General features: G+C 32.7%; 62 protein-coding genes, 4 tRNA genes and 1 riboswitch (1 of these 67 running past the window's edge). Of the genes, 8 read left to right on the top strand and 58 right to left on the bottom strand.

Features of this window, described 5'->3' with window-relative positions:
* From thiD to F1592_RS00315, 4 genes are all read right to left on the bottom strand, one after another.
* Positions 1 to 298 carry the 5' portion of a bifunctional hydroxymethylpyrimidine kinase/phosphomethylpyrimidine kinase gene (gene thiD, locus F1592_RS00330; protein ID WP_037538797.1) on the bottom strand. The gene continues 524 nt to the left of window position 1, outside the view, so the window shows 298 of its 822 coding nt (coding positions 1–298); its start codon is at positions 296 to 298; its stop codon lies beyond the left edge, outside the window.
* Positions 291 to 980 carry a thiaminase II gene (tenA, locus tag F1592_RS00325; protein WP_053017597.1) on the bottom strand — a complete coding sequence of 230 codons (690 nt, stop codon included), beginning with the start codon at positions 978 to 980 and terminating at the stop codon, positions 291 to 293. Before tenA ends, thiD begins: the two co-directional genes overlap by 8 nt.
* Positions 981 to 1,055: 75 nt before the next feature.
* Positions 1,056 to 1,158: riboswitch (TPP riboswitch) on the bottom strand.
* 110 nt (positions 1,159 to 1,268) lie between these two features.
* Positions 1,269 to 1,976 carry a transglycosylase family protein gene (locus F1592_RS00320; RefSeq protein WP_053017599.1) on the bottom strand — a complete coding sequence of 236 codons (708 nt, stop codon included), beginning with the start codon at positions 1,974 to 1,976 and terminating at the stop codon, positions 1,269 to 1,271.
* 337 nt (positions 1,977 to 2,313) lie between these two features.
* The gene (locus tag F1592_RS00315; protein ID WP_011275249.1) at positions 2,314 to 2,712 is read right to left on the bottom strand and encodes a single-stranded DNA-binding protein; all 399 of its coding nucleotides are present in this window, start codon (positions 2,710 to 2,712) and stop codon (positions 2,314 to 2,316) included.
* Between the two features lie 187 nt (positions 2,713 to 2,899).
* Here F1592_RS00315 and F1592_RS00310 point away from each other — a divergent pair, with 187 nt between their 5' ends.
* Positions 2,900 to 3,343 (top strand): YwpF-like family protein, encoded by a 444-nt coding sequence (locus F1592_RS00310; protein ID WP_011275248.1) that lies wholly within the window; start codon positions 2,900 to 2,902, stop codon positions 3,341 to 3,343.
* 50 nt (positions 3,344 to 3,393) lie between these two features.
* On the opposite strand, the gene fabZ is transcribed toward F1592_RS00310, so the two are convergent.
* From fabZ to fdaB, 27 genes are all read right to left on the bottom strand, one after another.
* On the bottom strand, positions 3,394 to 3,831 hold the full coding sequence (gene fabZ / locus F1592_RS00305; RefSeq protein WP_016931213.1) for a 3-hydroxyacyl-ACP dehydratase FabZ: 438 nt from the start codon (positions 3,829 to 3,831) through the stop codon (positions 3,394 to 3,396).
* Between the two features lie 39 nt (positions 3,832 to 3,870).
* Positions 3,871 to 5,136 (bottom strand): UDP-N-acetylglucosamine 1-carboxyvinyltransferase, encoded by a 1,266-nt coding sequence (gene murA, locus F1592_RS00300; protein WP_149809499.1) that lies wholly within the window; start codon positions 5,134 to 5,136, stop codon positions 3,871 to 3,873.
* Positions 5,137 to 5,240: 104 nt separating this feature from the next.
* Positions 5,241 to 5,474: a DUF1146 family protein gene (locus F1592_RS00295; RefSeq protein WP_011275245.1), complete on the bottom strand. Its 234-nt coding sequence runs from the start codon at positions 5,472 to 5,474 to the stop codon at positions 5,241 to 5,243.
* Positions 5,475 to 5,601: 127 nt separating this feature from the next.
* Positions 5,602 to 6,003 (bottom strand): F0F1 ATP synthase subunit epsilon, encoded by a 402-nt coding sequence (locus F1592_RS00290; RefSeq protein WP_011275244.1) that lies wholly within the window; start codon positions 6,001 to 6,003, stop codon positions 5,602 to 5,604.
* Positions 6,004 to 6,023: 20 nt separating this feature from the next.
* Positions 6,024 to 7,436 carry a F0F1 ATP synthase subunit beta gene (gene atpD / locus F1592_RS00285; RefSeq protein ID WP_011275243.1) on the bottom strand — a complete coding sequence of 471 codons (1,413 nt, stop codon included), beginning with the start codon at positions 7,434 to 7,436 and terminating at the stop codon, positions 6,024 to 6,026.
* A 21-nt stretch (positions 7,437 to 7,457) separates the two neighbouring features.
* Positions 7,458 to 8,324, bottom strand: a complete 867-nt coding sequence (atpG, locus tag F1592_RS00280) for an ATP synthase F1 subunit gamma (protein WP_011275242.1) — start codon at positions 8,322 to 8,324, stop codon at positions 7,458 to 7,460.
* 31 nt (positions 8,325 to 8,355) lie between these two features.
* Positions 8,356 to 9,864, bottom strand: a complete 1,509-nt coding sequence (gene atpA / locus F1592_RS00275; protein ID WP_149809500.1) for a F0F1 ATP synthase subunit alpha — start codon at positions 9,862 to 9,864, stop codon at positions 8,356 to 8,358.
* Positions 9,865 to 9,884: 20 nt separating this feature from the next.
* Positions 9,885 to 10,424 carry a F0F1 ATP synthase subunit delta gene (locus tag F1592_RS00270; protein WP_037538809.1) on the bottom strand — a complete coding sequence of 180 codons (540 nt, stop codon included), beginning with the start codon at positions 10,422 to 10,424 and terminating at the stop codon, positions 9,885 to 9,887.
* The gene (locus F1592_RS00265; RefSeq protein ID WP_016931216.1) at positions 10,424 to 10,954 is read right to left on the bottom strand and encodes a F0F1 ATP synthase subunit B; all 531 of its coding nucleotides are present in this window, start codon (positions 10,952 to 10,954) and stop codon (positions 10,424 to 10,426) included. The genes F1592_RS00270 and F1592_RS00265 overlap by 1 nt, the downstream gene beginning before the upstream one ends.
* Before the next feature lie 85 nt (positions 10,955 to 11,039).
* Positions 11,040 to 11,252, bottom strand: a complete 213-nt coding sequence (atpE, locus tag F1592_RS00260) for a F0F1 ATP synthase subunit C (RefSeq protein ID WP_011275238.1) — start codon at positions 11,250 to 11,252, stop codon at positions 11,040 to 11,042.
* Positions 11,253 to 11,284: 32 nt separating this feature from the next.
* Positions 11,285 to 12,010: a F0F1 ATP synthase subunit A gene (atpB, locus tag F1592_RS00255; RefSeq protein ID WP_011275237.1), complete on the bottom strand. Its 726-nt coding sequence runs from the start codon at positions 12,008 to 12,010 to the stop codon at positions 11,285 to 11,287.
* A 27-nt stretch (positions 12,011 to 12,037) separates the two neighbouring features.
* The gene (locus F1592_RS00250) at positions 12,038 to 12,388 is read right to left on the bottom strand and encodes an ATP synthase subunit I (protein ID WP_037538812.1); all 351 of its coding nucleotides are present in this window, start codon (positions 12,386 to 12,388) and stop codon (positions 12,038 to 12,040) included.
* A 154-nt stretch (positions 12,389 to 12,542) separates the two neighbouring features.
* Entirely contained in the window at positions 12,543 to 13,676 is a 1,134-nt protein-coding gene (gene wecB / locus F1592_RS00245) for a non-hydrolyzing UDP-N-acetylglucosamine 2-epimerase (RefSeq protein ID WP_037538815.1), read from the bottom strand.
* Between the two features lie 18 nt (positions 13,677 to 13,694).
* Complete coding sequence (gene upp / locus F1592_RS00240) at positions 13,695 to 14,324, bottom strand: uracil phosphoribosyltransferase (protein WP_011275234.1); 630 nt, start codon at positions 14,322 to 14,324, stop codon at positions 13,695 to 13,697.
* A gap of 26 nt (positions 14,325 to 14,350) precedes the next feature.
* The gene (gene glyA / locus F1592_RS00235) at positions 14,351 to 15,589 is read right to left on the bottom strand and encodes a serine hydroxymethyltransferase (protein ID WP_149809501.1); all 1,239 of its coding nucleotides are present in this window, start codon (positions 15,587 to 15,589) and stop codon (positions 14,351 to 14,353) included.
* 26 nt (positions 15,590 to 15,615) lie between these two features.
* Positions 15,616 to 16,140 carry a TIGR01440 family protein gene (locus F1592_RS00230; RefSeq protein WP_037538819.1) on the bottom strand — a complete coding sequence of 175 codons (525 nt, stop codon included), beginning with the start codon at positions 16,138 to 16,140 and terminating at the stop codon, positions 15,616 to 15,618.
* Between the two features lie 110 nt (positions 16,141 to 16,250).
* Complete coding sequence (locus F1592_RS00225) at positions 16,251 to 16,667, bottom strand: low molecular weight protein arginine phosphatase (RefSeq protein WP_053017605.1); 417 nt, start codon at positions 16,665 to 16,667, stop codon at positions 16,251 to 16,253.
* Positions 16,664 to 17,707 (bottom strand): L-threonylcarbamoyladenylate synthase, encoded by a 1,044-nt coding sequence (locus F1592_RS00220; RefSeq protein ID WP_149809502.1) that lies wholly within the window; start codon positions 17,705 to 17,707, stop codon positions 16,664 to 16,666. The genes F1592_RS00225 and F1592_RS00220 overlap by 4 nt, the downstream gene beginning before the upstream one ends.
* 83 nt (positions 17,708 to 17,790) lie before the next feature.
* Positions 17,791 to 18,627, bottom strand: a complete 837-nt coding sequence (prmC, locus tag F1592_RS00215; protein WP_037538823.1) for a peptide chain release factor N(5)-glutamine methyltransferase — start codon at positions 18,625 to 18,627, stop codon at positions 17,791 to 17,793.
* Entirely contained in the window at positions 18,614 to 19,690 is a 1,077-nt protein-coding gene (prfA, locus tag F1592_RS00210; protein ID WP_011275228.1) for a peptide chain release factor 1, read from the bottom strand. Before prfA ends, prmC begins: the two co-directional genes overlap by 14 nt.
* Positions 19,690 to 20,289 (bottom strand): thymidine kinase, encoded by a 600-nt coding sequence (locus tag F1592_RS00205; protein ID WP_011275227.1) that lies wholly within the window; start codon positions 20,287 to 20,289, stop codon positions 19,690 to 19,692. Before F1592_RS00205 ends, prfA begins: the two co-directional genes overlap by 1 nt.
* A 150-nt stretch (positions 20,290 to 20,439) precedes the next feature.
* Positions 20,440 to 20,697 carry a type B 50S ribosomal protein L31 gene (locus tag F1592_RS00200; RefSeq protein ID WP_011275226.1) on the bottom strand — a complete coding sequence of 86 codons (258 nt, stop codon included), beginning with the start codon at positions 20,695 to 20,697 and terminating at the stop codon, positions 20,440 to 20,442.
* A gap of 119 nt (positions 20,698 to 20,816) precedes the next feature.
* Complete coding sequence (gene rho, locus F1592_RS00195; RefSeq protein ID WP_011275225.1) at positions 20,817 to 22,133, bottom strand: transcription termination factor Rho; 1,317 nt, start codon at positions 22,131 to 22,133, stop codon at positions 20,817 to 20,819.
* A 266-nt stretch (positions 22,134 to 22,399) separates the two neighbouring features.
* Positions 22,400 to 23,827: an aldehyde dehydrogenase family protein gene (locus tag F1592_RS00190; RefSeq protein WP_037538826.1), complete on the bottom strand. Its 1,428-nt coding sequence runs from the start codon at positions 23,825 to 23,827 to the stop codon at positions 22,400 to 22,402.
* 168 nt (positions 23,828 to 23,995) lie between these two features.
* Complete coding sequence (locus F1592_RS00185) at positions 23,996 to 24,331, bottom strand: winged helix-turn-helix transcriptional regulator (protein ID WP_011275223.1); 336 nt, start codon at positions 24,329 to 24,331, stop codon at positions 23,996 to 23,998.
* Positions 24,332 to 24,517: 186 nt separating this feature from the next.
* A complete protein-coding gene (locus F1592_RS00180) occupies positions 24,518 to 25,789 on the bottom strand; it encodes a UDP-N-acetylglucosamine 1-carboxyvinyltransferase (protein ID WP_011275222.1) in 1,272 nt (423 codons plus the stop codon).
* Between the two features lie 282 nt (positions 25,790 to 26,071).
* Positions 26,072 to 26,929, bottom strand: coding sequence for a class IIb fructose-bisphosphate aldolase FdaB (gene fdaB, locus F1592_RS00175; protein ID WP_011275221.1), 858 nt, complete (start codon positions 26,927 to 26,929; stop codon positions 26,072 to 26,074).
* Between the two features lie 200 nt (positions 26,930 to 27,129).
* Between fdaB and F1592_RS00170 the strand changes: the two genes are divergently transcribed.
* Entirely contained in the window at positions 27,130 to 27,651 is a 522-nt protein-coding gene (locus tag F1592_RS00170) for a DUF2529 family protein (protein ID WP_053017607.1), read from the top strand.
* Between the two features lie 74 nt (positions 27,652 to 27,725).
* Here the strand turns inward: F1592_RS00170 and F1592_RS00165 are convergent, their stop codons facing one another.
* The 3 genes from F1592_RS00165 to F1592_RS00155 all read right to left on the bottom strand — a co-directional run bounded on the left by F1592_RS00165 (position 27,726) and on the right by F1592_RS00155 (position 31,042).
* Complete coding sequence (locus tag F1592_RS00165; RefSeq protein WP_037551917.1) at positions 27,726 to 29,333, bottom strand: CTP synthase; 1,608 nt, start codon at positions 29,331 to 29,333, stop codon at positions 27,726 to 27,728.
* A 215-nt stretch (positions 29,334 to 29,548) separates the two neighbouring features.
* Positions 29,549 to 30,067, bottom strand: coding sequence for a DNA-directed RNA polymerase subunit delta (gene rpoE / locus F1592_RS00160; RefSeq protein WP_037538837.1), 519 nt, complete (start codon positions 30,065 to 30,067; stop codon positions 29,549 to 29,551).
* Between the two features lie 114 nt (positions 30,068 to 30,181).
* Positions 30,182 to 31,042: a GNAT family N-acetyltransferase gene (locus F1592_RS00155; protein ID WP_053017609.1), complete on the bottom strand. Its 861-nt coding sequence runs from the start codon at positions 31,040 to 31,042 to the stop codon at positions 30,182 to 30,184.
* A gap of 190 nt (positions 31,043 to 31,232) precedes the next feature.
* Between F1592_RS00155 and coaW the strand changes: the two genes are divergently transcribed.
* The gene (gene coaW, locus F1592_RS00150) at positions 31,233 to 32,033 is read left to right on the top strand and encodes a type II pantothenate kinase (RefSeq protein WP_149809503.1); all 801 of its coding nucleotides are present in this window, start codon (positions 31,233 to 31,235) and stop codon (positions 32,031 to 32,033) included.
* Positions 32,034 to 32,190: 157 nt separating this feature from the next.
* Here the strand turns inward: coaW and F1592_RS00145 are convergent, their stop codons facing one another.
* The 3 genes from F1592_RS00145 to F1592_RS00135 form a co-directional block, all read right to left on the bottom strand.
* Complete coding sequence (locus tag F1592_RS00145; protein ID WP_037538845.1) at positions 32,191 to 32,856, bottom strand: DUF2750 domain-containing protein; 666 nt, start codon at positions 32,854 to 32,856, stop codon at positions 32,191 to 32,193.
* 255 nt (positions 32,857 to 33,111) lie between these two features.
* Positions 33,112 to 34,305 carry an L-aspartate--L-methionine ligase LdmS gene (ldmS, locus tag F1592_RS00140; protein WP_053017613.1) on the bottom strand — a complete coding sequence of 398 codons (1,194 nt, stop codon included), beginning with the start codon at positions 34,303 to 34,305 and terminating at the stop codon, positions 33,112 to 33,114.
* Positions 34,302 to 35,486, bottom strand: a complete 1,185-nt coding sequence (locus tag F1592_RS00135; RefSeq protein WP_011275213.1) for a M20 family metallopeptidase — start codon at positions 35,484 to 35,486, stop codon at positions 34,302 to 34,304. The genes ldmS and F1592_RS00135 overlap by 4 nt, the downstream gene beginning before the upstream one ends.
* 255 nt (positions 35,487 to 35,741) lie before the next feature.
* Between F1592_RS00135 and F1592_RS00130 the strand changes: the two genes are divergently transcribed.
* Positions 35,742 to 36,212: an S-ribosylhomocysteine lyase gene (locus tag F1592_RS00130; RefSeq protein ID WP_053017618.1), complete on the top strand. Its 471-nt coding sequence runs from the start codon at positions 35,742 to 35,744 to the stop codon at positions 36,210 to 36,212.
* A gap of 70 nt (positions 36,213 to 36,282) precedes the next feature.
* Here F1592_RS00130 and F1592_RS00125 read toward each other — a convergent pair whose 3' ends face one another.
* From F1592_RS00125 to deoC, 4 genes are all read right to left on the bottom strand, one after another.
* The gene (locus F1592_RS00125) at positions 36,283 to 36,633 is read right to left on the bottom strand and encodes a DoxX family protein (protein ID WP_011275211.1); all 351 of its coding nucleotides are present in this window, start codon (positions 36,631 to 36,633) and stop codon (positions 36,283 to 36,285) included.
* Positions 36,633 to 37,820, bottom strand: coding sequence for a phosphopentomutase (gene deoB / locus F1592_RS00120; RefSeq protein ID WP_011275210.1), 1,188 nt, complete (start codon positions 37,818 to 37,820; stop codon positions 36,633 to 36,635). Before deoB ends, F1592_RS00125 begins: the two co-directional genes overlap by 1 nt.
* 11 nt (positions 37,821 to 37,831) lie before the next feature.
* Positions 37,832 to 39,133: a pyrimidine-nucleoside phosphorylase gene (locus tag F1592_RS00115; RefSeq protein WP_016931221.1), complete on the bottom strand. Its 1,302-nt coding sequence runs from the start codon at positions 39,131 to 39,133 to the stop codon at positions 37,832 to 37,834.
* A gap of 61 nt (positions 39,134 to 39,194) precedes the next feature.
* Positions 39,195 to 39,857: a deoxyribose-phosphate aldolase gene (deoC, locus tag F1592_RS00110; protein ID WP_053017620.1), complete on the bottom strand. Its 663-nt coding sequence runs from the start codon at positions 39,855 to 39,857 to the stop codon at positions 39,195 to 39,197.
* A 166-nt stretch (positions 39,858 to 40,023) separates the two neighbouring features.
* On the opposite strand from deoC, the gene deoD reads away from it, so the two are divergent.
* A complete protein-coding gene (gene deoD, locus F1592_RS00105) occupies positions 40,024 to 40,734 on the top strand; it encodes a purine-nucleoside phosphorylase (RefSeq protein ID WP_053017622.1) in 711 nt (236 codons plus the stop codon).
* Between the two features lie 73 nt (positions 40,735 to 40,807).
* On the opposite strand, the gene F1592_RS00100 is transcribed toward deoD, so the two are convergent.
* The 6 genes from F1592_RS00100 to F1592_RS00075 form a co-directional block, all read right to left on the bottom strand.
* Positions 40,808 to 41,251 carry a Dps family protein gene (locus tag F1592_RS00100; protein WP_029376676.1) on the bottom strand — a complete coding sequence of 148 codons (444 nt, stop codon included), beginning with the start codon at positions 41,249 to 41,251 and terminating at the stop codon, positions 40,808 to 40,810.
* Between the two features lie 239 nt (positions 41,252 to 41,490).
* A complete protein-coding gene (locus F1592_RS00095; protein ID WP_037538860.1) occupies positions 41,491 to 41,886 on the bottom strand; it encodes a thiol-disulfide oxidoreductase DCC family protein in 396 nt (131 codons plus the stop codon).
* Positions 41,887 to 42,076: 190 nt separating this feature from the next.
* Positions 42,077 to 43,450: an EVE domain-containing protein gene (locus tag F1592_RS00090; RefSeq protein WP_149809504.1), complete on the bottom strand. Its 1,374-nt coding sequence runs from the start codon at positions 43,448 to 43,450 to the stop codon at positions 42,077 to 42,079.
* A 227-nt stretch (positions 43,451 to 43,677) separates the two neighbouring features.
* On the bottom strand, positions 43,678 to 43,908 hold the full coding sequence (locus F1592_RS00085; protein ID WP_037538865.1) for a hypothetical protein: 231 nt from the start codon (positions 43,906 to 43,908) through the stop codon (positions 43,678 to 43,680).
* 53 nt (positions 43,909 to 43,961) lie between these two features.
* Positions 43,962 to 44,894: a type I phosphomannose isomerase catalytic subunit gene (locus tag F1592_RS00080; RefSeq protein WP_149809505.1), complete on the bottom strand. Its 933-nt coding sequence runs from the start codon at positions 44,892 to 44,894 to the stop codon at positions 43,962 to 43,964.
* A gap of 333 nt (positions 44,895 to 45,227) precedes the next feature.
* Positions 45,228 to 45,884, bottom strand: a complete 657-nt coding sequence (locus F1592_RS00075) for an SDR family oxidoreductase (RefSeq protein ID WP_053017628.1) — start codon at positions 45,882 to 45,884, stop codon at positions 45,228 to 45,230.
* Positions 45,885 to 46,029: 145 nt separating this feature from the next.
* On the opposite strand from F1592_RS00075, the gene F1592_RS00070 reads away from it, so the two are divergent.
* Both F1592_RS00070 and czrB read left to right on the top strand, forming a co-directional pair.
* Positions 46,030 to 46,359 carry an ArsR/SmtB family transcription factor gene (locus F1592_RS00070; RefSeq protein ID WP_053017630.1) on the top strand — a complete coding sequence of 110 codons (330 nt, stop codon included), beginning with the start codon at positions 46,030 to 46,032 and terminating at the stop codon, positions 46,357 to 46,359.
* Positions 46,352 to 47,302, top strand: coding sequence for a CDF family zinc efflux transporter CzrB (gene czrB / locus F1592_RS00065; RefSeq protein ID WP_149809506.1), 951 nt, complete (start codon positions 46,352 to 46,354; stop codon positions 47,300 to 47,302). Before F1592_RS00070 ends, czrB begins: the two co-directional genes overlap by 8 nt.
* A gap of 76 nt (positions 47,303 to 47,378) precedes the next feature.
* Here the strand turns inward: czrB and F1592_RS00060 are convergent, their stop codons facing one another.
* Positions 47,379 to 48,110, bottom strand: a complete 732-nt coding sequence (locus F1592_RS00060) for a metallophosphoesterase family protein (protein ID WP_053017634.1) — start codon at positions 48,108 to 48,110, stop codon at positions 47,379 to 47,381.
* Positions 48,111 to 48,241: 131 nt separating this feature from the next.
* On the opposite strand from F1592_RS00060, the gene F1592_RS00055 reads away from it, so the two are divergent.
* Positions 48,242 to 49,360, top strand: coding sequence for an EscU/YscU/HrcU family type III secretion system export apparatus switch protein (locus tag F1592_RS00055; protein WP_053017636.1), 1,119 nt, complete (start codon positions 48,242 to 48,244; stop codon positions 49,358 to 49,360).
* A gap of 56 nt (positions 49,361 to 49,416) precedes the next feature.
* Here F1592_RS00055 and F1592_RS00050 read toward each other — a convergent pair whose 3' ends face one another.
* The 10 genes from F1592_RS00050 to F1592_RS00005 form a co-directional block, all read right to left on the bottom strand.
* Positions 49,417 to 50,271: an HAD family hydrolase gene (locus F1592_RS00050; RefSeq protein ID WP_223197190.1), complete on the bottom strand. Its 855-nt coding sequence runs from the start codon at positions 50,269 to 50,271 to the stop codon at positions 49,417 to 49,419.
* A 71-nt stretch (positions 50,272 to 50,342) separates the two neighbouring features.
* Positions 50,343 to 51,125, bottom strand: a complete 783-nt coding sequence (locus F1592_RS00045) for an ABC transporter ATP-binding protein (protein ID WP_037538883.1) — start codon at positions 51,123 to 51,125, stop codon at positions 50,343 to 50,345.
* Positions 51,126 to 51,384: 259 nt separating this feature from the next.
* A complete protein-coding gene (gene glmS, locus F1592_RS00040) occupies positions 51,385 to 53,190 on the bottom strand; it encodes a glutamine--fructose-6-phosphate transaminase (isomerizing) (RefSeq protein ID WP_037538885.1) in 1,806 nt (601 codons plus the stop codon).
* Positions 53,191 to 53,858: 668 nt separating this feature from the next.
* A complete protein-coding gene (gene glmM / locus F1592_RS00035) occupies positions 53,859 to 55,211 on the bottom strand; it encodes a phosphoglucosamine mutase (RefSeq protein WP_037538886.1) in 1,353 nt (450 codons plus the stop codon).
* 23 nt (positions 55,212 to 55,234) lie between these two features.
* Positions 55,235 to 56,167: a CdaR family protein gene (locus F1592_RS00030; protein WP_053017642.1), complete on the bottom strand. Its 933-nt coding sequence runs from the start codon at positions 56,165 to 56,167 to the stop codon at positions 55,235 to 55,237.
* A gap of 1 nt (position 56,168) precedes the next feature.
* On the bottom strand, positions 56,169 to 56,975 hold the full coding sequence (gene cdaA / locus F1592_RS00025) for a diadenylate cyclase CdaA (RefSeq protein WP_011275189.1): 807 nt from the start codon (positions 56,973 to 56,975) through the stop codon (positions 56,169 to 56,171).
* 224 nt (positions 56,976 to 57,199) lie between these two features.
* Positions 57,200 to 57,272 (bottom strand) — tRNA-Lys (locus tag F1592_RS00020).
* 3 nt (positions 57,273 to 57,275) lie between these two features.
* A tRNA-Gln gene (locus F1592_RS00015) sits at positions 57,276 to 57,350 on the bottom strand.
* A 6-nt stretch (positions 57,351 to 57,356) separates the two neighbouring features.
* Positions 57,357 to 57,440 (bottom strand) — tRNA-Tyr (locus F1592_RS00010).
* Positions 57,441 to 57,450: 10 nt separating this feature from the next.
* Positions 57,451 to 57,526 (bottom strand) — tRNA-Val (locus tag F1592_RS00005).
* Positions 57,527 to 57,671: the final 145 nt, after the last annotated feature.

Raw genomic sequence — 57,671 nt, 5'->3', positions numbered from 1 at the left:
CTGAATGTTGTTTCAAATAATGTTGGATTAACTCCATTGTTTCATGAGTTGCAATCATGCCTGTCTTAATAGCATGTGGTAATTCATCATTAAAGACACTGTCTAATTGTTCTTGTACCCAACTTGTCTCAAGATTATGGATGTGTTGAACGCCTTTAGTGTTTTGCGCAACAATACTTGTAATCGCTGCCATACCGTAGACGCCACAGGCATGAAATGATTTTAAATCGGCCATCACACCAGCGCCACCTGATGGATCAGTTCCTGCAATTGTTAAAGCAATTTTGGGTTTATGCATTTTTGTCGCCTCCGAAGTTCCACTGTTCATTAATATAAGCCATATTAAAGAAATTACGTTCATGTATTGTACTTTGTAAGAAACTTTCTTTAATATCTTTTTTCTCTTGTTCTGTACAATTTGCTGTTAATTCATCTAATAAATTGTCAAATACTTCGATTAATGGTCGCATTTCTGTGCTATAGAAATCAAACCATTTCGCTGTTACTGAATCTCTATTTAGATTTTGATCATCTAATGCCATTTTAGCTACTACTTCATATACATAAGGACAAGGTGCCATTGCAGCTATAGTATACGCAGCATTTTCATGTGCATATGCGTGATAATACATATGTTTAATATAATGATCTCCACTAGGTGGCCATACTTTTTCTTTAACAATTTCTTCATAAGGTTCGTTGATATAATCTGCTAGGATTTCATGTGCCTCAACCTCACCATCAAGCATAAATTCAATTTGTTCAACTAAAAATTTAACATCCTTCATTGATGGCGCTTTTGGGATAAGAAGTGCATATAAATTTGTAAATTCTTTCAAATATGATGCATCTGCTCTTAAATATTGACGTACTGCTTGAGCATCTAAATCCCCTTTTAATAGGTCTTGTATAAAACCATCATTATAAATTTCTTCAATAGTAGGTTGCGCAGCCTCTTTAATCTCAGTTGAAAATGTCATATTAATCCTCCTTAAAATTAAAAAATGCTACATTTCAACGTAGAAATGTAGCTATCATTCAATAAAGAGAACGTAACATTTACATAACTACTTTCCTACGTTGGTACTAACCAAATCAGGTTATAAGGGTCTGAATTAATCATCTCAGCCATTTACTATGGCTCCCCTAGTAGCATTAATTTATTAATTTAACAATATCAAAATGACTGCGTTTTATCAAACAAAACAAAAAAGAGTGGAACAAAATTCACTGTTCCACTCTTACTTTAAAATGATTAAATTACTATATTATGCAGTTACCCATTGTGAAGCGCCTGCAGTGTTATATAATTTAACTGCTGCAGCATCTTGTACGTCTTCAGGAGCTTGTGCTGGTGAAACACCTTTATATTCATCAGGAGCTACTGAATCCCAAGTAGATTGTAAGAATTGATATTTACCTGCTGCACCTGAACTTGGGTTGATAGCAGTAATGTCGCCACCAGATTCACGTTGTGCAATTTGTTGTAAATGACTGTTAACATTTACAGAAGAACCACTTGAAGCATTGCTATTTGAAGAACTTGAGTTAGAAGTTGTAGCTTCAGTTTGTGGCTGTTGTGTTTGTTCAGTTTGAGGTGCTTGTTGAGTTTGAGTTGGTTGAGCTTGACTAGATTGTTGTTGTGAACCAACTTGTTCAGCTGAAGTTTGATTAGAAACAGTTGAAGCTTGTGCACTTACATCTTGTTGTTGAGAAGCTTGACCTGATTGTGCATAGTTCCAGCTCCAATTAGTACCATCTGATTCAAAATGGTAAGTGAAACCTTCATAATCAAAAGTTACATTGTAAGCACCCTCTTGGATAGGGCTATCATTTAATGATTGATCATTTGATTGAGCTAATTGAGCTAATTCTGCTTTATTTACTTGAGCTTCGCTCGCATCTGCGTGTCCAGCGTTGCCAGCAACTACTCCTAAACCTACTGCTAATGATGAAGCAATAATTGTCTTTTTCATAATATATATATCCTCCTAAGAATGCTTGTGTCTTAATTAATTTTACAAGTAACACTTTAACATCCATAAAATCATAGTAGGTTACAGTGAAATAAAAAAAGACAGGACTTTTTTACATAGAAATTACATTAGTAAAACCATAATTATTTCAATTGCAAACTATCATGACAGTTTTGAATAGGTATATAAACATCTTATCTTTGTAATATTAATGAAATCTTTCAGATAATTAAATGGGTAATTTAATAGCCTCCCTTATAAATTCTTTATATAAGAGAGGCCAAGAGTATAATTAAAAGAAGTTTTTATAGTAAATAGGGATGGAGTTATTAGAACATTAGTTAACATCAATCACTTCAAGGTGATCAAAGGAATAAGCGTCTTCATCATATGAGGTGTTAGGAAGAATATTATCGTTTTTAGATTTAGGGGACATAAATTTAATTGTTTCAACATATAATTCAGTCACAAAATGCGTTTGGCCATCTTTATCGTACTTACGAGATCTCATTTGTCCTGTAATACCAACTAAAGTGCCTTGGTCTGTATATGATTCTATATTTGTTGCTGTTTTACCAAATGCCTTACAAAAAATATAATCACAAGCTATTTCATTATTTTCATCTTTATAATTACGCTCAGTTGCAACACAGAACGTAGCTATCTTCACCTCCTCGTTTTCAAATATTTGTGCCTTTTTGGTCAATCGACCTACTATCACAATTTTATTTAGCATGTGTTACCTCCTTCTATAACTATATTATTCATTTATAATTTAGGCGTCAAAATTCTATTTTTAATATTTTTATTCCTCTTAATACACAAAGTTTGATATATTTAAAGAAAATAATTGTAAAACTCATATTAGATTATTAATAATTTCATTTTTTGCATAATTTTAAATTTTTTGGGGATGTGATGAAGTGAAGACATTTAAAGCTGTACGTTTTCAAATCGTAAACGAGAATGGTGGAATAACTGAATTCGAGTTAGAAGATGGTGTAATCATTAATAAAGAAAATAGTGGCACAGGTTGGCTCTTAGAGGTTGTCATTTCAAATGCACATTATGAGACAATGAAAAAATATTATGATGATCAAACTTTATTGGACATTAGAGTCGTGATAACGCGTCCTTCAAATGATCCCGCTTTATTTGATGCCACAATTAAAAGCATTTCTGAATTCGAAACAACAATGTCAATAGTATTTGACTGTCATATTTATACTTTACGTCAAGTATATGCAGAGAGTTTATTAGAACAGTTAATTGATGAAGGTCTTTCTGGTGAAGAGTTAAAAATAACATTCAATCGAATGATGCAATCAAAACCAAAACTTAAAGAAGAAAAATTTGAGAGAGAATAAAAAATTGCCTCCTAACACTTTATTAAGTTAGGAGGCAATTTTTTTATTATTTAGGCATCTTGAATTGCGAAAGTTAGTTCACAACTGCAAGCTAATTGTCCATCAACAGTTGCTTTAGCTGTACCTTTTCCAATCGGACCTTTAATTTTAGTAATTTCTACTTCTAACATTAAAGTATCACCAGGAGTTACTTGCTTTTTAAATCTACATTTATCAATACCAGCAAATAAAGCAATTTTACCTTTATTCTCTTCACTGTTTAGCATAGCAACAGCTCCTGTTTGAGCTAAAGCTTCAGTAATTAGTACGCCAGGCATTACAGCATAATCTGGAAAGTGTCCTTGGAAAAAAGGCTCATTACCAGATACTTGTTTTAAGCCCACACATCTTTTGCCTTCTTCATATTCGACTACACGGTCTATTAGTAAAAATGGTTGTCTATGTGGAATGATTTGCTTAATTTGATTATAATCGAAAATTGTTTCCATAATGTAAGTCCTCCAGAAGTTTATACGATAATTATCTTATTAATCATTTACTCTTACAATGTTAGCGCCCAATGATTTTAATTTCTCATGGAAATTAACGTAACCACGGTCTAAATGTTTCAATTCAGTAACCTGAGTTGTACCTTCAGCTACTAAACCAGCTAATATTAATGCCGCAGCTGCACGTAAATCCGTTGCTTTAACTTGAGCACCTTGTAATTGACTCTTACCTTGTATTTTAGCGCTTCTGCCTTCTACAGTAATATTTGCATTCATACGTCTGAATTCGGCAACGTGCATAAATCTATTTTCGAAGACTGTTTCAGTTACCACTTTATGACCTTCAGCTGTTAATAATAACGCCATCATTTGTGATTGCATATCTGTTGGGAATCCAGGATGTGGCAATGTTTTAACGTCAACTGGTTTAAGTTCATGCTCAGCAGTGACTCTTACACCATCTTCTTGGAAATCTAAATTAACACCCATTTCTTCTAGTTTATAAATTAAACTAGTCATGTGTTCCTTCACAGCGTCTCGAACAAATACATCACCACGTGTAATTGCAGCAGCTATGATAAGGGTACCTGCTTCAATTCTATCTGGAATAATTGAATGTTCAACACCTCTTAATTTTTCGACACCATGAATTGTAATAGTATCAGTACCAGCCCCGGTAACTTTACCACCCATTTCATTGATATAGTTTGCTAAATCAACAATTTCAGGTTCTTTAGCAACATTTTCAATTACTGTTTTACCCTTTGCAAGTGAAGCAGCCATAATAATGTTTTGAGTTGCACCTACACTAGGGAAATCCAAATGAATATCTGTACCTTTTAAACCATCTTTTGTACTAGCATAAATATTTCCATTTTCAAGGTGAATTTCAGCACCTAGAGCTTCAAAACCTTTAATATGTTGCTCTATTGGTCGTGCACCAATTGCACAACCACCTGGTAATGCGACAATGGCATGTCCTAATCGAGCTAGTAAAGGACCCATAACCAATATGCTCGCACGCATCTTACTAACATATTCATAAGGTGCCTCTTCTTTTAATGTTGTAGATGCATCAACTAATACAGCACCTTCTTCTTTGTTATACTCCACATTAGCGTTTAATGTTGATAACACATTATTTATTGTTACAACATCACTTAGATCTGGAACGTTAACAAGTTTACTTTGACCTTCTGATGCTAACAGTGATGCAGTTAGTACTGGTAAAACTGCATTTTTAGCTCCTTCAACTTTAACTTCTCCAGTTAGGCGATTGCCACCTTTTATAACTATTTTATCCATAATAATCCTCCACTTTAAACTCCTATTACTATCATCATTTCCCGATTTTCAATCAATTATTTATTTATTATATCCATTTTTAAAAAGAATTTACAATAACCTCATTATTGAAATAAAAATTTCACTTGTGTTGAGAATTGTAATAAATCAATTAAAAAATTACTAACAGCTGTACCCAATAATACCGCTAAAAACATTAGACAAACTTGTACTTGAGTAGCATAGCCTTTTTTAAAAAATTGATCTAATTTAAGAGAGTTTAATGCCCAATAAGCTATACAAATACACAGAACATGTAAAATTAAGTGTACTATTGCAAATTGTCCAATATAATCCATGACATTCTCTCCTTTTAGATTTCTGTACTATATTGTACATTAAATAAGCACAGAATGATACTAATCGTGACTATGATACAACATAAAAAAGGTTTGAAAACTAAAGTTAGTTTCCAAACCTTTTTAATTATTTTAATTCTGCTACGCGTAAGCGGTTTTCAGCTCTTGCCAACGCTCTTTTAGCTCTGTTTATATCACTGTTATCCTGATCTTCTAAATGAGATTGTGCTCTTTGACGAGCTAATTTAGCTCGTTCTACATCAATTTCACTTGCAGTTTCAGCTGTTTGAACAATGACAGATACTTTATGTTGTCTAATTTCAACAAAGCCACCACTAACAGCTATATATTCAGTACCATTTCTAAAATTCACTTTTACATGGCCTGTTTTTAATGCGGCAACTGTCGGAATATGCCCACTCATGACACCCATTTCACCAGCTGTAGTTTGAAAAACAACTAATTCAACGTCATCTTTTTCGTAGACTGAACCATTAGGAGTGACAATATCAAGATTAACTGTACTCATTATCTATACCTCCTAATTGTTTAGACTTCAACACCCATATCTTTTGCTTTGGCAATTACATCTTCCATACTTCCAACTAAACGGAAAGCATCTTCAGGAATATGGTCATATTTACCATCTAAAATGTCTTTAAAATCAGCTACAGTAGTTTTAACAGGAACGTATGAACCTTTTTGACCAGTGAATTGTTCTGCTACATGGAAGTTTTGTGACAAGAAGAATTGAATTCGACGTGCACGTTCTACAGTCAATTTATCTTCTTCTGATAACTCATCCATACCTAAAATAGCAATGATATCTTGTAATTCTCTATATTTTTGAAGTGTTGATTGGACATCTCGTGCCACTTCATAATGCTCTTGACCAACAATTGCTGGTTCTAATGCTCTTGATGTAGATGCTAAAGGATCCACGGCAGGATAGATACCCATCTCAGTTAATTTACGTTCTAAGTTAGTTGTAGCATCTAAGTGAGCGAATGCAGTTGCTGGCGCTGGGTCAGTATAGTCATCGGCTGGTACGAATACTGCTTGAATTGAGGTTACTGAACCTTTATTCGTTGATGTAATACGTTCTTGTAATTGACCCATTTCTGTAGCTAAAGTAGGTTGATAACCTACAGCTGAAGGCATACGTCCCAATAATGCTGATACTTCTGAACCTGCTTGAGTAAATCTGAAAATGTTATCGATGAATAACAGAACGTCTTGTCCTTGTTCATCACGGAAATACTCAGCCATTGTCAATGCAGAAAGTGCCACACGCATACGTGCACCAGGTGGCTCGTTCATTTGACCAAATACCATTGCTGTTTTCTTAATAACACCACTATCTCTCATTTCATAATATAGGTCGTTACCTTCACGTGTACGTTCACCTACACCAGCAAATACAGAGATACCACCATGTTCTTGTGCGATATTATTAATCAATTCTTGGATTAAAACGGTTTTACCAACACCGGCACCACCAAACAGACCGATTTTACCACCTTTGATGTATGGTGCTAATAAGTCTACAACTTTGATTCCAGTTTCAAGAATTTCTACTTCAGTAGATAATTCGTCAAAGTTAGGTGATTGTCTATGAATTGGATCACGTCTTACTGAACCATCTAATTTATCTTCTAAATCAATTGTGTCACCTAATACGTTAAATACACGTCCTAAAGTTACTTCGCCAACTGGTACTGAAATGTCTTTTCCAGTGTTCTGAACTTCCATACCACGTTGAACACCATCTGTTGAATCCATAGCAATTGTACGAACAACGTCATCACCTAGTTGTAATGCAACTTCAAGCGTTAATTCAAAAGTACCATCTTCTTTGGGAACTTCGATGATTAAGGCGTTATTAATTTCAGGTACTTCATTATGTTCAAAACGAACGTCAATAACAGGACCCATAACCTGAGTTACACGGCCATTACTCATGTTGTTTCCTCCTTTAAATTATTATTCAAGTGCTGCGGAACCACCAACAATTTCAGTGATTTGTTGAGTGATTTCAGCTTGTCTAGCTCTATTATATTGTAATGATAAGTCATCAATAAGTTCAGTTGCATTATCAGAAGCATTTTTCATTGCAGTCATTCTCGCTGCATGTTCACTAGCCTTAGCATCTAAAATCGTTCCATAAATTAAACTTTCAACATATTGAGGAAGAATAACACTTAGGATAGACTCTTTATCAGGCTCAAATTCATACGAAGACATTTGACCTTGACCTTGGCTAGAATCTTCACGAGATAATGGTAAAACTTGTTTAGTTGTTGGTTTATTCTCAAGAACACTAACATAGTGACTATAATAAATTTTTAATTCGTCAATATGTTCTTCACTGAATAAGTCAATCGCATGTTTAGCAATTGCTTGTATTGATTTAAATGAAGGTTGATCAGGAACATCAACAAGCGAATTCTCAATTTCATAACCTCTATTTTTAAGGAAATCAACACCAGATTGACCCAATACAATAATGCTATATTCGTCACTGCTAGTATGCTTTTCTTTAATGTCATTAATAAGTCGTTTTAGTACATTTGAACTATAAGCACCTGCTAAGCCTTTATCACTTGTAATAACTAGGTAGCCACTACGTTGAACTTGTCTAGGTCTAAGCATAGGATGACTAGAATTTTTACTAGCACCTGCAATTGCAGTAATAGCATCTTGCATTTTCTCCATATAAGGTTCAAATTGTTTAGTGTTTTTTTCAGCTCGACGTAATTTTGAACTTGATACCATATTCATCGCTTTGGTAATTTGTTTCATTTTTTTCGTCGATTTAATACGACCATCTATCTCTTTTAATGAAGCCATTATCTCACCACCCTTTCAATTTAAAGTTTAATTATTCAGATTTGCTAAAGCTTTTCTTGAATTCATTAATAGTTGCTTCAAATTTATCATCAGATGGTAAGCCACCAGTTTCTCTAATTTCATTTAATAAGTCTGAACCATTTGATTTAGTCCAACTATTCAATTCATCTTCAAAACGTGTGATGTCTTCTACAGGAATATCATCTAGGTAACCTTTTGTTAATGCATAGATAATTAAAACTTGATTTTCAACAGGAAGTGGTTTGTTTTGATCTTGTTTCAAGACTTCAACCGTACGTTTACCTCTTTCAAGTTTTCTAGCTGTAAATTCATCTAAATCAGAACCGAATTGTGCAAATGATTCTAATTCTCTATACGAAGCTAAGTCTAAACGTAGCGTACCTGCTACTTTCTTCATTGCTTTAATTTGAGCAGATCCACCTACACGTGAAACTGATTGTCCTGCGTTAATCGCTGGTCTTACACCTGAGAAGAATAAATCAGATTGTAAGAAAATTTGTCCATCTGTAATTGAAATTACGTTAGTTGGTACGTACGCAGAAATATCCCCTGCTTGTGTTTCAATGATTGGTAACGCAGTAATTGAACCGCCACCTAAATCATCATTTAGTTTAGCTGCTCTTTCTAATAATCTACTATGTAGGTAGAATACGTCACCTGGATACGCTTCACGACCTGGTGGTCTACGTAATAATAATGATAACTCACGGTAAGCAGCAGCTTGTTTAGTTAAATCATCGTAAACGATTAATACATGTTTACCATTGAACATAAACTCTTCACCCATAGTTACACCTGAGTAAGGTGCAATGTAAAGTAATGGTGAAGGTTCAGATGCTGAAGCTGAAACAACAATTGTGTAATCTAATGCACCAGCTTGACGCAATTTTTCTACATTTGCACGTACAGTTGAATCTTTTTGACCAATTGCTACGTAAATACAAATTGTATCTAAACCTTTTTGGTTTAAGATTGTATCAATACCGATTGTTGTTTTACCTGTTTGTCTATCTCCGATAATTAACTCACGTTGACCACGTCCAATTGGAACTAATGCGTCAATCGCTTTAATACCAGTTTGAAGTGGTTCGTCAACAGATTTACGAGCCATTACACCTGTAGCTTTTTGTTCAACAGGACGTGTTTTAGTTGTATTGATAGGACCTTGTCCATCAATAGGTTGACCTAGTGGGTTAACAACACGACCAATAAGTTTTTCCCCAACTGGAACTTCCATAATACGTCCAGTACGTCTAACTTCGTCGCCTTCAGTAATTTCAGTATATGGTCCTAAAATAACTACACCCACATTTGATTCTTCAAGGTTTTGAGCTAAACCAAGAACACCATTTGAGAACTCTACTAGCTCACCAGCCATACAGTCATTTAATCCGTGAATTAATGCGATACCGTCACCAATTTGGAGTACCGTACCAACATCAGTTACAGACATTTCAGACTCATAATTTTCAATTTGTGAGCGAAGTAATGCACTGATTTCTTCAGCTTTTATGGCCATCTATGTCACTCCTCTTTATTTTAGTTTACTCTTCTAAATTTGCGTTCGATTTGTTCTAAATCTTTTTTAACACTGCCATCTAGCACAGTAGTACCAACTTTAACTCTAAATCCTCCAATTAATTCTGGATTTATTTTCGTAGTAATATGTACTTGTGATAAATTAGTTTGTTTTAAAATTAAGTCTTTAATGCGATCAAGTTCTTCATCACTTAGTTGATAAACTGATTCAACAATTGCTGAATCTTCATTATGATATTCATTATATAAACTTTTGAATTCTTTAAAAATCGAATTGATAAGTACTAAATGACGATTATTAGCTAATATCATTAGCATATTTTTTAAGTAATAATTAGCATCTCCAAAAACGATACCAACAAATTTGCGTCTTTCAGAAGCTGGTTGGTTTGGATTTGAGTCAATTGCTCTTAAATCTTCACCATAGTTTCTTGTAGCTTCACTTACTTCACTCAATTCATCATACATTAAATCTAATCTGTCTTTATCAATAGCGACGTCAAATAATGCTTTAGCGTATTTATTTGCTACATTTGCCATTATTTATCGCCTGCCTCTTTTAAATACTTATCAACAAGTTCTTTTTGATCTTGTTCTGAAATTTCTTTTTGAAGTACTTTAGAAGCAATCAATACTGATAATTCAGACACTTGATTGTTAATATCCGCTAATGCACGTTCTTTCTCGCTATTGATTTCACTTTGAGCAGTTTCAATCATACCGTTTGCACGAATATTTGCTTCATGAATGATTTCTTCATGTTGTTTACGTGCTTGAACTCTAGCATCTTCTAAAATACGTTGAACTTCATCTTGAGTTTGTTTTAGTGTCTTTTTGTTTTCTTCTTCAAGTTTTTGTGCATTTAGTTTTGCTTCTTCGGCTTCATCAATGTCTCTGTTGATGTCACGTTCACGTTTATCCATTACTTCTTTTAATGGACCCCAAGCAAATTTCTTAAGTAGTGCTAGTAATATAGCAAATGTGATAACTGTTACAATGACAGTACCCCATTCAACACCACCACCTGCTGCACCTAGAACGAATGAATTAGTTAATGCATTCACTGGCATTTGACACTCCTTTCATAATTAATCACCACTTGCCATTAAATAAAACGAACGGCGAAGATCCAAGTGACTTCGCCATGAAATTTTCTTATTGGAAAAGAGTCATGAATGCGATTACAACACCGATGATAGGTAATGCCTCAACTAAACCAATACCGATGAACATGATACTCATTAGTTGTCCACGTGCTTCTGGTTGACGAGCTACACCTTCTACTGTTCTTGAAACGATAAGACCGTTACCGATACCTGCGCCTAGTGCTGATAAACCAATTGCAATTGCTGCTGCGATTAAACCCATATTAATAATTCCTCCTAAAATGTTTGTTTAAGTTAATGTGTGTCCGCTACTTTGTGGGACATGTAAACCATTGAAAGCATGATAAATATATATGCCTGGATTGAGCCAACAAAGATTGAAAATCCTTGCCATACGATTAAACCTGGAATACCTATAATCCAACCCCAAGCACTACTTACAACTAAACCGGCTAATAATGAAAGTAATAATTCACCGGCAAAAATATTACCGTATAAACGTAGTCCAAGTGTTAGTGTTGAAGAGAATTCTTCAAAAACATTGATAATTGCTAAAGGCCAGAATGGTTTGAAGTAATTACCTATGTATGCCTTAGTACCACGCATTTTCACACCATAATAGTGTGTAAGTAATATCATCATAGTTGACAATGTCAATGTGACTGTTGCATCTGCTGTTGGTGATTTCCACCATAGATAATGATCTTTAGTCACTATAGCAAATGGTAACCCTAACATGTTTGCAACAAAGATAAATAATATCAATGTTACAGCTAAGAAGTGAAACTGACCACCTTTTTTCCAAGCCATATTACTCTCAATGATGCTTCTCACAAAGTCAAAGATCCATTCGATAAAATTCTGTTTACCTGATGGTCTTTTCTTTAAATTACGTGTACAAATAATAGCTATAAGAAAAACAATGATTGCTGTAATAACTAACATCATGATGCTTGCTAAATTGAAAACGAGATCAAAACCAAACACATTCCAACTCACGAGCGGGTTTTTGTGATCCATGTACTCACCTCTTTCGTTCTTAAAATTTTAACTCTTTAGCAGTAGAGGGCGTAGTATGATTAAAACATAAGAAAACATAAGACCTATCATTACTCCAATAATATTGACATAATCTTTTAATAAAAACCATATTACGCACGCAATGATAGCGACTAAGTACCTCCAAGTATTGCCCGTAGAAATATGTATGTTATCTGGTTGCTTTGCCCGAGATAAATATAATTCGAAAATATAGGTATTTATTAAAGATCCAACTGTGCCGATTATCAATCCAAGAATAAAAGGTTTTGGAATAATGATATACAATACACCCAATAAAATTAGAAAATAAATATAATATTGAATGAATTGTTTAAATATGATGCTGAAACGCCTCATTTTTTTCCTCCAAATTAACTTATGACAACCATGTAAACCGTTCCACTCATACAAATTTAATAATAATATAGGGTAAATAGTGTGTCAATTCTATTCAAATTGTTGTAAAAATTAACTCTTTAATTGTCACAAAATGTTCACAATTATGATTATTTTATGAATTGAAAGACTTTGGCATTTTTGAAGTTAAGCCGAAATAATATTTTATACTCTCACATATTCTCAAAGATGCATTACCATCACCATAAGGATTTTGAGTTAGGGCCATTTGATCATAAATCATTTGATTTTCTAAGATTTCTGTTGTTGATTTAAAAACATTATCAAAATCAGTACCTACAACCTTTAAAGTACCTGCTGTTACACCTTCTGGTCTTTCAGTTACATCTCTTAGAACAAGAACAGGTTTATTTAATGAAGGGGCTTCTTCTTGAATCCCCCCTGAATCAGTCAAAATTAAATATGCTTTATTTGCAAAGTTATGAAAATCTACAACATCGAGTGGTTCAATTAATTCTATACGTTCATGTTCTCCTAAATACTCGTAAGCTAGTTCTCTTACTTTAGGATTTAAATGCAATGGAGACACAATAACGATATCTTCATATTCATCCACAATTTTGCGCATCGCTTTGTAAATATCAATCATTGGCTGTCCGACATTTTCTCGTCTATGTACAGTTAATAATATAATACGTTTACCTTGATGTTTTCTTATAATATCTGAAGTATATTCTTTTTGTATAGTTAGTTCGAGTGTGTCGATAGCAGTATTTCCAGTAATAATTATTGAATCAGGACTCTTGTTTTCTTGAAGTAGATTATTAGCCGCCCCTTTAGTAGGTGCAAAATGTAAATCGGCTAAATTGCTAACCATTTGCCTATTCACTTCTTCTGGAAATGGCGCATATTTATGTCGCGTTCTTAAACCTGCTTCAACATGACCAATAGCAACTTTATTATAAAAAGCAGCAAGAGCACCAGAAAATGTTGTAGTTGTGTCGCCATGAACTAATACCATATCTGGTCTCTCTTTTTTTATAACATCTTCAAGTTTCGTCATAGCTCTTGAGGTAATGTCGGAAAGTGTTTGACCTTCCTTCATAATATTTAAATCATAATGTGGCTTAATGTTAAAAGTATGTAATACTGAATCTAACATCTCACGATGCTGAGCAGTTACAACAATCATTGGTTCTAACTCAGCATCATATTCGAGTGCCTTTACTAAAGGTGCCATCTTAATTGCTTCTGGTCTAGTACCAAAGACTGTCATAATTTTTTTCATACTTTAAGCTCCTAAATACTATTTTGTACCAAATAATCTGTCCCCAGCATCACCTAAACCAGGTGTAATGTATGCTTTGTCATTTAATTTTTCATCTAATGCTGCAATATAAATATCTACATCATCATGCGCCTCTTGCATCTTTTCTACACCTTCTGGTGCTGCAATTAAACACATAAATCTAATATTTTTTGCACCGCGTTTCTTTAATGAATTGATGGCTTCAATTGCTGATGCTCCAGTTGCTAGCATTGGATCTACAACAATGATTTGTCTCTCATCAATATCTTGTGGAAGTTTAGCAAAGTATTCTACTGCTTTTAATGTGTTAGGATCACGATATAGACCAATATGACCTACTCTAGCTGCTGGTACTAGACTTAACACACCATCTGTCATACCTAAACCAGCTCTAAGAATTGGAACGATAGCTAATTTTTTACCAGCTAATCTTTTTGCAGTCATTGTTGTTACTGGCGTTTTAATTTCTACATCTTGTAGTTCTAAATCTCTAGTAACTTCATACGCCATTAACATGCCTACTTCATCAACAAGTTCTCTAAATTCTTTAGTTCCCGTATTCATATCACGGATGTAACTTAATTTGTGTTGAATTAGTGGGTGATCAAATACATGTACTTTACTCATTTATATTTCCTCCAAAATTTTATAAATTATTCATATAGCGGATATTTAGCAGTTAAACGACTTACTCTTTCTCTTGCTTCTTTTAATTTAGTATCATTATTAGGATTTTTTAGTGCTAAGCTAATAATACGACCTACTTCTTTAAACGCTTCCTCATCAAAGCCTCTCGTAGTCGCTGCAGGTGTACCTAAACGTATACCACTTGTTACGAAAGCTTTTTCTTGATCAAATGGGATTGTATTTTTATTACATGTTATTCCAATAGAATCTAAAGTCGCTTCAGCTTCTTTACCAGTAACATTAACTGAATTTTTAACATCTACAGAAAGTAAATGATTATCAGTTCCTCCTGAAACAATTCTAAAGCCTTCTTCTTGCAATGTTTGTGAAAGTACTTTAGCGTTTTTAATTACTTGTTCTTGATAAACTTTAAAATCTTGCTCAAGCGCTTCACCAAACGCAACTGCTTTAGCTGCAATGACATGCTCTAATGGGCCACCTTGAATTCCAGGGAATATTGTTTTATCTATATCTTTCTTATACTCTTCTTTACAAAGAATTAAGCCTCCACGTGGGCCACGTATTGTTTTATGAGTAGTTGTAGTGACAAAGTCTGCATGTTCAACAGGATTTGGGTGTAAACCTGCTGCTACTAAACCAGCGATATGGGCCATATCAACCATTAATTTAGCACCAACTTCATCAGCGATTTCTTTAAACTTTTTAAAATCCAGTTGTCTAGAATATGCTGATGTACCTGCAACTATTAATTTCGGTTTATGTTCATGTGCTAATTGACGCACCACTTCATAGTCAATTTTTTCAGTTTCCTTATCTACACCATAGTCAACAAAGTTATAGAATTTACCACTAAAATTAACTGGTGACCCGTGTGTTAAGTGACCACCATGACTTAAATTCATTCCTAAAACAGTATCACCCATCTCTAGAGCGACAAGATAAACTGCCATGTTTGCTTGAGAACCTGAATGTGGTTGCACATTTACATGTTCAGCACCAAATAATGCTTTAGCTCGTTCGATAGCAATTGTTTCAGTAACATCTACATAATCACAACCACCATAATAACGACGACCAGGATAGCCTTCAGCATATTTATTAGTCATTACAGAACCTTGTGCTTCCATTACCGCTTCAGATACAAAATTTTCAGATGCTATTAATTCAATGTTGTTATTTTGTCTATTGTATTCATTTTGAATCGCTTCATAGACAGCTTTATCTTGATTTTGGATATAAGACATAAAAATCCCCTCCTACGCTTTCAAGCTTATTCGTATTTAGCTCGTTCACCGCCGATTTTCTTAGGTCTTGAGGTTGCAATCGTTACAATTGCTTCACCAACCTGTTTGACACTTGTCCTAACCGGTACACAAACGTGTTTAATATGCATTCCAATTAATGTTTGACCTATATCAATACCTTTAGGTACAGAAATATGTTCAACTACGATTGGGTCATTCATATGCTTATAAGCATATGTAGCAAGACTTCCTCCTGCGTGAACATCGGGAACAACAGTGACTTCTTCCATAGTTAGAGGGTTGAAATCTTCACGTTCAATTGTGACTGCCCTATTAATGTGTTCACAACCTTGGAATGCAAAAGAAACACCAGTATCTTGTTTCACTTCTTCTAATGCATTAAAGATCGCTTCAGCAACTTCCATTGACCCTACAGAACCAATCTTCTGTCCTATAACTTCAGAAGTCGAACATCCTATCACACAAATTTCATTTTCATTGAAAAATGATTGCGATTTAAGTTCATCAAGCAAAGTTTTAAGTTCTTGCATTAAAATCTCCACCTTAAATACATAATTAAAAAGAAGCATAGCAAACTAGCTATACTTCTTCATTATAACTTATTTAAAGCTTAACATATACTAATTGTATAATATTTGGCTTATGAATTTGTACGTAACTTACCTATCAAATACAGAAGTTGTTCAAACGTTTGACGGTAAGTATCTATGCTACCACCAAAAGGATCAACAATGTCACCTATTTCTCCAACATATTCACTGAGTTGATAAATGCGACCATTGTCACCATAATGAGAAACCAGTTGTTGTTTATGAATATCTGTCATCGTTAAAATTAAGTCACTATTCAAATCTTTCTCACTAAATTGCTTAGCTACAGTAGGTTCAGGCAAATTATGCTCCATAATGACTTCTAATGACTCTGGTGATACGGATTGACCATCAATCGCGAACAGTCCTCTAGAATTAATTGTGTCATCTACAAGCATTTTCTTCGCGATACTTTCGGCTATTGGACTTCGGCAAGTGTTTCCAGTACATACAAATGTTATTCTCATAAGTTATCACCTCGAACAATGTGATTACCTGTAGCTTTAATAATCCGATTCATTATTGCTTCAGATTCATCTGTTTTATCAAAAGCATAAATATATGCTTGATCTATTGATGGATTTTCATCAATACTATGAAGTATTTGATACAAGTTATGATTAGCTTGTCTTATATCTTTTTCATCTTTACAAAGTTTAATGAATAGTGCATCACTTGGAGCATACTGCTTCAAAGTTTCCGGTAAAATAAAAGCTGTTTTACTCCATTCTTTAATTGTTTTAATAGGTTTACTAAGATGCGTTAGCATCGTTACTGGTGTATCAGGGGCATAGTGCTTATACTTCATTCCAGGTGCTATTGGTTGGCTATTGACGTCATAATGATAATCCTCAACACTTCCTGGAAAAACATCATTAAGCATTGCTTGTGTTATTGATCCTGGTCTTGCTATTCTGAAAGGAAACTGTGTACAATCTAACACAGTGCTTTCTAATCCTTCTTCACTTTGATCACCATTGACTATACCGTCAATTTTGCCATTTAAATCATTAAAAACGTGTTGAAAGGTTGTAGGAGAAGGTCGCCCACTTACATTAGCACTAGGGGCAGCGATAGGCATATCAATGTATTGAAGTATAGCTCTTCCTATTGGATGGCTTGGCATTCTTACCGCAATTGATTGTAAGCCACCTGTTACTTTCTCACAAAGATAACCCTGTCTTAAAGGTAAAATAAATGAAATAGGTCCAGGCCAAAATTCATCCATCAAACATTTGGCTTCTTCAGGCAAATGAGAAACTATTTGATCAAGCTGAGATTTATCATGTATATGGACAATTAATGGATTATCAGAAGGACGTCCTTTGGCTTGATATATATTTGAAACTGCATGTTGGTTTCGAGCATCTGCACCCAATCCGTAAACAGTCTCTGTTGGAATTGCAATTAACCCACCACCATTATATACCTGTTTTATATTTTCCAATTCTGGATAATCTAATGGCGATTCTTGATAATCACGCATATCCCATATCTCAGTTTTCATCAAGCTCACTCCTTCATTATTGTTTTATTCATATATATGAAAAGTTACTCATCTAAATTTTATCAGATAAGTAACTTTGAGTTTTACCATTTAAAAGACACTATTCTTTCATTACCGTTTATATCTTTAATAACTTTAACATCAAGTTTTGGATACTTTTCTAAAATAATATTTTTTAACCTTTCACCTTGGTTATAACCAATTTCGAAGGTGACATAAGCATCTTTATTTAAAACTTTAGGCAAATCATTAAGGATTAATTCATAAATAGCGAAACCCTTATTCTCTGCAAACAATGCTGTATGAGGTTCATACTTAACAACTGTGTTCTCCATCATTTCTATCTCATCAACATCGATATATGGTGGATTAGAAACAATACCATCCAATTTTATATTATTTTGTATGAAAGGTTTCAATGCATTGCCTTTTAAAAAAGTTACAGCTGCCTCATGATAATGTGCATTGTCTGATGCAACTTCTAAGGTCTCTTGAACAATGTCTGTTGCATAAACAGTGAAATCTTTATTCAACTTTTTTAAAGTAACAGCTAAAACACCACTGCCAGTTCCAATATCAGCAATTGTAGCACTTGATTTACAATTTTCAAGAAAATGCAACATCACTTCCTCCGTTTCAGGACGTGGAATTAAACAATGTTCATTAACTTGAAATTGATAGCCATAGAAAGATTGAAAACCAACAATATATTGTATAGGTTCACCTAAAAGCATCCGTTCAGTCGCGAGTGAAAACTTGATTTCTTCTGCTTTTGACATGTCATCATACATGTGAATTAAATAATCAGTTCTTGACCACCCAAATAAATCAAGCATCAACCATTCTGCTCTCGATTGTTCATAACCCTTATCTACAGCTTGTTTAATCGCATAATCTAATTGTTCTTTAAAGTTCACCATTGTTTAGTTCTTTCAACTTCTCGGTTTGTTCAGATAAAGTTAATGCATCAATAATTTCATCTAATTTACCTTCCATAATTTGATCTAACTTTTGTAAAGTTAATCCTATTCTATGGTCAGTTACACGGCTTTGAGGATAGTTATATGTTCTAACTCTTTCAGATCTATCTCCTGTACCCACTGCTGATTTACGTTGTGCTGCATATTTTTGTTGTTCTTCCTGTAATTTCATATCATATAAACGTGCTTTTAAAACTTTCAACGCTTTTTCACGGTTTTGAATTTGAGATTTTTCAGAAGAAGTTGCAATAACACCAGTAGGTAAGTGAGTGATACGAACAGCTGAGTCAGTTGTATTAACGTGCTGACCACCAGCACCACTTGAGCGATATGTGTCTATTTTCAAATCTTCATTACGGATTTCAATCTCAACATCTTCAACTTCAGGAAGAACAGCAACTGTCGCTGTTGAAGTATGAATTCGTCCACCTGATTCTGTTTCAGGTACACGTTGAACTCGGTGTGCACCATTTTCAAATTTTAATTTACTATAAGCACCGCTACCTGAAACTGAGAAACTAATTTCTTTATAACCACCATGGTCACTTTCAGCCGCTTCAACAATTTCAGTTTTAAAGTTTTGAGATTCTGCATACTTACTATACATTCTTAGTAAATCGCCAGCGAAGATTGCCGCTTCATCTCCACCTGCTGCTGCTCTGATTTCAACGATAACGTCTTTCTCATCATTAGGGTCTTTTGGAATTAATAAAAATTTAAGTTGTTCTTCCAACTCAGGAATCGCACTTTTCAAACTAGCACTTTCCTCTTTCAACATTTCAATTTCTTCTTTATCTTCTGTTTCATTTAACATTTCATCAATTTCAGCAATTTCTTCTTTTTTACTTTTATAATCTCTATATACATCAACTGTTTTTTGTAAATCAGCTTGTTCTTTTGAATATTTACGTAACTTATCTGAATCATTAACAATCTCAGGGTCACTTAACATTTCATTGAGTTGTTCATATCTTTCTTCAACGATATCTAATTGATCAAACACTACATTTCCTCCTCGTCACTTGTACTTGGTGCTACGATATGATGTGCACGACATCTCGGTTCATAACTTTCATTCGCCCCAACTAAAATGATAGGATCATCTACTTTAGCTGGCTGTCCATCGATTAAGCGTTGTGTTCTACTTGATGATGAACCACATACTGCACATACAGCCTGTAATTTAGTAACTTGTTCACTTACCGCCATGATTTGTGGCATGGGTTCGAATGGTTCCCCTCTGAAATCCATATCTAAGCCTGCAACCACTACTCGATGGCCATTTTCAGCAAGCTTCTCCACTATATTTACAATTTCTTTATCGAAAAATTGAATCTCATCAATACCAATGACATCAACATGAGACAAATCCTGTAATAATATATCTCTTGAAGTAGAAATATTAATTGCTTCTAATTCATTACCGTCATGAGAAACAACTTTTTCTTTATGATAACGATCATCAATCGCTGGTTTAAACACTACTACTTTTTGTTTAGCGTATATCCCTCTTCTTAGTCTACGAATTAGTTCTTCTGACTTACCGCTAAACATACTTCCAGTAATGCATTCAATCCAACCGGAATGGTAAGTTTCATACATTATAAGTTCCACCTTTTACAAAAACATAATCGCTTAATTATATCATATTTCTATGTATTATAAATATCTCTTTAAATACTACTTAAATTTAAAAAAACTGTCTACGCATTTCTATATAAAATAGATTAGGCAGACAGTTTAAACTTATAATTAGTTGTTGTTTGATTTGAGACCAAACTTTTTGTTGAAACGTTCCACACGACCATCCGCAGCAGCGAATTTTTGACGTCCTGTGTAGAATGGGTGTGAATCAGAAGATACATCTAAACGAATAACTGGGTATTCATTACCATCTTCCCATTCCATTGTTTCTGAAGATGTTTTAGTTGAACCACTTAAAAATTTAAAGTTAGTAGTTGTATCTAAAAAGATAACTTTGTGATAATCAGGATGGATTCCTTGTCTCATTAATTTTCAGCTCCTTTGCCCTGAACCATCTGGAACAGAGTTATTTGTGAGTTTTTTACCCAATACTTGGTAATTATAATAGTTATTAGATTAAAACGCAACCCTCAAACTGACATTCGTTAAATAATCGGTTTTCCTGTTTTTGTACTTTCTTCAGCAGCCTTTTGCAACTGTTGGAAAAATTCTTTATTACTTTTAGAGCGTTTTAATTTTCTAATAAATCTTTCTGTGAAATCTGTAGAGTCTGTGAACATGTTTCTTAACTGCCATAGTGAATCAAGTTCAGATTTACTAATAAGTAATTCTTCTTTACGCGTAGAACTTCTTCCAATATCAATCGCAGGGAAAATTCGACGTTCAGATAATTTACGATCAAGATGAAGTTCCATATTTCCTGTTCCTTTGAATTCTTCATAAATCATATCGTCCATGCGTGATCCAGTTTCAACTAATGCAGTGGCTAATATCGTTAAACTTCCTCCTGCTTCAATGTTACGTGCAGCACCAAAGAATGCTTTAGGTTTGTGTAATGAAGCAGGATCAAGACCACCTGATAATGTTCTTCCACTTGGCGGTATAACTAAGTTATACGCTCTTGCCAATCGAGTAATTGAGTCCATCAGAATAATAACATCTTGACCAATCTCAACTAATCGTTTAGCACGTTCTAGTAATAATTCAGCTACTTTAACATGGTGTTCTGGTGGCTCATCAAAAGTCGAGTGCACTACTTCAGCAGATTCAACAGATCTTTCAATATCAGTTACTTCTTCCGGACGTTCCCCAACTAATAAAATAAATAATTTTGCATCAGGTTTATTTTTACTAATCGCATTTGCAATTTCTTTTAATAAAGACGTTTTACCCGCTTTAGGAGGTGCAACAATAAGTCCACGTTGACCTAGACCAATAGGCGTAACTAAATCCATTATACGTGTTGAATAATTTTGGGGATCTGTTTCTAAAACGATTCTTTCCTCAGGATAGAGAGGCGTTAAAGCTTGAAAGTGAGGGCGTTTTTTTACAACTTCAGCATTCTCATCATTAACAAAGTCAACTTGCAATAAACCATAATATTTTTCATTATCTTTAGGTTTACGAACTTTTCCGGTTACTTTATCACCACGTTTAATTTCGAAACGTCGTATTTGACTTGCAGATATATAAATATCTTTTTCACCTTTTGAATAGTTGACTGTTCTGAGGAACCCATAACCATCAGGCTGGATATCATCTAAGACACCCTCCATGTAATAGTTACCATCTTTTTCCATTTGGGCTTCCATGATAGCTAAAACTAATTCACTCTTATTCAATTTACTATAATTAGTAAGTTTTAATGTTTTTGCTTTTTGTGTTAATTCTTTCGTTGTGTAATTTTTATACAATTCATGAAACGACTCATACTGTGGAGATGTACGTACTTTTTCAGGCATAAATTGCACCCATTTCTTATATATTTATAAAGACTTCAATTTGATTAGAGAAGAGATATTTTAAATAGTTTCATTTCAAGAACTCACTAAATCTATTTGTGATATCTCATAAAATAATATTTAAAGTCTTGAATACTAGAATTAATATAGCAAATTTTCAATTTAAATACAAAACGATTTTATTAAATTTCCAAAAATAAAACAGCTCATGGAACTAAAAATATTCCATGAACTGTTATAAATAATATATAAATTAATTTTTTAAATTAACTGAAATAACCAGCAATTGATTTCACTTCTAAGAATTCTTCTATACCATAATCGCCCCACTCACGACCAATTCCAGATTGTTTATATCCACCAAATGGTAAATCTGGTTGGTTGCCAGCTTCATTGATTTCAATTCTACCTGCTTCAATTGAACGAGCTACTTTTTGAAGTGTTTCTTTATCTTTACCTATTACATATCCTGCTAATCCATATTTAGTATCATTAGCAATTTTGATTGCTTCATCTAAATTATTATATGTGATTACAGAAGCAACTGGTCCAAAGATTTCTTCTTGAGCAATTGTCATGTCATTGTCTACATTGATAAAAATAGTTGGTCTCGCGAAATAACCAGTATTTAATCCTTCAGGTTTACCAGGACCACCGTAAAATAATTCTGCACCTTCTTCAATACCTTTATCAATATATGATTGGACTGTATCAAATTGTTTCTTACTAATAATCGGTCCAACTTGAGTACCTTCTTCTCGTGGATCTCCAACTTTAACTTTACTAAATTCTTCTTTGAGTGCAGTTAAGAAGTCTTCTTTTTTGCTTTCAGGAATTAAAATACGAGTACCTGCAGTACATACTTGACCTGTGTTGTTAACTACTTTGCCAGTAGTTGCTTTCGCTGCTTCTTTAACATCAACATCATCTAATACGATATAAGGCGATTTACCACCTAATTCAAGTGATACTTTTTTGAAATCTTTAGAAGCTTTTTCCATTATTTTTGAACCTGTGCGTCCTGAACCAGTAAATGACATCATTCTAACTTTTGGATGTTCACTTAGTGGATTACCTACACCTTCGCCGTCACCATTAACAAGATTAAATACACCTTTTGGTACGCCTACTTTATCAAATATTTCAGCTAAAATGACTGCAGCAAATGGTGTTTCTTCAGAAGGTTTTAGAACTACAGGACTACCTGCTGCAAAAGCGGCTGCCAATTTCAATGAAGTTTGATTAGTTGGGAAATTCCAAGGTGTTACTAAACCTGAAACACCAATTGCCTCTTTAGTAACTAATGCATCTCCACGTCTTTCTTCAAATTCGAATGAATCTAGTGCTCTACTTGCCTCTTCAAAATGATTTAGTCCCATTTGGTAGTGGACATTCTCAGATAATGTTAAAGGTGCACCTAATTCATCCGTTATAGCTTCTATAATATCTTGTTTTCTATTTTTATATTCTTCTACAATTTTATCTAATAGTTCTTTTCTTTCTTTCACTGAGCTATGACGAAATTCTAAATAAACGTTGTTTGCAGCTTCTACTGCTTTTTCTACATCATTAGCATTACCTTTAGCTACTTTACCAATAACTTCTTCAGTTGCTGGATTGATTACTTCAATCGTTTCATTACTATCGCTATCAATCCATTCGCCATTTATATATTGTTGAGTATAATTTCTCATCAATTCTTCACTCCTTAAGAATCGTTATATGATTTGTGTACCTTTTTTCATCGAAAATTAAACATACCATCTTAGTATGAAATAGCAAAAGAGTTTTGCACCTGGCAATGATGAACAATTATAAAAGTGATTATTCATTCAATATAAGGCACAAAACTCTTTATTATATTATTTAGATTTAACTTCTTCTTCAAGTGTTACATGTTCTTGAGCCCATTTTTCAATGGGTTTTAAAGCTTCTGCTAAAGCTTTACCTTTATCAGTCAATTCATAAATGATTGAAACTGGACTAGTTGAGACTACTTTCTTTTCAACTAATCCCCATTCACCTAAATCAGTTAATTTAATACTTAATGCACGTGGTGTAATGGTCTTTAAATCCCTTTTCATATCGGAAAAGTGCGCAGTATAATCAGTGCATCGTGATAGATAATTAATGATTAAACCGTTCCAACTTCTACCAACAATTTTAAAGGTTTCTTCAAGATATGGACAGATTTCCATTGTCTTCACCTCTATTCAAAACTTCTTTAGATTGTAGGTACTAAAAATCGCTTATAAATATAAACATTGTATAGGCTTTAATGATATCTATAAGCCAAAATCTTATTAGTATCTAATATAATTATTATACCAGAAAAAGCTAATATGTCGAGAGTTGAAACTGCCAATATTAACTTATCAATACCTTTAGACTTCTTCAGTCCAAATATTTGCACCTAATTCTTTTAAATGCTTAACAATGTCAGTATAGCCTCTATAAATATGTCTAACGTTATAAATTGTAGTAACGCCTTCAGCTAAAAGACCTGCAATAATTAAACATGCACCTGCACGCAAATCACTTGCATATACTTCAGCACCATTAAGTGATGATGGTTTAATTGTAGCAGTTCCAGTTTCCATATCGGCTTCAATATTAGCACCCATATTTTTTAACTCATCGACATGTCTAAAACGTGCAGGATATATTGTTTCTGTTACAAATGAAGGGCCATCTGCCATAAATAATAAAGGCGTGATTGGTTGTTGTAAATCTGTTGCAAACCCAGGGTATACTAATGTTTTAATATCTACATTTTTATAAGATGATTTGCGTTTGATGATTGCTTTTTCAGCATCACCATCTACTTGGATGTCTACACCAAGTTCTTTTAATTTAACAGTAAGTGCTTCAACATGTTTTGGAACAATATTATTAATAGTAATTTCTTCTCCAACTGCTGCCGCTATACACATGTACGTCCCTGCTTCAATACGATCAGGGATAATTTGATATTCAGAACCATGTAAGCTATCAACACCATTAATTTTTAACGTACTTGTCCCTGCCCCTTTAATATCTGCGCCAAGACTGTTCAAGAAATTAGCAACATCTACAACTTCAGGTTCTTTTGCTGCATTTTCAATGACTGTTTGACCAGTTGCATGAACAGCTGCCAACATAATGTTGATTGTTGCGCCTACACTAACCATATCTAAGAAGATATTAGCACCATGTAGTTCTTTAGCTTCTATTTTCATAGATGTATCATTTGATTCATCTATTTCTGCTCCTAATGCTTTAAAACCTTTAATATGTTGATCAATTGGACGTGGCCCTAATGGACAACCACCAGGTAATCCTATTACACATTTTTTAAAACGCCCTAACATTGCTCCCATCATGTAATAAGATGCTCTAAGAGATTCAACTTTATTGTTAGGCAGTGGTGCATTTTCAATTTCTGAAGTATCTACTTCTAAAGTTTTTCCATTTAAATGGGCTTTAATATTTAAATCTTCCAATAAACTAACTAGCGTCTCTACATCGGAAATTTGTGGTAAGCCATCTAATTTAACTTGGCCTTGAGCTAATAATGTTGCTGGGATAATTGCTACCGCACTATTTTTGGCACCACTTATCGTAACGTCTCCCTTTAGTGTTTGACCACCGCGAATTTTTATTACCTCTTGAGTCATAAGTTTATCTCCTTTGTTTCTCATTTATTTAAAATAATACATTAGTAGCATTATAAAATACATATTCTTTATTTGTAAAACATAAATTATTACGAATTAATGATAATTGCAATTATTAAAATTATCGATTCAAACTTTATAAAACTAATTCGAGAATTATATATACAAATATTATAAATCATTTTTGAAAAATATTTAAATATGAATACTCAAATTATAAAGAAAAAGAGTGAAACGACTTAACGTTTCACTCCTAGTTCAAAACATCTTCAATTACATTATTTATTTAGCACGATTAGATGTACCAAATTCTCTAATTTTACCTTTAACTGTTTCTTTAATCGCTTCACGAGCAGGTCCTAAATATTTACGTGGATCATATACATCTTGATCATTATTTAATACTTCTCTTACTGCTTTAGCTGAAGCAATTTGATTTTCAGTATTAACATTAATTTTAGCAGTACCATAAGGGATTGCTTTTTGAATGTCTTTAGTTGGGATACCAGTACCACCATGTAAAACTAATGGTAAACCAGTTGATGCACCAATTTCTTCCATTTCTTTGAATCCTAATTTAGGTTCACCTTTATATGGCCCGTGAACTGAACCTAATGCTGGAGCTAAAGTATCAATGCCAGTTCTTTCAACTAATTCTTGGCATTCTTTAGGGTCAGCATAAATAATGCCACCTACAACATCATCTTCTTGTCCACCAACTGTTCCTAATTCAGCTTCTACTGATACACCATGTTGATGAGCATACTCTACAACTTTTGAAGTGATTTCGATATTTTCTTCAAAAGGACTATGAGAAGCATCGATCATTACTGAAGTGAATCCAGCATCAATCGCTTCTTTACATTTTTCAAAGCTTGAACCATGGTCTAAGTGAATAGCTACAGGTACAGTAATGTTTAAGTCATGAATTAAACCTTCAACCATTTTAACTACTGTATAGAAACCACTCATATAACGTGCAGCACCTTCTGAAACACCTAAGATAACTGGCGCGTTCTCTTCTTGTGAAGCTTCTAAAATAGCTTGAGTAAATTCTAAGTTATTTAAGTTGTATTGACCAACCGCATAACCATTTTCTTTCGCATCGATTAACATTTCTTTCATTGAAACTAATGGCATGAAAGTTCCTCCTTGTGTGCAACTGCACAATTTTTAAAATCATTATATCAGATATTTTTTTGAATTGCATGTGAATGCATGCTTGATTTAAAATAAACTTTTACTATTAAATACTAAATTATTAATATTTCAATATATGAACGGTTTCATTGCACATAAGTTTGAGTTTATTTACAATACATATGAAACGGAGGAACAACATGTCTAAAATATTACAAACTCAATTAACGGGTATATTCAATCGGTTAGAAGATCAAGCTTTAGATATTCAAATGGCTGCTCAATGTCTAATACAAGCAATCGGTGGAGAAGGTTATGTATACATTAAAGGCTATGGCGATTTGAAATTTTTCGAGCCTTTCGTTATAGAAAGTGAAGAGCACCTTAAATCTAGTAAATTATTATCCACGCTCACAACATTTGATGATATAGATTCAACAGATCGCGTGTTACTCTTTTCACCATATTACACTGAAGAAGTAGCTAAAGATGTACAAACATTAGTAGATAATGATATAGATGTTGTCTTAATTTGTAATCGACCCAAAGATTTAGAAATACCCGAACACTTTATACATTTCATCAATCTAGCTACCCCTAGACCAATTGTTTATACTGAGGATTATGATAAAGTGGTTCAACCTCATACGATATCTTTTAATTACATATATTATGAAATTTTCACTCAAATGATTGAAATGACACGAGATTTAGAATTGTAATGTCATATACCAATATTCATTTTAAAATCAACCCTTACGTCACCATTTCAGTACGTAAGGGTTGATTTATTATATTATTTATTTTGATGTTTATAAGCCGCTTCTACAAACGATTTGAAAATAGGTTGAGGTCTGTTAGGTCTTGATAAGAATTCAGGATGGAATTGACATGCGATATAGAAGTCATTCTCTGGAATTTCTACCATTTCTACTAATCGACCATCTGGACTAGTACCAGAGAACACCATACCATTAGCTTCTAATTGTTCTCTAAATTCATTATTAAATTCATATCTATGACGGTGTCTTTCTTCAATATTTATTGCGTCATAAATTTGATGTGCTAATGTGTTTTCTTTGATTTTACATGGATATAATCCTAAACGTAACGTACCACCTAAGTCTTCAATATCCTTTTGCTCAGGTAATAAATCAATTATTGGATAAGGTGTGCTAGGATCAAGTTCTGCTGAGTGTGCTCCCTCTAAACCTAGTACATTGCGTGCAAACTCAACAGTCGCTAATTGCATACCTAAGCAAATACCAAAGTATGGAACATTATTTTCACGAGCGTATTTAATTGCAGCAATTTTACCCTCGCTTGCTCTAAATCCAAAACCACCTGGTACAAGAATACCATCTACATCTTTTAAATAGTCTTCAACATTATTATCATTAACTTCGCCAGAATCAATCCACTTAACTACAACGTCTTTCTTCAATGGGTAGCCAGCATGTTTCAATGACTCTACAACTGATAAGTATGCATCTTGTAAGCTAACATATTTACCTACTAATCCGATTGTGATTGTACCATCAAGTGAATTAACAGTATCTAGTAAATATTGCCATTCATCTAATTGCGTTTCATATTTAGCATCTAAATCTAATCGCTTGATAACAATATCATCCATATCCTGTGCACTTAATTGTAATGGAATTTCATATAAAGATGATGCGTCTCTACATTCTATAACGCTCTCTTTATTAATATCACAGAATAATGCAATTTTATCTTTTAAATCTTGTGTCATTTCATATTCTGTACGCACTACAATTAAATCTGGCTGAATACCTAAACCACGTAGTTCCTTAACACTGTGTTGTGTTGGTTTTGTTTTCATTTCACCAGCAGCTTTAATGTATGGAAGCAAAGTACAATGTACATACATTACGTTTTCACGACCTAAATCACTTCTAATCTGTCTAATTGCTTCGATAAATGGAAGTGATTCAATGTCACCAGTTGTACCACCGATTTCAGTAATAACTACATCTGCGTTTGTACTCTCACCAGCAAGTAATAAACGTTCTTTAATTTCATTAGTAATATGTGGAATAACTTGAACTGTTCCACCTAAATAATCACCACGACGTTCTTTCTTAAGTACATGTGAATAAACTTTCCCAGCTGTAACATTTGAATATTTATTTAAATTAATATCAATAAAACGCTCATAGTGTCCTAAATCTAAGTCAGTTTCAGCACCATCATCTGTAACAAATACTTCTCCATGTTGATACGGACTCATAGTTCCTGGATCAACATTTAAATATGGATCAAATTTTTGAATTGTTACTTTTAAGCCTCTATCTTTTAACAATCTACCTAAAGAAGCGGCTGTGATACCTTTTCCTAATGATGATACTACTCCGCCCGTTACAAAAATAAATTTTGTCATTTCCTGACCTCCTAATTTATAAAGGGATGCTTCCTTACCTATTTATTCTTTTTAAATAATCACTTTTGAAAAATAAAAAAATCGCTCCCTCTCACATATCTGTAAGGGGAGCGTATATGATTTATACACGTGTCCTATTTAAAGGAGCCCGAATAAAATTCTATCATTTTTTAAGTAAAAGTCAATTAAAACTAAAATTTAGTTTTAAAATCTTCTTAGTTTTCGAATTCGTCCTCGTCTTCTTCATCGAGTTCATCATCTTCGTCATCTTCAATTACTAAATCTGATTCACTAATCTCGTCTTCTACTTGTTCATCTTCAGGGTCGTCTAAAGTTTCTTGATCATCCGTTTGGGCTGGAATGTCATCGTCGTCATCCATTTCGTCATCACCCAATAATTTAAGATTTTTATCTTCTTCATCTTCATCATCAAGAATATCGAATTTTTGAATTGTAGGTGCGATTTTTTCTTCAATATCGTCTACAGAATACCAATCACGTAATCCCCATTGGTTTTCACCAACGTTTAAGAAACGTCCATCAGTATTTAAATCTGTATAGAACTGAACTACACGATTTTCAATCTCTTCAAATTCATAACCACCTAAATCTTTGAATTCATCGATGATATCGTATAAATTCATCGTTGCACCTTTATCATTTAATAACGTATAAGCCATATCGATAAATGACTTTTCATCAACCATTTCTTTAGTATAATCTTGGATTTTCATTATAGCTAATCTTCCTTTCGAAGAATTTTTTAATTATGTCGTTGAATTTCATTAATTAATAGTAACAAAAATAAATTATAAATGACAATACACAATTTCGCAATTACGATTATCTTAGTAATTTACATATTTCTCGAAAATAATTAAATCATCTGACTGGTCAATTTCTACGAAACCACTATTTACACATAATGATTTTAATTCATTGTTTTCACCAAATAACGTAATCATAATCGTTTTAGCTTGTTTGAAATGCTTTCGTACATATGTAGGAATTTGTCTTAATGCACTTTCAGCGATACCTTCTTTTCGTTGTTCTTTATACACTTCAATAGCAACAATATTAATTCGATTATCCGTTTGTTCAAGTGCTATAAAACCTACTTTGTGGTTATCTTTAAGTAAATCAACAACACTATAAGATGAAATGCTTGATGCTTCATTTTCCGTTAATCGTAGTGAAGACACATGTCTTGAATCTAAGTCCAAATAATATAAGCGTTCTTTACCAATAGGACCTTCTTCTTTAGTAGCAGTGTGCATAAAACCAGCACGTTCATACACATTCCAAGCCCCTTTATTTTCAGCATCGACAACCAGATACAAGTGATTGAAATCAGGGAATAAATCTTGTACATATTGAGGTAAATACATCATCATCGTAGTTCCATACCCATTTCCTTGAAACTTCTCATTTATTGATAATGATCTTACATATACGACATTCTCAGGTGTATCATACCCTTCATGTTGGTAATATTGATGTAATACAAAGAAACCTACAACATCACCATACTCATTAATAGCTATATTTGCCACTCTATTTGAATCTGAAAGAGCATCATCTAGAACTGATTTCGGTAAGGATGAGTATATTTGTTGTCTCTCACTTAATTCAAAGTTAACTACATCCTGTCTATACTTTTCTTCAAATTCTTGAATCGTTATATTTTCAAACTGCTTTTTTATAGTCATAACCACTAACCCCTATGCCTCTTTTAATTAATCAATTTTATTATAATTGTTTTTTTACACTTATCAAAATAAAATCCACTTTAATTAGGTACAATTGTTTTAAATTTTTACAATTTAAAAATAATCTATTGAAATTTAGCTAATTTGCTTTACTATAAATATGACATATAAAATCACGAGGTGAACTAGAATGAAAGTCGGTATAGATGCCGGTGGTACGCTAATAAAAATCGTCCAAGAATCTCAACAAGGACGTTCGTATGAAACAAAACTTACTACAAACATTTCAGAAGTAATTGCATGGTTAAACGCAAACACTTTTGAATCAATCAGTCTTACTGGCGGAAATGCAGGTGTTATTGCTGAAAATTTAAATGCGGATGCAACTATATTTGTTGAATTCGATGCATCATCTAAAGGTTTGGGTATGCTTCTTAAAGAGCAAGGTCATCATATTGACGAATATATATTCGCTAATGTCGGTACAGGCACTTCGTTACACTATTTTGATGGCAAACAACAACGTCGTGTAGGCGGTGTAGGTACTGGTGGAGGTATGATTCAAGGACTGGGATACTTATTATCACAAATTACAGATTATGAAGCACTTACAAATCTAGCTCAATCTGGAGATAGAGATACGATTGATCTTAAAGTTAAGCATATTTACAAAGATACTGAACCACCTATTCCAGGTGAATTAACAGCTGCTAACTTTGGAAACGTCTTACATAATTTAGACGTAGATTTTTCACCTGCTAATAAATTAGCATCAGTGGTTGGAGTTGTTGGTGAAGTAATAACTACTATGGCCATAACCGTTGCTCGTGAAAATAAAACTGAGAATGTTGTATATATCGGGTCTTCTTTCAACAATAATCCACTTTTATGTGAAGTAATTGAAGATTATACGGTATTACGTGGTTTCAAACCATATTACATTGAGAATGGTGCTTTTTCAGGAGCACTTGGCGCAATTTATTTAAGTTAATTACTTTTAATATTTATAAAAAACCCTTAATCACCAAAAGATGTGATTAAGGGTTTAACAATTCATCTAAATCTCAACTGCATCGACAGATTTAACATCGACTATTTAATAATGTATATATAAAGACAAAATTTCACTAAATGTTACGTGCTTTAAATTAAAAAGTTAATTCATTTGATAATTTTTGTGCAGAAATGACTGTTCCTACCACACCAGGTTTCAAATCAATTGCGACAGCTTGGTCATTATCACGTAACTTATCTAACCAATCGCTAAATACACTACCTTCAATTTCAATTAATTCACATTCTTCAAAATCTTCATCACGAACTTTGAGCGCTCTATTTTTCAAGCTCCAAACCGGCATGATTTGAGGTTTTTCTTCACTATGATCACTAATCAATATAAAGTGATTTTCGCCATGTTTTGATAAACCAAATACTTGGTCTTCTTTGGCAACATCCTTTACAAATTCTTTAATACGAATTTTATCCAACTCTGACATTAATTCATCAGTCATTTTAACGACTTTTACAATTTGACCAGTTTCTTGTGATGTTTGATTAATGATAACTTGATCATCCTCATCAAATAAGTCGTCCAATTCATATGTAACGAATGTATCAATATCAATTTTTAGCACACGGTCATAATCAATTGACGCATGTTTTAAATAGTCTTCCGCTTGTCCTTCTTGAGTCCAAACGCCAACATAATCTTGATTATTACTATTTAGTCTGACCAGTTTTTTATTTTTGTTAGCAACATAAAACACTTCATTAATCAGTACATCTTTAAAGTACGCCTCATTCTTATAAGACAATGCATAACCCTCCATTTCTAATTTGCAACTATTAAAATACTAAATGACAATACTTATGTCGTCAAATTTCTATTCTAAAAAATAAGGGACCAAGACTGTATTCTTGATGAATGCCATGTCTTGCTCCCAAATTGACGCATAGAGTTATAACTATATTAAATTAATATTTTTTGATTCATTTAAATGCTAAGAATTGAAATTCTGCTTTTTAAAATTATTGCTATATACCTATCAATGGATATTGATTAGGGTAATTTAATTTTTATCTAATTCAGCTAAAAAGGATTTTTCAATTTTCTCTATGGCTTCTTTTGAATCTCCTGTCCATATACAACCAAAACGAGAATTAACTGCATTCTTTCCAAACCATTCACCATCATAATAAGATAATGGATATAATAAGCCCTTTTTAACATATTTTAAAATTGTATTAAAGAAATGTTCATTATCACCATTAGAGAAGTAACTATAAAATTTCTGATATGATGAATTTAATTCTTCTTGTAATAATAACATACTTGTAGAGCCATTTTGTCTAAAGTTTAAATCGATGGCAAAAACATCATCGTTTTTATCTAATAGTAAATCAAATCCAGCTACACCGAAGAAACCCAACTTTACACCATTTTCCATAATTTCTCTTCCAGCATCAATGACTTGTTGAGGAACATCATGAACATTTTCATTTCCAGCATAAAATCCATATTTATCAGTGATTTGATGTGCAGTGCCTAAATATGTCACACCTATTTCTTCAGAATAAGCAAACTGAACACAATAATTCTTTACCGCTTCAATTTTTTGTTCAATTATTAAATTATCCGTAGCATCACTTGCTTCTAAAATACGTTGTGTTGCTTTAGCTAAGTCTTCTTCATCATAGCAAATCATTACACCATATCCACCAGCTGTTGGTAAGTCATCACCTGGTTTAATTACAAAAGGGAAATCCCATTCTTTTATGCGCGCTTTAAAATCATTTATCGATACAATTTCTCGCTCTGGTAAATATTTATGATTCGTCCATTCTGGTATTCGCGCTTTATTGTTCAAAGCTACAAAGGTCTCTTTATCTACAGCGTAGCATTTATCTGAAACAACATCTTCACTATGAATATATTGAAAATATATATCTTTACCTTCTTCTTTAACAATTCGATTTAATAGTGCTTCATATGTTTCACGGTTTTTAAATTGATACGTATTTGTGGGTACTTTTTTTCCAACAAGATTAAATAATTGATCTAATTTTTCAGTAATACTTGCTTCATGTACAATCATTGGCATTGAATCTGCAATAAGCATTTCCCGACCAGTTAAGAAATTAGATTGATGTTCCTCAGGCTTTAACCATGGATTTGAAACATAAGATGGTCTCGAGTTATACACTATATTTTCATTATATAAGTCACTTAAAGTTAATTTTAGACCCTTTTCATTTATCGTCATTTTGACTGCCCCTTTATATGAGAGTGCTGTTGAACAATTTCATCAAACATTCCCTTATTTTCAATTAGTTCTAATCCCATTAATGCTATGATTTTCGCACCATGAATTAACGCTTGATCACCATGTACACTTGCCGCAGCCTCTCTAAATCTATGTGTATGACCAACTAAGTTTCTAGATCCTATCTTCACATGAGGATGAATCGTAGGTACTATATGACTGACATTACCCGTATCTGTTGATCCAAAACCAAAATCATCATGACTTACATCTTCACCAACTTCGAGCGCGTACTTTTCAAATAATTCATCTAATTTAGGTGTCTTAATAAATTCGTTCACACCATTTTGTATAGGGCCAAATTCATAATCGCAACCTGTTTGAATTGCAGCACCCCTAGCAATTTGATTCACTTTTTCTGTTAAAATATCTAGTTCTTTTCGAGTGGTTGCACGTGTATAAAATCGAGCATGTGTAAAATCCGGTATAATATTTGCAGCTTTTCCTCCGTCTAAGATAACACCATGTACGCGTTGACTTTTTTTAATGTGCTGTCTTAGTTGTGCTACACCGTTAAAATATGAAATCATTGCATCTAAAGCGTTTAAAGCTTCGTCAGCATTTTCAGAAGCATGTGCACTTTTGCCATAAAATTTTATATCTAATACATCCACCGCTAGTGTATCAATGGTTGGATAAGTTGCATTACCTGGATGAATCATTAATGCTATATCGATATCATCGATAATACCAGCCTTAACATATGACGCTTTTGCACTTCCATTTTCGCCACCTTCTTCTGCAGGACAACCGAGCACGACAACTTTGCCACCGATGCGGTCTATAACTTGTTTCAATGCTGAACCCGCAAGTACACTAGCAGTTCCAATAATATTATGACCACATGCATGACCTAGGCCTGGTAATGCATCATATTCAGCTAAATAGCCAATAACTGGGCCTTCTTGTCCAGAATCATATGTAGCTATAAATCCAGTAGCGTGTCCAGCAATATCCGTTTCTATATCGAAATCATTCTCTTTCAATTTATCTATAAGCGTTCTAGACGCGAAAATTTCTTCATTGCCTAATTCAGGGCGTTCATGTATTCTATGACTAATTTCAACATAATCATATTTATTATTCTCTATATAATCTAAAATTCCTTGTTTATTACTCATAAATCATAACTCCCTTATTATTGTAAAAATCTTTAAAAATATTTTGGATATTGTAACCATATCGTTTCTCAATTAATTATTACTTATTTTATCGGATTTAAAGATTGTTGTCATTAAATAACCTTATGTTTACGAAATTTTCTCACAATTCACTTTGTTTAACTATAATTTTGAAAATTGTAAATACCCTTAACTATTGATACAATCAAATCGTTAACTTAATAATTAAGCTTATTTAATATAGGAGGATTTATCATGACTAAAATGAACGTTGAAAGTTTTAATCTTGATCACACTAAAGTTGTTGCACCTTTCGTCCGTTTAGCTGGTACAATGGAAGGCTTAAATGGTGATGTTATTAAAAAGTATGACATTCGCTTTAAACAACCTAACAAAGAGCACATGGAAATGCCTGGGTTACACTCACTAGAGCATTTAATGGCTGAAAACATTAGAAATCATACTGATAAAGTTGTTGATTTAAGTCCAATGGGTTGTCAAACTGGTTTTTATGTTTCATTTATTAATCATGACGACTATGAAGATGTGTTAAATATAATTGGAAAAACACTAAATGATGTTTTAGAAGCTACTGAGGTACCCGCTTGCAATGAAGTACAATGCGGTTGGGCAGCAAGTCATTCACTTGAAGGTGCAAAAGAAATTGCGCAAGCATTTTTAGATAAACGCAATCAATGGTCAGATATTTTTGGTGAAGGTAAATAAATTTCATATTTAAAATAAAAACCACCAATGCTTAAGTATATTTAAGTATTGGTGGTTTTACTTTTCTCTTTTATAATTTTTTTACTAGTGCAATTAAAACAAATTGCATTGGTAGTCTTGAGTATAATGCCCATTTAGGTACTTGTTTATCACCTAAAGGTAATTCTTTTCGTGCCATATATATATTTGCCGGTAATACAGCTAGTAAGAAAAGATTTATACCTGTTTTTAACCAATTAGCAGGACGTTTTAATAACAACATAATGCCAAAGAAAATTTCAAATACACCTGTTACCAAAACAGCTGTTTTACGTAATGGTAAGTATTCTGGAACAATATTTCTAAATGAGCGTTCATTTGTAAAATGTAGAACGCCAGCTGTTCCAAAAGCTAAACCTAATAAATAACGCAATACTTTCATTAATGTTCAACTCCCATTTCATTCAAATAACTCTTACCAAATTCAGGTAATTCCACATTGAAATTATCTGCAATGGTCGCACCGATTGAACTAAACGTACTGTCTCCTGATAATTCATGGTATTTATCAATTTTAGGGCTAAACATAAGTACTGGGATATACTCTCTAGTATGATCAGTACCATCGGCAATAGGGTCATTTCCGTGATCAGCCGTGATAATAACTAAATCATCTTCTTGAAGATTGTCGATTAATTCAGGTAATCGCTCGTCGAAATCTTTAATAGCTTGTGCATAACCTTCTTTGTCTCTACGATGGCCATATAATGCATCGAAATCAACTAAATTTAAAAAACTAATGCCATTAAAATCTTTTTTTACGACATTTATTAATTGATCCATACCATCCATATTATTTTTTGTTCTTATTGCTTCAGTTACACCTTCACCATCATAAATATCATTAATTTTTCCAATAGCAATAACATCATAGTTATTATCTTTTAATGTATTCATAACAGTTTTGCCAAATGGTTTTAGCGCGTAATCATGTCGATTAGAAGTACGTGTAAAGTTTCCAGGTTCACCTACATACGGACGTGCAATTACGCGACCAATTAAGTATTTAGGATCTTTAGTTAATTCTCGAACCTTTTCACAGATATCATATAATTCTTCAAGAGGGATAATATCTTCATGTGCAGCAATTTGAAGTACTGGGTCAGCGCTAGTATAGACGATTAAGTCCCCAGTTTTCATTTGATGCTCACCTAATTCATCAATAATGGCTGTCCCTGAAGCGGGCTTATTTGCTACAACTTTACGACCTGTCATTTCTTCAATCTCTTGTATTAACTCATCAGGAAATCCGTTTGGATATACTTTAAATGGTTGCATGATATTTAAACCCATGATTTCCCAATGTCCTGTCATGGTATCTTTACCCACGGAAGCTTCACTAAGTTTAGTATAGAAAGCACCTGGTTGTTCAACTTTATTGACCACAGGTAATTCTTCAATATTACCCAATCCTAATTTTTCCAAATTAGGTAGCGTTTGGTTAAATCCTTCTAATGTATGCTTTAATGTATGAGATCCTTCATCATTGAAAGCTGCAGCATCAGGTGCTTCACCGATACCTACTGAATCCATAACAATTAAATGTACTCTTTTGAATGGTGTAGTCATATTTAACACTCCTACTCTGTAATTATTTTATGAATTAATGTTGGTGTTGTTGCTTGTGCTTGAATTTCAATACTTTCATCAAGTTTCTTAATAACGTCGTCAACATTTTCACGATTACTGTGAATGGTTAATAAAGATTCTCCCTCTTTAACAACGTCTCCTACTTTCTTGTTTAATACAATCCCAACACTTAAATCTATTTCATCCTCTTTAGTTTGTCTCCCTGCACCTAACATCATTGAAGCAACACCAATTTCATTAGCAATAAGTTCTGAAACTACGCCACTTGATTGAGCTTTATACTCGATTTGATATGTTGCTGTTGGTAATAATTCAGGCGCATCAACTACTGAGGCATCGCCACCTTGATTCTCTAAAAATGTTTTGAATTTTTCTAAAGCTGAACCATTTTCAATTGCTTCATTTAATAATTGACGTGCTTCCTCAAGTGTATTTGCTCTATTAGCTAGAACTACCATTTGAGAACCGAGTGTTAATACAAGTTCAGTTAAATCTTCTGGTCCTTTACCATTTAATGTATCAATAGCTTCTTTCAATTCTAAAGCATTACCAATTGCTCGACCAAGTGGTTGGCTCATGTCAGAAATAATAGCCATTGTATTTCTACCTACATTATTCCCTATACTAACCATAGCATGTGCTAACGCTTCAGCGTCCTCTAATGTTTTCATGAAAGCACCGTTACCAGTTTTAACATCTAAGACGATAGCATCAGCACCCGCAGCAATTTTTTTACTCATAATAGATGATGCAATTAAAGGAATTGAGTTAACTGTCCCTGTTACATCTCTCAATGCATAAAGTTTCTTATCAGCTGGAGTTAAATTACCTGACTGTCCAATAACAGCAACTTGATTTTCATTAACAAGTTTAATGAAATCCTCTTCAGAGATTTCAACGTGGAATCCTTTTATTGATTCTAATTTATCAATTGTTCCACCCGTATGTCCTAAGCCACGACCACTCATTTTGGCTACTGGGACACCCACTGCTGCCACTAGAGGCGCTAATACTAATGTAGTGGTATCACCAACGCCTCCTGTTGAATGCTTATCAACTTTAATACCATTGATTTTTGATAAGTCAATCACATCACCTGAATTAACCATTGCCATAGTTAATGCTGCACGCTCTTCGTCATTCATATCTTGGAAAAAGATAGCCATAGCTAAACTCGATGCCTGATAATCTGGAATATCCCCATTCGTGTAACCTTTGATAAAGAATTCAATTTCTTCTTTTGATAATGATTTACCATCGCGTTTTTTTTCAATAATATCTACCATTCTCATAATTCTGAACCCCTCTCAAAATAAGCTGTTGTATCTGTGTGCTGTTACGTTAATTGCATTATTAATAATCAGAATCTGACTCTAAGCCTTGAATAATTTGAACACCTGCACTCGCACCTATACGCGTAGCACCTGCATCAATCATTTTGTTGAAATCTTCCAAACTGCGAACGCCACCTGATGCTTTAACCTCTAATTCGTCTCCCACCGTATCTTTCATTAATTTCACATCTTCAGGTGTAGCGCCTCCCCCAGCAAAACCAGTTGATGTTTTAACGAAATCAGCACCAGCTGCTTTCGCTAATTCACTTGCTTTAACTTTTTCTTCATCTGATAAAAGCACAGTTTCAATAATCACTTTTACTGTTTTTCCATTTGCTGCTCCAACTACGCCCTCAATGTCTTTTTGAACATCTTCAAATCTTCCATCTTTAAGTGCGCCGATATTGATAACCATATCAATTTCAGATGCGCCATTTTTTATGGCATCTTCAGTTTCAAAGATTTTAGTAGCAGTTGTATTAGCACCAAGTGGGAAACCTATAACGGTACAAACCAATACATCAGAATCATTTAATCGTTCTGCTGCATATTTTACATGTGTAGGATTTACACAAATAGATTTAAAGTTATACTCTTTGGCTTCATCAATAATTTGATCGATTTGTTGACGTGTAGATTCAGGTTTCAATAATGTGTGATCAATAAATTTAGCATAATTCATAGTAGTTTCCTCCAATATGTTGTTAAATTTAAATGATATTCCATCTAATTGGAATATTAACTATTTAAATTAATATAGTCCTCTCATTTCTATAGTACAAAAATTCGCAAAAAAGTTAAACAAATGTTATCTTAATCTTAACAATCATGATAAGGAGAAGATATTAATGACAAATGGCACACCTCATATTCAACCTAACGGAACAAAAATCGCAAAGACTGTTTTAATGCCTGGCGATCCATTACGTGCAAAATATATTGCTGATAACTTTTTAGAAAATGTTGAACAATTTAATGAAGTTAGAAATATGTTTGGTTACACAGGTACATATAAAGGAAAAGACGTTTCTGTAATGGGATCAGGGATGGGAATACCAAGTATCGGTATTTATTCTTATGAGTTATATAATTTCTTTGATGTTGATACTATTATTCGCGTAGGTTCATGTGGCGCATTACAAGAGAATGTAAATTTATATGATGTCATTATTGCTCAAGCAGCATCTACAAATTCTAATTATGTTGATCAATTTAATATACCTGGTCACTTTGCTCCAATAGCTGACTATGAACTCATCACTAAAGCTAAAAATGTAGCAGATGAAATAGGAGCAGTAAGCCATGTAGGTAATGTTTTATCTTCAGATACATTCTACAATGCTGATAAAACATTCAATGATAATTGGCAAAAAATGGGTATATTAGGTATAGAAATGGAATCAGCAGGTTTATACTTGAATGCAATTAATGCTGGTAAAAAAGCGTTAGGTATTTTTACAGTTAGTGACCATATTCTAAGAGACGAAGCAACTACAGCTGAAGAAAGACAAAATTCATTTACTCAAATGATGGAAATAGCATTGGAAATCGCCGAGTAATATCAAATTCTAATAGATAATAAAAGGTGCTTGAGACGATAATGAAATCTCAAGCACCTTTTTATATGATTAATTAAACTAAATATGATTTGAACATCCAATTGTGTTTATCAACAGAATTTTTCATACCGATGAACATATCTTCTGAAACATCATCGCCAGCTTCTCCAGCTACTTCTATAGATTTAACTAATTGCTCTGAGATATGAGTTAAATCATTAGAGAATGCTTCAACCATTTGTTCAGCTGAGTAATTTTTACCCGCTTCATCAACGATAGAAATTTCAAGACTTTCTTTCAATGTACCTACTGGATTTCCACCAATTGCTAAAATACGTTCAGCTAAGTCATCTACATATTGGCTAGCTTCATTGTATAACTCTTCGAATTTCTCATGTAATGAGAAGAAATTAGGTCCTTTAACATACCAATGGAAATTGTGTAATTTAGTATACGCTACAGTCCAGTTTGCAACTTGTTGATTTAATTCTTTTACTACATCTTGTTGACTCATTATATTCTCTCCTTGTACTTCTGAATTAGTTTCTCTTTATTACAATTATTATTATATTATAATTATTATAATCTGTAAATGGTTATGCTTAACATTTTTTGCACTGATTTTTATAACTACCTTTTCCTATTAACTATTAAAACTTATATATCAGTATTTGAAAAGTGATTTGCATCAGCAACTAAAATAATATATATTTACAAACAAACCTCTAATTATCAATTACGATAATATTTTATCAATTAGATGCGTTTATCATCTATGAAAAAGGATTTTTCATATTCATTTGGTTTATGCCAATGCGTCTTCCACATCCTATTTCGATTATTTGCAAATAAATTATACGCTAGATCTCTTATTTGACGTGGAATAACTTTAATTAACAATCCTAACCACTTGTAATTCGTTGTAGTCATGATAAGACTAGCAATCGCATTGGATTTAAACTCTAAATGTTGACCACGTTGTAAAATCACGCTATTTTTATTTAATGCTTCTGGATGTTGTTCAAATAAGTGTTGCCCTGATTCCCCTTTTAAAGTTGCGAATTCATAACTCTTAGGAAGTCCATTCTGTATTAACCAAATGCAATAGTTATAACAATAAACACAATTACCATCGTAATAAATAATAGGCATTTCTTTCACCTTCCTCTAAGTCTTATTATTAATATTCCATTCTATGCCATACATTAAACACTAAAAATGTCCATAGCATAGCATGCCTTTAACTATGAATGATTTAAATTTGATACATAATGTTAAAGCCATAATAATAAAATTAAAAACCTGAGACATAGTAAAACGTCTCAGGTTTAGTTATCTTAAGTTATTCATGATTTACTTTTACAATTCTTGTATATTTAAGAAATTGATTTGAATATTTGCGTTTTATATCTTCTAGACGGTCGTAAGTTACGCCAATAATATGCCAGTTCGGATTAAAATGATAGAATGAATCTTTTTCTCTTGACCATTTTACCATTTGTCCCTCTTTATTATATCTAGGTAATGTTACTTCATATCCTTCTAACACATTGATGTAAGTTTGGAAAATGTCAGGATCAATTCTATTAAAATTATCGATGACTAAATAACTTTTATCATTTTTAGGCATTAATTGAGTGATAAAACCTTCGCGATAGTATAGGGCACCAGTTTCATTTGGTAAATATTTACCATATAGCATGTCCTCTGTAAAATTAGGATGTCCACTAGTTATTACAGGATTTGCATTTGTCTTTTGTAATAAATTATTTGCCGCTTTCAATCCTTCTTCTCGTTGTTCTACAACCAACAATATAAAAGGTTTTAATGACTCATCATGACTAGCTGAATCAATTTCAGTTTTTTTAATTGTTTCAAAAGGTGTTTTCACGCCATCATTATTACTCATTTCAATAATAGCATCGTATTGAGTTTGACTCATGCTTGCGATGGCCTGTTTCGCATTTTCTTGTAAAAAATAAAGATTTTTTAATTTAGGATGTTTATTTAATGCACCTAATGTCACTGGAGTAATATGCTTATCATAATATATTTCAATGGCAGTACTATTTGTTCTCCCAGGAATAGGTGGTTTCTCATGAATATGTCGAAAAACTTCTCCAATACCTACCACTGATTGATTTTCATATTTATTATAGAAGATAAGATTATCTCCTATTTCTAACTGATTGTAAAAATGATATCCATTACGTTTAATGCCGTTATACGTATGAGTATAAATAGTATAATATTCTCCTGATTCAAATGACTCAGTTTCAGAAAGGAAGAAATAACGTGGAAGTTTCAATTCACCTTTACCTAGTGAAACAATTAATTCATACTCTTCTTTAGTTAATTGATTGATTAAAGTTTCACGCATATTATTCATACGAAAATCAAGCGTTTCACTACGTTTTAAATAATCAGTTGTAAGTGGTTTTAATAGTTCATTAAATTTAAATTCAACTCTAATTTTATTTTGAGCACCTGTTTGAACACTAATAATTTCTCCAATACCAAGTAATCCGGTATCTGTTTGGACTTGATAAAATATAACTTGATCCCCTGTCTTAGCCTTTTTGAAGGCTCTAAAACCTTGAGTAGGGTTGAATTGAGCTCCAGATTCAAATAATGTTGTTTGACCTACTAACGGTTCATTGTGATTCCATCTAGTATAGCCACAGTTAAGCCAAAAGTAATTTACTTCTTCTTCCATTGTGGGTCTCCTTTAAATTAATTCTTGAAAGTTATTATGTATTTTAATTGATTTCTTTGTATTTTAATTAAATGCTATGTTTATTAAGTTATGCTATAAATCTTAACATATCGTCGTTATTTATGTTTAATTTTTTTTAGTATTTTATCTCAATTTAATAAGTTGCTAAAAAGGGGAACATTCAGAATCCATTATAAATAATTCTAAATATTCCCCTATACATTAATTTAATGAGGTGCTAGTAAACTACCTAATAATGGCATTAGATTGATCATGATGCCACCAAGTTTTAGTAATCCACTTAAATCTTTATCTTTAATGGTAATAACTGCACTTATAATACCTAATATAGCAACAACTCTAGGAATAACAAGTGAAGGATATTGTGGCATATTGAAAAAAACACCTGCCCCAGCTATCACACCACATACTAAAGAGATATATAAAAACTGTTTCAATATTCACACTCCTCTTTAATACAATGAATCATTTATAACACGAACTATAAAAATCAAATATAACTAATGATTAGTGTAAAGTCTCCTTCAAAGACACTATCTAAGTCTTCTGAAGTCAGCACAAAATTGGAACCTTTTTGAATCTTGAAGATTTCTCCATCAATAATAATTTGTCCATCACCATTTAAAACTGAAACAAGACAAAATTCTCTAGGTTTCATATAATTTAATGTCCCACTAACTTCCCATTTAACCATTGTAAAGAAATCATTAGACACAATGTGACTACATTTATGATTTTCAATAATTTCATTTTCAGGAACGATACTAGGTAGTTCTTGAGAATATTGAATAACATCTAATGCTTTATCAACATCTAATGAAGAACTATTTTCACGTTGTCTATTATAATCATATAATCTATATGTAATATCTGAAGATTGCATTGTTTCATATACAGTTATACCTGAACCGATTGAATGTATAGTACCAGCAGGAATAAAATAAAATTCCCCAGGTTGTACTTTAACTCTTTTTAAAGATTCCAAGAAATTATCTTGGTTAATCTGATTTTCCAGTTCTTCTTTAGAGTTAACCGTAGTACCAATTAAAACTTCAGCATCTTCTTCTGCATCAATAATATACCAACATTCTGATTTGCTATATTGCCCATTTTCAAATTCATAAGCATAAGAATCATCTGGGTGAACATGAATCGATAGCGGCTCGTTCGCATCAACTATTTTGCACAATAACGGAAAATCTTTGCTTGGAAAATCACCGAACAATTCTCTATGTTGCGTCCAAACTTGGTCTAATGTTTGTCCAGCATAAGGCCCGTTAAGGATCATACTCTTTCCATTTGGGTGTGCAGAAATCCCCCAACATTCTCCTGTGGATTCACTAGGTATATCATAATTGAATTGAGTTAATTTATTACCGCCCCAAATTTTTTCGAAAAAAATAGGCTTTAAAAATAATGGCATAGTTGCACCCCCTAAAACCATTTAAGGCTATATTCTCTATTTCTAAAGTAAATGATAATATCTGATTTATATGTATAAAACTTAAACGTTAATTATGTAAAAGTGTAATTATATTCAAAATAATTATTTAACATCACATGTGTTACCATTCGTATCTTTATTATATCAACTTTATCTCTATTTTAATAGAAATTATTTAAATGATAAAACACATAAAGAAGTGGGACAGAATTCAATTAGAATTCATTATCCCACTACAACTGAAATATTTACTATTAGTTAAAGTTTAATGAAAGCATTTTTTAAGTCAATGATTATCTTTAAACAACTCATTTATTCAAATGAAGACAATGCTTCGCTTATTGATTGATTACCTGTAATAACTTGGAATTCTTTATTTATGAATTTATTCTCAGATAAAGCAACCTCTTTTAACACAGATGCCACATCTTCTCTAGGTATAGAACCTCTTCCATCAAAGTATAAATCAGTCTCTATTTTAGAAGTTCCTTCTTTATCTTCTAACGCACCTGGATGAACAATCGTATAATTTAATCCAGAATTTTTCAAGTGTTCATCAGCATAGTGCTTAGCAATAGTATATGGTTTTAAATCACCGCTTGGATCAAATGCTTCACGACGAGCATCATACGTTGACACCATAATATAATGTTTAACATTTGCTTGTTTACTAGCTTCAATTGTCTTGATCGCACCATCTAAATCTACAATAATAGTTTTGTCAGCACCTGTACTGCCTCCGGAACCCACAGTAAATAAAACTTTATCATAACCGTTAAATGTTTCAGTTAAGTCTTCAATACTATCTTTTTCTACATCAACTAAAGTTGCTTTAATATTATCTTGCTTTAATGTTTCGATTTGTTCGTTTTTACGTACACCAGCTGTAAAATCTACCTGATCTTCTTTTAGTTGCTTTACTAATTTAGAACCTACTCCACCGTTAGCACCTATAACTAATAAACTCATTCAAATCGTCCTCCTTCATATTTCTACTTCCATCAATTTACCACTTAAATAAAAATTAAAACGTAAGTCATTTTTGACATAGTCAATCATGTATATTAAATTAATACATGAACATATATTCATATATATATAAGAGGTGATTTATTTGAATGTACCTTTAAACAATTGGAACGAAGATGCTACCTTAATACAGACTACTGAAATTTTTAAAGCACTAAGTGATACAAATAGATTAAGAATTCTTTTATTGTTAGAGCAAGAGGAATCTAGCGTTGGTCATATTACACATACGCTAAAATTGAGCCAGTCTAATGTTTCTCATCAACTTAAAATTCTTAAACAAGCTAGACTTGTTAAGTCCTTAAGACAGGGTCAATCAAAAATCTATTCAATTGATGATCAACATGTTTCAACCCTATTGAAACAAGCCATTCATCATACGAAACATCTAAGAGGTGAATTTTCAAATGACTAATCATTCTCATACACATTCACACAACCATTCACATGTACACACTAATAATAAAAAAATTTTAGCCATTTCCTTTATTATTATTGGGCTTTTCATGGTGATAGAAATTGTAGGTGGCTTTATTGCTAATAGTTTAGCATTATTATCTGATGGACTACATATGTTCAGCGACACAGTTTCTCTAGGTGTTGCCCTTATTGCATTTATTTATGCTGAAAAGAATGCCACATCTAGTAAAACATTTGGTTATAAACGTTTTGAAGTTTTAGCTGCATTGTTTAATGGCGTCACTTTATTTGTTATTAGTATAGTTATTATCGTTGAAGCAATTAAAAGATTTTTTTCACCACCTGAAGTTCAATCAACAGAAATGTTTATTATTAGTTTAGTAGGCTTAATAGTTAATATCGTAGTAGCACTTATTATGTTTAAAGGCGGAGATACCGATCACAATTTAAATATGCGTGGTGCGTTTATTCACGTACTAGGAGATTTATTAGGGTCTGTTGGTGCAATTATTGCCTCAATACTCATATGGACATTTAATTTTATAATTGCAGATCCTATTGCGAGTATAGTGGTTTCACTGCTAATTTTGAAAAGTGCATACGGAATTACGAAATCATCTATTAATATTTTAATGGAAGGCACGCCCTCTGACATAGATTTAGAACAAGTCATCTATACAATAATGGGTCATGAGGAAATACAAAATGTACATGATTATCATGTTTGGACTATTTCTAATGATATGAATGCATTAAGTTGTCATGCAGTAGTAGATAAATCACTTACGATAGAGGCTTGTGAACAATTACTTAAACAAATAGAACATGAATTAGCAAATCTTAATATACAACATATGACGATTCAATTAGAAACACCAAAACATCAACATGACGAATCAATTTTATGTTCTGGAGTTATGCATCAACACTCACATTAGTATAACTTATTTAAATTAATCAGGGGTTAGACGTTGAATTCGAGTTGAATTCTGTCTAACCCCTGTTTTTTACAACTTATAAAAAATGTTCAAAAATGAGTTGCTTCGCTGGCACTTGTTTTTCATCAAACCCTTGTAAATATTCTTCATTATCATAAGGTAGCTTAATTCTTTCGATTGAAAACTCATTATCATTAATCGTTACAATACCGTAGACGGCATTGGCTCCATTGTTTAAACCTACTGCGCCAGGATTAAAATAAATTGTTTTATTATCATCATATAAATGCATTTGATGATTATGGCCAAATGCAATTAAATCAGCCTCTTTATCTTTAAATAATTCAATAATATTGTCTTTACTATTTTCAGTAATTGGACTAAACGGCTGTCCTTCAATGCCAGTCTCCAATTTTTGATTCTCAATTTCATAATGAATGAATAGTAATTTTTTTCCACAAATAGTTTTTTCGATATATCTAGGTAATAAATTAAGTTGGTCATAGTAATCTTCATCCATATGACTTTCTATCCATTGATGATGCTCATAAAATTTATCCTTCAAATCTTCAGGATAAGGCGTGTTATTTACTAATGACATAACCGCTTCATCATGATTACCAGCTATAATTTCCATATCATCACGATCAAATATTGTATCGAGTACTTTATTTGTTTCATGACCAATTCCGATATTGTCCCCGAGATTGTAAATTTTATCGATGTCTTCTCTATTATCAATATCATCTAAGACAGTTTGTAATGCATCGAAATTACCATGCACATCTGTAATAATCGCGAATTTCATGATGATATCTCCTTTCAAAATTTAATCATTAGCATATTTTAACACTTAATCTTCAAATATGTTAGATATTATTTTAAAAAAAGTATAAATTTTGATATTGTATTTATATTAAAGTAAAGGAGTGCTTATATTTGTTCAAATATCATAGTTTGGCATTAAAAAATGCTAAACCGCAAATTCTTAAGACGATTTTGTTTAGTATCGTTAGTTTCATTGTAGTATTTGCGGTTTTTGCTGTTGCTAGAACTTTCTTTATGCAATATTTCATGCAAATGCAACTAGCAGCGCAATTACAACAATCATCGGGTCCGTATTTAATTATTATGATCCTGGCTTTATTATTGGGATTATTATTCTTTATATTTGCAGGTTATCAATTACTAGCAGGTGCAATTAATGTTATTGCAAAAGCAATTTCAAGAGAAGATGTTCATTTCAATGACTTATTTGTTGCATTCAAAAAAGGTAAATATGGTAAGAGTTTAATTTTATCATTAATCTCAATTGGCCTATTTATAGTGATGTACTTAATTATAATGGCATTAAATTATTTATTTAATTTAGCATTAACACCTATATTTACATCATTACAGTCAGCTGTAAGTTCATCTGATAATGCAATTGCCATTTTACTAACAATTCAAATCATTATTTTAATTATTATTGGATTAATTACATCAATCGTATCATGGTTCTTTTTCATTTTAATGATTAATTATACTGTTTCATTAGTAAGAGAATCTAACTATAGTGCCATGTCTCACTTTAAAGATGGCTTTAGAGGTATTAGAAATGGCCATAAAACTTGGTTTAAATTCTTTATAGCTGTTCTTTTAATAAATTTAATTATTATTATCATTACTCAACCACTTGGTACAATTCTTTCTGTAACAACTGGAAACATGTCTCAAAAAGTTGCTACAGTCATTCTATATGTAGCACAAGTAATTATTGTTGTATTACGATTAATCCTTTATTTTGTTCTTATAATGGGTGCAGTTCAGTACTTCTTAAAACGTGGTGAAAAATTAAATAATACTACTAACGAGAAGAAGAAAAAGCACAAAAATAAAGATAAAAGCGTAACTCATAAAAATGACACATTGAGTAATCAACAAAAAATTGACAATACTCATCAATCTTCTAAAAACAATGTTGAAGAACATTCAAATAATGTTACAAACAATGTTAAACAAAAAGCTGAGAACGCCAAAGATGAAGCAAGTCATAATTTCAATAAAGATAAATAACACAAATAAGGTGGAACCCAATTAAATAAGGGTTCCACCTTTTATGTTCAACAATTTTATTTTAGGAATTTGCTTTCTAAGAATAATGCAGCCCCATCTTCTTCATTAGTGAATTGTGTCACTTCATTAGTAATTTCCTGTATTTCTTGTCGTGCATTTTTCATTGCGACGCTATAACCACCAAATGCAAACATAGCTCTATCATTATCACTATCCCCTATTACAAGCGTGTCTTCTTGTTTAATATTAAAGTGTTCTATCATTTCTTTAATACCCGTTCCTTTATCGGTATGATATGCCATAGTTTCAGCGTTAAATCTTGATGAATTAGAAACACTAATGTTTAAAAGCACTTGATTTTGAATAAGTTCATCTCTAAAAGTTGTTATTTTTTCTAAGTTTGGCGTAAATAAATAAATTTTAGCATAGTCATCTTCAGGTATGTCCTCTTTCCAATCAATCTTACCAGACATTGCATCTAATCTTGATTTCCATTCACTTTCGCTTACATGATTTGGAGGCGTATCACCTTTAATCATCTCTTGCATCCATGTTTTATCTTCATTTAGCGCAATTCTTGATCCATTAAATGGGAAAACTTCATAATATATTTCTTGCTGTTGTGCTAAAGATACGATTCGTTTAACACTTTCACTTGATAAACTATGCATGAAAAGATTATCACCGTTTACTTCTCCACTCGTACCATTAGAACTGATGATTCCATCAACTTCAAATTGAGGAGGTACAAGTTGATTAATCTCTGTATATGAGCGACCAGTTGCTAAAAATACCTTATATCCCTTTTCTCGTAATTCATCAATAACTGATTTTGTTTTAATTGAAGCTTTATTATCCTCATGTAAAATTGTTCCATCCATATCTAGAAAAATCGCTTTGATATTATTCAATGTCATGTAGCCTTCTCCTTTACGTGTCTTTCTTAAAATTGTGGCATTATTTGATGAAATGTGCAACGAGATTACCCTATCATGTGTAAAGAAAATCGATTTTTATAATTCACAACTTCTACATTTCTATTGAAAAGAGATGACATCGTCTTATTAGTTAAAACATCATCAATATTTCCTTGTGCAAAATTCACGCCCTTACTTAAAATAAAAATTTTATCAAATATTGGTATGATTTCCTCAATGAAGTGTGTCACATAAATGATAGTAATTTCAGGTCGCTCATGTGATAAAGTTTCTAATACTTCCAATAGTGTTTCACGCGCTAAAAAATCTAAGCCTGAAGCTGGCTCATCTAAAATTAATAATTCTGGATTACTAATAAGCGCACGTGCAATCATAACCCTTTGTTGTTGTCCAGTTGATAAATAACCGAGGTATTCATTCTCAAATTCTGCCATGCCGACTAATTTTAATAGCTTCTGCGCCTCTATCAATTGTTGTTGATTGAATGTTTTGTATAGGCCAATAGATTTAAAATAGCCACTTAATACCACATCTATCACATGCTCTCCATCATGAAATTGATTAGTGAGCTTGTTTGAAATGAAACCTATATGTTGTCTCACATTATCTGCTGAATATCCAACAATTCCAGGTGTCATACCAAAAAGGACTATGTTGCCACTTGTAATTGAATCATAAGCGTTTAGAATATTTAATAAAGTTGTTTTTCCAGCACCATTTAAACCATATAATATCCATTTATCCCCTTTTTTAATATTCCAATCAATACCGTTTAATATATGTTTACCTCTTCTATATCGACGTACATTATTCATTGAAATTAGCATAGTATCACCTCACAATACGATAATTGTAAGATAATTCAGATAATTTTTCAAAATAACAGACTGTATATTTTATAAATTAGTATTACAAATAAAAAAAGGAGCAAGATCAAATTCTTAATGAATTTAACATCTTGCTCCCACTAGGGTAACTATATTAGAGAAAAGCATGCTATTAACGCTTTCACATTTAAGTTAGCCACTTCAATTTCAACGTTGTCTAACCTTATTAAATTTTACCCCGGCTCAAAATTCAAACGAACTATTCAACTGTAACTGATTTAGCTAAATTACGAGGTTTATCTACGTCTAATCCTCTGTGTAGTGCTGCATAGTAAGCAATTAATTGTAATGTAACTACAGATACAAGCGGAGTTAATAACTCATGTACATGTGGAATTACATAAGTATCTCCCTCTTTTTCTAAACCTTCCATAGAGATAATACATGGTTTTGCTCCACGTGCTACTACCTCTTTGACATTACCACGAATAGATAAGTTAACCTTTTCTTGTGTAGATAATGCGATTACAGGTGTGCCGTCTTCAATTAATGCAATTGTACCATGTTTAAGTTCTCCACCAGCGAATCCTTCAGCTTGAATATATGAAATTTCTTTTAATTTTAATGAGCCTTCAAGACTTACATTATAGTCCATTGTACGTCCGATGAAGAATGCATTACGCGTTGTTTCTAAGAAATCCTTAGCAATTTGTTCCATTACTGGAGTATCATCTACAATTGTTTCAATTGCAGTTGTTACTTTAGCTAATTCTCTCAATAAATCAATATCATTATCTCGACCATGTGCTTTAGCTACAACTTGAGATAAGATTGATAAAACAGCAATTTGAGCTGTATATGCTTTTGTTGAAGCAACTGCAATTTCAGGACCAGCATGTAATAACAATGTATGATCTGCTTCACGTGATAATGTTGAACCAGCCACATTTGTAACTGTTAATGATTTGTAACCTAATTTGTTAGTTTCAACTAACACTGCTCGGCTATCAGCAGTTTCACCTGATTGAGAAATATAAATGAATAATGGTTTTTCAGATAATAGTGGCATGTTATAAACAAATTCAGAAGCTACATGTACTTCAGTAGGTACACCAGCCCATTTTTCTAAGTATTCTTTACCAACTAGACCTGCATGATAACTTGTTCCTGCTGCGATGATATATATACGATCTGCAGCTGCAACATCTTTAACAATTTCAGGATCAATTTTTAAGTCGCCATTTTCATCTTCATACTCTTGAATAATACGACGCATAACTGCTGGTTGTTCATTAATTTCTTTAAGCATGTAGTGATCATAGATACCTTTTTCAGCATCTGAAGCATCGATTTGAGCAGTATAAGTGTCTCGATCTTGTACATTGCCATCAAGGTCTTTAATAGTTACACTGTCTTTTTTAACAATAACAATTTCATGGTCATGAATTTCTTTGTATTCATTCGTTACTTTAATCATAGCTAATGCGTCTGATGCAATGACATTAAAGCCTTCTCCAACACCAACTAATAAAGGTGATTTGTTTTTAGCTACATAGATTGTATCGCTATCTTGATTATCAAGTAAGCCTAATGCATATGAACCGTGTAATAAAGAAACTACTTTAGAGAAAGCTTCTTCAGTTTCTAAACCTTTATTCGAGAAGTGTTCAACTAATTGAACAATAACTTCTGTATCTGTCTCAGATTGGAATGTTACATCTGATAAATATTCACTTTTTAATTCTTCATAATTTTCAATTACACCATTATGAACTAATGTAAAACGTTCATTATTAGATTGATGAGGATGTGAATTCACTGTACTTGGTACACCGTGTGTAGCCCAACGTGTGTGACCGATACCAACGTGACCATCAGTGTCATTGTTGTCAGCAACTTTTCTTAATTCTGCAATACGACCTTTTTCTTTGAAAACAGTTGTCCCATTATCGTTTGCAACTGCAATACCAGCTGAGTCATATCCTCTATATTCTAATTTTTCTAATCCTGATAATAACAATTCTTTTGCATTATCATATCCAATATATCCTACAATTCCGCACATAAATTTTTCCTCCGTTAAATATAGCTTGAAAATTTTATCTGTTATATAAAATTTAAAAAGGTAAAGTGTTTTTAAACATTAGTAATTTTATTAACAATTCTATTTATTATTAATGTTTTATCTTTAATGTATTTACCCATTAAAGCCATATTATATTTCTAAGATTTTATAAATTTTAGGCATTCTTATTATTTTTGTGCATTTAGTTACCTAAATGTTTTAAATAATAAGCTAACGAATGAGCCTCATCCGGAATAGCATCCGCCGATATTTTCGATGACTATTCACCTCGTCTGCAAAGAAATAAATTGCCCTACAAAAGCTCTCATATTTAACTTTTGATTATAGGTACACTTATATTTTGCCCTGGCGCTTTATAATTAATTTTGAACTATCCTCCTTCCAATATTATTTATTTTACACTTTTCAGATAAATGAATGCAAACAATTTCCGACCTTTTTAGTAAAAATTTAAAATAAATATCTTTTGTAATCTTCTAAAATACATAATAATTGTTTCTAATTATTAAATTATTACCGAACAATATCGCAACCAATTAAATGAAAGCGCTTTAATGAGAACCGTTAATTAAAGATTAAAAAAACCTTCAAACTTACACATTAAATGTAAACTTTGAAGGGAAACGAAAGTTGGTTTATTAAATTGGTTACTCTAAGCCCATTTTAGATTGAACTTCATCAGCAATTCGCTGTGCAAAACGTTGCGCATCTTCATCAGTTGAAGCCTCGACCATTACACGAACTAATGGTTCTGTACCTGAAGGTCTAACTAAAATTCTACCTTCACCATTCATTTCAGTCTCTACTTCATCCATCACTTTTTTAACATCTACATTTTCTTCTACATGATGCTTATCTGTAACTTTAACATTGATTAGAGATTGCGGATATTTTTTCATTTGAGCAGCTAACTCACTTAAAGGTTTACCACTCATTTTAATAACAGCAGCTAATTGAACACCAGTTAATAAGCCATCTCCTGTAGTATTGTAATCCATCATAACAATATGTCCAGATTGCTCACCACCAAGGTTGTAGTTGCCTTTTCTCATTTCTTCTACTACGTATCTATCTCCAACTTTTGTTTTATTAGATTTGATACCTTCGTTTTCTAAAGCTTTATAGAAGCCTAAATTACTCATAACAGTAGAAACAATCATATCGTTGTTTAATTCTTGGTTTTTATGCATTTCTTGACCAATAACAAACATGATTTGGTCACCATCAATAATATTACCTTTTTCATCAACAGCAATTAATCGATCACCATCGCCATCAAATGCTAAACCAAAGTCGCTTTCAGTTTCAAGAACCTTTTCAGCTAATAATTCAGGATGAGTTGATCCACAATTATCATTAATATTATAACCATCTGGGCTGCAGCCAATTGTTTCAGTATCAGCTTCTAAATCTCCAAATAAGAAAGGTGCTAGTGCTGATGTAGAACCATTTGCACCATCAAGTGTGATTTTTAATCCTTCTAAATTAACATCAATAGTTGATTTTAAGTAGCTTAAATATTTCTGAGCACCTTCGAAGTAATCAGAAAAATGTACAATATCTGTTCCTACTGGTCTTGGTAAATCAGGATTTTCTTGATCCAATAATGTTTCAATCTCTTCCTCTTGAGCATCAGATAATTTAAAACCATCTGCACCGAAGAACTTAATTCCATTATCAGCCACTGGATTGTGCGAAGCTGAAATCATTACACCTAATTCAGCTCCCATTTCTCTTGTAAGATAAGCTACTCCAGGTGTAGATATAACACCTAATCTCATAACTTCAGCCCCAATTGAAGCTAATCCTGCAATCAATGCAGATTCAAGCATTTCACCTGACACACGTGTATCTCTACCAACTAAAACTTTTGGTCTGTCAGCACCTTCATTATGTGCTAATACATAACCACCATAACGACCCAACTTAAATGCCAATTCAGGTGTTAACTCTTTATTGGCTATTCCTCTTACTCCATCAGTACCAAAATATTTTCCCATCATTAATACTCCTTTTTAATTTGTTATTTTAAGCTAATATGTGCTGTTATTTCATCTGGATCAGATTTCTTTACTTTATCTGGTAAATTTAATTGAACATTCTGATCTGTAGATTCAGTTATATTATTAAGATTAACATTTGCCTCTATCTCATTGATATCTTGTAAATCATCTCTATTACCATAAATCTCTATCTCATTCTCATCAAGTGTTATATCCTCCAAGCTAGCACCATCAGGTAAACTGCCTTTTTTATTAATTTTAACTTTAACCTTCTTGCTATATTCTTGGAGTGTAACATTTAATTTGACTTCATTAGGCTGTATATTAACATCTAATTTATTTAATGATTTATCAAAAGCAGTAACATCTGCTACATCAGAAGTATCTTGACTTAATTTGTTAGCTTCTTTATAAGTAGCTTTTAAATATGCGATTTTCTTAAGTTGTTCTCGTCCTCCAGTTACTTTGACAGAATTAGGCTCAACAGAACTGTCTTTCACTTTATAGTTTGGGTCTATATCATCTTTCCCTATATCTGCTTGAACATGCATCGTTTTAGTTTCTTTATTTTCCAAAGTAACATAAGCTTGCTTAGGTTTAACATTGTAATTAATATCATTACTTAAGCCTTTAACGATATAGTCTTCTTTGTATTTTCCGGCTTTAGCGTTGGATAAATCCACTGCAACTTTGATATCATCGGTGTTTTCGATTTTTAATAATTTAGATTGTGGACCTGAAACAGTTACATTAACAGTCTCAGGAGCTTTAGTTACATGTAAATCTTTGGAATTATAGATTATCTCAACAGGTACATCTTCAATTGTTTTAGATGAATTTTGTGATAAATTATCATTACTAAAAATATTTCCAAATACATTATTAACTGATAAATAGAAAAAGATTGCCAATAGTAAAGCAATAAATCTGAGACCCCATTTACTCTCTAGCATCTTATTTCACACCTTTCTTTTGAAAGCGTGTGCCAAACCAATGTTCGGCTAATAATTCTTCAAATACCTCAGTTGAGATATCTCTACGTAATTTACCATCAAAAGTTACAGATATTGAACCTGTTTCCTCTGAAACAACAATTGTAAATGCATCTGAAACTTCAGAGATACCCACTGCAGCTCTATGTCTAGTTCCTAGACTTTTAGAAATTTTAGCACTATCTGATAAGGGCAAGTAACTAGCTGCACTAGCAATCTTAGAATTTTGAACAATCATTGCACCATCATGTAGTGGCGTATTTGGTATAAATACATTAATTAATAATTCTTGAGATATTTCAGAATTCATCGCTATACCCGTTTCAATATAATCTTGTAATCCCGTTTCCTTTTCAAAAACAATCAAAGCACCAATACGTCTTTTAGCCATATATTGAACAGCTTTCGATACTGCTTCAATTAACTTTTCTTCATCATGACTGTATGTATTAGTATAACGTTTAAATAAGCTTCCACGACCTAACTGCTCCAATGCTCTTCTTATTTCGGGTTGGAAAATAACAATAAGCGCAAGAACACCCCATTGAATTACAATATCAAAAAGTTTAGATGTAGCAGTTAAATTTAGAATTTTACTCACTTGTTGACCAATTACAATAAAAAGAATACCTTTAAGTAATTGAATTGCTTTGGTTCCTTTAAATACAGTTATGAGAAGATAAAGGACATACCATACTATAAGTAAATCCAGCACACTCGTTACAATTTTTAATGTACTAAGATTATCAAAAAAGTTGGAAAAATCCATAGCATCTCCTCCGAATATATTTTCCATAGTCATAATTATACCAATGATAATTACAACTGTCATATGAACAAATAAATTGTATTAAAAAAAGTAGATTATTCAATTAATCAGCAATTGATTAATGATTTATTCCTAATATAATCAATCTTCAAATAGATAAACTCTATAATACTTTTATTTAATTTTATAAAAAAAAAGCACTCCTGATTAGGAGTGCTAATAAGTGAGCCATAGAGGATTCGAACCTCTGACCCTCTGATTAAAAGTCAGATGCTCTACCAACTGAGCTAATGGCTCTAATGGCTGGGCTAGCTGGATTCGAACCAGCGCGTGACGGAGTCAAAGTCCGTTGCCTTACCGCTTGGCTATAGCCCATTAGAATGGTGGAGGGGGGCAGATTCGAACTGCCGAACCCGAAGGAGCGGATTTACAGTCCGCCGCGTTTAGCCACTTCGCTACCCCTCCGACATATAAATGGTGGAGAATGACGGGTTCGAACCGCCGACCCTCTGCTTGTAAGGCAGATGCTCTCCCAGCTGAGCTAATTCTCCAATAATGGTGACTCCTACGGGACTCGAACACGTGTAACCCCCGTTAAAGGGCGTTGTCTTAACCGCTTGACCAAGGAGCCATGGCTACGCAGGTAGGAATCGAAACTACGACAGATCTGTAAACAGCCGATAGCTCTAACACTGA

Source organism: Staphylococcus sp. GDX7P312P (assembly GCF_008385775.1).
Classification (GTDB): domain Bacteria; phylum Bacillota; class Bacilli; order Staphylococcales; family Staphylococcaceae; genus Staphylococcus; species Staphylococcus haemolyticus.
The sequence above is the reverse complement of the archived record's forward strand: the minus strand, read 5'-3'. Positions and strand labels throughout refer to the sequence as shown.

Coding starts and splice junctions, on each gene's coding strand:
- wecB (WP_037538815.1), bottom strand. CDS start 13,676: ATGAAAAAAATTATGACAGTCTTTGGTACTAGACCAGAAGCAATTAAG.
- fabZ (WP_016931213.1), bottom strand. CDS start 3,831: ATGGAAACAATTTTCGATTATAATCAAATTAAGCAAATCATTCCACAT.
- F1592_RS00165 (WP_037551917.1), bottom strand. CDS start 29,333: ATGACAAAATTTATTTTTGTAACGGGCGGAGTAGTATCATCATTAGGA.
- atpB (WP_011275237.1), bottom strand. CDS start 12,010: ATGGATCACAAAAACCCGCTCGTGAGTTGGAATGTGTTTGGTTTTGAT.
- F1592_RS00125 (WP_011275211.1), bottom strand. CDS start 36,633: ATGAAAGTATTGCGTTATTTATTAGGTTTAGCTTTTGGAACAGCTGGC.
- F1592_RS00130 (WP_053017618.1), top strand. CDS start 35,742: ATGACTAAAATGAACGTTGAAAGTTTTAATCTTGATCACACTAAAGTT.
- glmS (WP_037538885.1), bottom strand. CDS start 53,190: ATGTGCGGAATTGTAGGATATATTGGATATGATAATGCAAAAGAATTG.
- F1592_RS00115 (WP_016931221.1), bottom strand. CDS start 39,133: ATGAGAATGGTAGATATTATTGAAAAAAAACGCGATGGTAAATCATTA.
- F1592_RS00075 (WP_053017628.1), bottom strand. CDS start 45,884: ATGAGTTTATTAGTTATAGGTGCTAACGGTGGAGTAGGTTCTAAATTA.
- rho (WP_011275225.1), bottom strand. CDS start 22,133: ATGCCTGAAAAAGTACGTACATCTCCACAGTATGAGTCGTTTCATGAA.
- atpG (WP_011275242.1), bottom strand. CDS start 8,324: ATGGCTTCATTAAAAGAGATAGATGGTCGTATTAAATCGACGAAAAAA.
- F1592_RS00220 (WP_149809502.1), bottom strand. CDS start 17,707: ATGAAAACTGAGATATGGGATATGCGTGATTATCAAGAATCGCCATTA.
- F1592_RS00205 (WP_011275227.1), bottom strand. CDS start 20,289: ATGTATGAAACTTACCATTCCGGTTGGATTGAATGCATTACTGGAAGT.
- F1592_RS00315 (WP_011275249.1), bottom strand. CDS start 2,712: ATGCTAAATAAAATTGTGATAGTAGGTCGATTGACCAAAAAGGCACAA.
- rpoE (WP_037538837.1), bottom strand. CDS start 30,067: ATGAAAATCCAAGATTATACTAAAGAAATGGTTGATGAAAAGTCATTT.
- F1592_RS00290 (WP_011275244.1), bottom strand. CDS start 6,003: ATGAGTACAGTTAATCTTGATATTGTCACTCCTAATGGTTCAGTCTAC.
- F1592_RS00180 (WP_011275222.1), bottom strand. CDS start 25,789: ATGACTCAAGAGGTAATAAAAATTCGCGGTGGTCAAACACTAAAGGGA.
- murA (WP_149809499.1), bottom strand. CDS start 5,136: ATGGATAAAATAGTTATAAAAGGTGGCAATCGCCTAACTGGAGAAGTT.
- upp (WP_011275234.1), bottom strand. CDS start 14,324: ATGAGTAAAGTACATGTATTTGATCACCCACTAATTCAACACAAATTA.
- glmM (WP_037538886.1), bottom strand. CDS start 55,211: ATGGGAAAATATTTTGGTACTGATGGAGTAAGAGGAATAGCCAATAAA.
- F1592_RS00320 (WP_053017599.1), bottom strand. CDS start 1,976: ATGAAAAAGACAATTATTGCTTCATCATTAGCAGTAGGTTTAGGAGTA.
- F1592_RS00045 (WP_037538883.1), bottom strand. CDS start 51,125: ATGCTAATTTCAATGAATAATGTACGTCGATATAGAAGAGGTAAACAT.
- F1592_RS00265 (WP_016931216.1), bottom strand. CDS start 10,954: ATGCCAGTGAATGCATTAACTAATTCATTCGTTCTAGGTGCAGCAGGT.
- ldmS (WP_053017613.1), bottom strand. CDS start 34,305: ATGACGATAAATGAAAAGGGTCTAAAATTAACTTTAAGTGACTTATAT.
- F1592_RS00060 (WP_053017634.1), bottom strand. CDS start 48,110: ATGAAATTCGCGATTATTACAGATGTGCATGGTAATTTCGATGCATTA.
- glyA (WP_149809501.1), bottom strand. CDS start 15,589: ATGTCTTATATCCAAAATCAAGATAAAGCTGTCTATGAAGCGATTCAA.
- tenA (WP_053017597.1), bottom strand. CDS start 980: ATGACATTTTCAACTGAGATTAAAGAGGCTGCGCAACCTACTATTGAA.
- F1592_RS00185 (WP_011275223.1), bottom strand. CDS start 24,331: ATGGAAATCTGTCCATATCTTGAAGAAACCTTTAAAATTGTTGGTAGA.
- F1592_RS00095 (WP_037538860.1), bottom strand. CDS start 41,886: ATGCCTATTATTTATTACGATGGTAATTGTGTTTATTGTTATAACTAT.
- F1592_RS00230 (WP_037538819.1), bottom strand. CDS start 16,140: ATGCAAGAACTTAAAACTTTGCTTGATGAACTTAAATCGCAATCATTT.
- deoB (WP_011275210.1), bottom strand. CDS start 37,820: ATGACTACACCATTCAAAAGAGTACATTTAATTGTTATGGATTCAGTA.
- deoC (WP_053017620.1), bottom strand. CDS start 39,857: ATGAATTATGCTAAATTTATTGATCACACATTATTGAAACCTGAATCT.
- F1592_RS00270 (WP_037538809.1), bottom strand. CDS start 10,424: ATGGCAAATGTAGCAAATAAATACGCTAAAGCATTATTTGACGTCGCT.
- F1592_RS00155 (WP_053017609.1), bottom strand. CDS start 31,042: ATGACTATAAAAAAGCAGTTTGAAAATATAACGATTCAAGAATTTGAA.
- F1592_RS00295 (WP_011275245.1), bottom strand. CDS start 5,474: ATGGATTATATTGGACAATTTGCAATAGTACACTTAATTTTACATGTT.
- atpE (WP_011275238.1), bottom strand. CDS start 11,252: ATGGGTTTAATCGCAGCAGCAATTGCAATTGGTTTATCAGCACTAGGC.
- atpA (WP_149809500.1), bottom strand. CDS start 9,864: ATGGCCATAAAAGCTGAAGAAATCAGTGCATTACTTCGCTCACAAATT.
- F1592_RS00250 (WP_037538812.1), bottom strand. CDS start 12,388: ATGAGGCGTTTCAGCATCATATTTAAACAATTCATTCAATATTATATT.
- F1592_RS00080 (WP_149809505.1), bottom strand. CDS start 44,894: ATGCCATTATTTTTAAAGCCTATTTTTTTCGAAAAAATTTGGGGCGGT.
- F1592_RS00135 (WP_011275213.1), bottom strand. CDS start 35,486: ATGAGTAATAAACAAGGAATTTTAGATTATATAGAGAATAATAAATAT.
- F1592_RS00225 (WP_053017605.1), bottom strand. CDS start 16,667: ATGAGAATAACATTTGTATGTACTGGAAACACTTGCCGAAGTCCAATA.
- fdaB (WP_011275221.1), bottom strand. CDS start 26,929: ATGCCATTAGTTTCAATGAAAGAAATGTTAATCGATGCGAAAGAAAAT.
- atpD (WP_011275243.1), bottom strand. CDS start 7,436: ATGAGTAATGGCCGTGTAACTCAGGTTATGGGTCCTGTTATTGACGTT.
- prmC (WP_037538823.1), bottom strand. CDS start 18,627: ATGGTGAACTTTAAAGAACAATTAGATTATGCGATTAAACAAGCTGTA.
- deoD (WP_053017622.1), top strand. CDS start 40,024: ATGACAAATGGCACACCTCATATTCAACCTAACGGAACAAAAATCGCA.
- F1592_RS00190 (WP_037538826.1), bottom strand. CDS start 23,827: ATGAGAAATTATACTCAACAATATATAAATGGCGAATGGATTGATAGC.
- coaW (WP_149809503.1), top strand. CDS start 31,233: ATGAAAGTCGGTATAGATGCCGGTGGTACGCTAATAAAAATCGTCCAA.
- F1592_RS00090 (WP_149809504.1), bottom strand. CDS start 43,450: ATGGAAGAAGAAGTAAATTACTTTTGGCTTAACTGTGGCTATACTAGA.
- F1592_RS00200 (WP_011275226.1), bottom strand. CDS start 20,697: ATGAGACAAGGAATCCATCCTGATTATCACAAAGTTATCTTTTTAGAT.
- F1592_RS00030 (WP_053017642.1), bottom strand. CDS start 56,167: ATGCTAGAGAGTAAATGGGGTCTCAGATTTATTGCTTTACTATTGGCA.
- F1592_RS00170 (WP_053017607.1), top strand. CDS start 27,130: ATGTCTAAAATATTACAAACTCAATTAACGGGTATATTCAATCGGTTA.
- cdaA (WP_011275189.1), bottom strand. CDS start 56,975: ATGGATTTTTCCAACTTTTTTGATAATCTTAGTACATTAAAAATTGTA.
- czrB (WP_149809506.1), top strand. CDS start 46,352: ATGACTAATCATTCTCATACACATTCACACAACCATTCACATGTACAC.